The following is a 57,671-nucleotide window of genomic DNA, read 5'->3' as shown; positions in this document are numbered from 1 at the left end:
CGCCGGGCGCGGCCGGGGCCGGAGCTGGACGCCGGGCGGGTGGCGCCGTCCGGGCGGCCGGCGGGGCGGGCCGGACCACGGGGGTGGCCGCCAGTCGGTGCCTCGCGATCAGCGGCCGCGGGCACGCGGGTACGCGGGTCGGTGGCGCGGGGCTCGGCGGGACGGGGCCCGGTGGGATGGGGTTCGGCCGCCAGCGCCGCGTCGATCCGGGCGGCCACGTCGGCGGGCATGGGGGGCGGTTCGTCGTCGCCGAGCAGCCGGGAGACCTCGGCCAGGGCCGCCCAGGTGTCGGCGCACTCCGGGCAGTCGGCGAGATGCCGGTGCAGCTCCTCGGCGGTGGCCGGGTCGGTCAGGTCCTCGGCGAGGTCGGCGAGCAGTTCGATGTCGGGGTGGCCGCCCGGGTCCGGGGAGCCGGACGACGGGGAAGGGGTGAGCGGCGTCATCGCTTGGTCACGTCTCCTTCCAGGGCGGAGGCCGGTCGCACCGGACCCGGTGATGGGACGGCCGCGGGGCCGGATGGGTTCCCGGACCGTGAATCCCGGGACGACGGTGCCTCGTGGGACGGCGGTGTTTCACGTGAAACGGGCCGCGCCGGTGCGGAAGCAGCGGTCGACGGTGGCCCGGGTGGCTCGGGTGGCTCGGTTTCACGTGAAACACCGCCCGCCCGCAGATGGCGGACCAGCGGGAGCAGCTTGGCCCGGCCGCGGGCGCAGCGGCTCTTCACGGTGCCCACCGGGACCTCCAGGACCTCGGCCGCCTCGGCCACCGAGTAGCCCTCCATGTCGACCAGGACCAGCGCGGCCCGCTGGTCGGCCGGGAGGGTGGCGAGTGCGTCCGTCAGCTCGCGGCGCAGCTCCGAACGGACGGCGGCCGTGTCCGCGCCCTCGGAGCTGCCGAGCGCGGTGTCCAGGCGCTCCGGGTCCCCGTCCAGCGGGGTGGTGCGGCGGGTGGCGGTGCGGCGGGCCCGGTCGAGGCAGGCGTTCACCACGATCCGGTGCAGCCAGGTGGTGACGGCCGAGCGGCCCTGGAAGGTGTGAGCGGCTCGGAACGCCGACACCAGCGCGTCCTGGAGGGCGTCGGCGGCCTCCTCGCGGTCGCCGAGGGTGCGCAGGGCGACCGCCCAGAGCCGGTCCCGGTGGCGGTGCACCAGGACGCCGAAGGCCGCCGGGTCGCCGGCGGCGTGACGGGCGAGCAGTTCGGCGTCGTCGGGCTCCTGCGCCGCCATTCCCGCCCCCTCTCCGGTACCGCTCAGCCGTTCACCTTGATCTCGGCCACCTTGCCGCGGAACCTGTCCCCATCGTTGGGGATGCCGGTCAGCCAGATCAAGAGGTAGCGGGTGGTGATCGCCTTCTCGGGCTTCAGCTGCACCTGGCTGCCGGAGCCGGAGGCGACGGCCGCACCGAAGGAGCGGTAGCCGGCCTCGTCCGGGGAGGGAGCGGAGGAGACACCGGCCGGTGCCGCCTTCAGTTCGACCTTGTGGTCGCCGAGGAAGGTGAGGTCGACCGAGCTGACCTGCTTGGCGCTGCCCAGGTCGACCAGGATGCCGGTCCCCTTCTTGTAGGCGGCCTCGGCGAACTGGTCGATGTACCCCTGGGTGGTCCAGGCGGTGGCGGGGTTGTCGTCGTGGGCGTTCGGCAGTTCGGAGCTGTGCTCGTCCTTCTCCTGGCCGAAGGCGTTGAACGTGGAGAGCGCGGCGATCGGGAGCCGGGCGCTGGTCGGGGCGGTGGAGGCGCCCGGCCCGCTCGGCGTGGGAGTCGGCTGGCCGGTGCTGTGCGACGGGTGGTGGTTCATCCGGTCCACCAGCTGCCAGGAACCGAGTCCGATGGCGGCCAGCGCCACCAGGGAGGCGGTCCACTTGGCCGCGGTCAGCAGACGTCGGCGCGGGCGTACGGGCGGCGGCGCGACCGGACGCGGGGCCTCCGGCCGGCGGTTCGGCTCACCGCCGGGCAGCGGCCGGGACGGTGCCCCGGTGGCGGCGGCGCCCCGGGAGGACGGGTAGCGCGGCGGGGTGAACGCGGGCGGTGCGGCCGGTTCCGGCTGGCGGATCTTCGGCAGCAGGGCGATCGCCTTGGCCAGCTGCTCGGGGCTGGTGATGGGGTCCTGGTGGTGCGGCGGGTGCTCGCCGAGCGCCCGCGCGGCCAGTTCCGACAGCCCCTTGTGGACGCCCGCCTTCACCTGGTCCGGCGGGACGCACCCGAGCCCCTTGGGCATGCCCTGGAGGTCGTACCGGTCCTCCGGGTAGGGCCAGCGGTGGGTCAGCGCGGCGTAGAGCAGCGCGCCGATCGCCTTGGTGTCGGTCCGCTCGGCGTCTTCGGTGGACAGGCCGCGGATGGCGGCGTCCACGGCGATGCCGTTGATCCGGTACTGGCCGGTCTCGGTGCGCAGCACACAGGTCGGGGTGAGCCTCAGGTGGGCCTGCCCGCGGCGGTGGGCGGCGGCGACCGCATCGGTGACCTGGCGGACCATCTGGTAGGCCTCGTACGGCTCCATCGGGCCGCCGGCCAGCAGCCGGGCCAGGTCGGAGGCGTCCGGGAGCCACTCCCGGATGACGTAGACCAGGTCGCCCTCCTGCACGGCGTCGAGGACCTGGACGAACCGGGGGTCGCCGAGCAGCGCCGCGGACCGGGCGGCGGTCAGCACCGCCTTGGCGCGCCGGTGGCCGGCCGCGAGCAGGTGGACGCCGACGGCGCGGCGGAGCTTCTCGTCGACCGCTCGCCAGCTGCTGAAGACCTCGGTGTGGGTGATGCACTCCTCCAGCCGGTACCGGTCGGCGATCCGGTCGCCGCTGTGTCGCAGCGGGGCCGCGAGCGTGGCGGGGAGGGTGGCGGTGTCGGCGTCCAGGGTCTCCGTGCTGGTGGCGGGCTTGGCGGCGGGCCGGGACGCGGGAGCGGCGGCGGCCCGGGACGACTTGGCGGCCTTGGCGCGGCGGGCGGCCCCCTCGGCGAGCTCGGCGGCGATCTCGGCGGCCGAGAGGGGGGCGGTGGTCTCCGAGGGCTCTTCGGACCCGGCCGGCTCCTCGCCGGGCTCGGCGGCCGCAGCGGTCGCGGTGTCCGCACTGTCCGCGCCAGCCGCACCAGCCGCACCAGCCGCACCAGCCGCACCGGCGGCGATGGCCGCGGTGTCCGCGGTGGTGCCTGAGGCGGGCTTGGCCGGCGCGGGCTTCGGGGACCCGGCGGGCTTCGGCGCGCGCGTGCTCTTCGCGGGTGTGGCGTCCGCGCCGTCCGTGGGGTCCGCGGCATCGGCGGAGTCTGCCGGCTTCGCGGCGCCCTCGGGCTTCGCGGTACGGACGGTACGGGCGGCCCGGGTCGCCTTCGCCGGAGCGTCGGCCGGTGCCAGGTCGGCCGGTGCCGGGGTGCTCGGCGCAGCCGGGGTGGCGTCGGTGGGGGTGGTGCCTTCGGCGGAGCCGTCGGCGGGCGCCGGGGTGGCCGCGGCGGGCCCGGTGTGGACGGCGGCCCGGGACCCGGTCCCGGCCGTCGTCGCAGCGCCTGCAGTGGCGCCCGTGGTGGCGGCTGTCGCGGTGGCGGACTTCGGGGCGGTCGCGCCCGCCTTGCCGGAGGCGGCCTTGGTGCGCTTCCCGCCCTTCGGGCCCTTGGCGGCCGCGAGGGTCGCGGGTGTCGGGCCCGAGGGCTTGACGGCGGTGTTCCGCCCGCCCTTCGGGGACGGATCGGCGGCGCCCGAGGCGGGCTCGGAGGCCGGCCCGTCGGTCGACTGCGCCGCGGGCTCCTCGGGAAGCTCCCCGAGTGCCATGGCCAGCGCCGCCGCGTCCGTCACGGACGTGTCGACAACCGCCTTGGTGCCATCAGCCACCGTGGTCCTGCCTCCCCTTGTATCGCCCCGGTACCGAGAAGTCTGGCTCCGGCCCGCCCGTGGCGGGGGCGGCGGGTGCCAGGACAATTGTGCCCACTCCCAGCCCCCTGCTACGACCGCTGAGGGGCCCGACTGGTTGCGTATTCGTGGACAGCCAGGGGGGATTCCGCCGGGACCGGGCCGGATTCGGTGAAGATCGCCGAAACCGGCCCGGAGTAGGCCACCTGAGGGAGCAGGAGATCGGGGGTGGTCCGGTTGACGCCGGGTCAACGTCCGAGCCGGCCGCGGACCATTCCGAGCATCGCGTTGAGCTCCTCGATCCGCATCCGGCGGGCCAGCAGCAGGAACACGCCGAGCTGCAGCGCGGCCGCCACCAGCAGCGTCAGCACGCTGCCCGGCCAGCCGTCGAGCGCGCCGTCGAGCAGCAGCTCGACGGCCAGGCCGACGGCCGCGGCCGGCAGCGAGGCGATGCCGAGCCGGACGTAGGTCTTGCCGATCCGGGCGGTGTCCAGCCCGCCGATCCGCGCCTTGAGCTTGGGCACCGCGACCGCCACGCCGACCGCGTACGAGATGCCGTAGCCGAACGCCATCCCGGTCACCGCCCAGCGGTCGGGCAGCGCCAGGTAGCAGAGCACGGCGGTACCGGCCTGGGTCAGCGCGACCCAGACCGTGTTGGAGAACGGCGTGCGGGTGTCCTCGTAGGCGTAGAAGCCGCGCAGCAGCACGTACTGCACCGAGTACGGGATCAGGCCCAGGGCGAAGGCCGAGAGCATGAAGCCGACCGCGGTGGTGCCGTGCGCCACCGCGCCGCCGTTGCCGAGCCCGTAGATGGCGTTGCCGATCACCGGGCCGAGCGACAGGAACAGGAAGGCGGCGGGCACGATCGCCACCGCCGAGGTGCGCAGCCCGTACGAGAGGTCGTCACGGACGGCGCCCTGGTCGGCGTCGGCGGCCGAGCGGGAGAGCCTGGGGAGCACCGCGCTCATCACGGAGACGGTGATCACGGCCATCGGCAGCTGCCAGATCAGCAGGGCGTTGGAGTACGCGGCGAGGCCGACGCCCAGGTACCCCTGGCTCTCGGCAGCGGCGCCGGCGGAGGTGGCGAGCTGGGTGACGACCAGGTAGCCCGCCTGGTTGGCGAGCACGAACAGGAAGGTCCACTTCGCCAGCCGGGCGGCCTTGCCGAGGCCGTGGCCGCGCCAGTCGAACCGGGGCCGGAAGCGGAAGCCGGAGGCCCGCAGGTACGGGATCATCGCCAGCGCCTGGACGGCCAGTCCGAGCAGGGTGCCGATGCCCAGCAGCCTGACCCCCTCGGGGGAGATGGTGCCCGGGGTGACCTCGGTGCTCTCGAAGGTGCCGAAGACGTAGATGTACATCGCGAACGTGAAGATCACCACGATGTTGTTCAGCACCGGGGTCCACATCATCGCGCCGAACCGGCCGCGGGCGTTGAGCACCTGGCCCACCACGACGTGCACACCCATGAAGAAGATCGTCGGCAGGCAGTACCGGGCCAGCGCCACGGTGGTGTCGGCGCTGGCCGGGTCACGCATCAGCGAGTGCGAGATCAGCTGCACCAGCACCGGCGCCGCCAGCACGGCGACGAAGACCACGCCGGCCAGCCCGGCCATCACCAGGGTGAGCAGCCGGTTGGCGTAGGCGGTGCCGCCGTCCTCGTCGTGCTTCATGCTGCGGACCAGCTGCGGCACGAAGACGGCGTTCAGCGCGCCGCCGCCGATCAGGATGTACAGCAGGGTCGGCAGGGTGTTGGCGGCGTTGTACGAGTCGCCCATGGTGCCGACGCCGATCGCGGCGGCGATCACCATGGTGCGCAGGAAGCCGGTGCCGCGGGAGACCAGGGTGCCGGCCGCCATCACGGCGCTGGACCCCAGCAGGCCGCTCACCCGCTCGGCGGCGGAGCGCCCCTCGGCGGGTGCGCCCGCCGCAGCGGCCGTCCCCACCCCGTCGCCGGCCGGGCCGTCCCCGCCGGGCGCCCCGTCGCCGGGGGAGGTGCCGGACTCCGGGCCGGCGGGTGGCGCGGTGTCGGCCGCGGCCTCGGCGGCCAGGGCTGCGGCCGCGGCTGCCCGGACCGCCGCGTCGGCCTGCAGGAGGGCCTCCTCCTCGGACAGCGGCGGGTCGAACTCGATCGGGGGGACGAACTGGTGCGGCTCGTCGGGGTGGTCGGGGTCGTCGCCGGAGCCGCCCTCGGGGCCACCGCTCAGCAGGGCGTCCACACCGATGTAGCGGCCGTCGTCCAGCTCCCAGGGGGCGGGCTGGCGGACCGGTCCGGGGTCGGGCGGCGGCACCGCGGCCAGGCCGGCCCAGCGGCTGGCGGGAGCGGTCAGCTGCGGCTCGGGCTCGGGCTCCGGTTCCGGCTCGGGCTCGGGCTCGGATGCGAGGTCGGACGCGGGATCGGGGTCCGGCGCGGCGGCCGTTAGCTCGGCGGGGCCGGCGGTCTCGGCGGCCGCCCGGACCGCGCCGCCCTCGGTATCCGCGCCGTCCGCGCCGTCCTCGACATCCGCGACGGCGAGGTCCAGGACCGCGGTGTCCGGCGCCCCGGTGCCCCGGCCCTTCTGCTGCGGCGGGAGTGCGGCCGAGGCCTCGGCGACCCAGACACCGTACGGGTCCGGCCCGGCCGTGCCGTCGTACCCCTCGGTCGCGAACGGGTCACGCGCGAAGGTGTCCGCGACGTACCAGTCGGCCGCGGACCCGGTGGAATCGGCGCCGCGCTCGCGCGGCCTGCCACTGCCCTGGCTCTCTGCTCGCTCCTCGCGCGGCCCGGTCATGCCACCTCAATTCGCTGCTGGGGGCGGGCGCCCGGTGCGGTGCGCCGTCAGTGACCAACCTTCTCATCACCGGTGGCCCGAACAGCGGTTTCCGCGGCCGACTCCGGCTCCGCGTCGGTCCCGCCGACTCCCGTGCCGTCGGGCAGGTCGGCGGCGGCGTCGTCGGCGGTGGCAGCCGGGTCCGGACCGGCGTCCGGACCGGCCTCCGGACCGGCCTCGGGGGCGCCGCCCCCGGGAGCGTCGTCCGCGTCCGCCGGCCCGTCCGCCCCGCCGTCCTCGCCGGCGGCGCGCTTCTTGCGCTGCAGCGAGAACCGGATCCCGGCCAGCACCATCAGCACCACACCGCCGCCGATGACGTACAGCACGCCGTTGGTCACCGAGGTGACCTCGACCATGAAGGTCACCGGTGCGCCGTAGCGCTGCGGGTTGGGGCCGGTGGTCCAGAGCTGCGCGGTCATCTGCACGGAACCGTTGACCTGCGCCTCGGCCGGGAAGCGGAAGGTCCTGCTGGTGGTGCCGTCCAGCACCACCGACTCTGCCGGGCCGACGTTGAGCCGGTTCAGCTGGCTGGAGGTGAGCCGCAGCTCCAGGTTGCCGACCGCCTGGTTGAGGTCGTTCTTGACGCTGACCTGCAGCGTCGCGTTGTCACCCGGCAGGGTGACGTCGCTCTTCGGGGGCAGCCTGACCGCGGAGGTGAGGTTGTCCAGGTAGTGCTGCACCCCGTCGCGGTAGGACACCCCGGCCGTGCCCTGGTCGCGCCACTGCGTCGACATCGACCGGATCATGGCCGCGCTGAACGGGCCGCGCACCCGCTGGGGCTGCGTGAGGATCAGCATCAGCTGGTCCAGGCTGTTCTGCAGCGACATGGTCTTCCCGAGCGCGGACGAGGACAGCTCGGTGGCGGCCAGCTCCTGCGGGTACCCGTTCTGCACGGCCGTGGTGGCGTCCGGATCGGCCTTGGCGGCCGCCAGGGTGTGCAGCGTGACCGGCGCGGTCCAGCCGCCCTGCCGGGACTTGAGCACCGCGTCGGCCAGCACGCCGGCGGTGGCGGCGTCCAGGTTGCGCGGTGGGAGCACCAGCAGGCCGCGCGGCTGTTCCGGCATCTGGCGGTTGACCAGCAGGGTCTCGGCCAGGAACCGCTGCACCGCCTCGGTGCGGGCCTCGGGGGTCTTCAGCTCCTGCTGGAACAGTCCCGAGATGGTCGAATCGGCCACCACCGCGGTCTGGCCGTTGCCGATCGGGCGGGCCGCACCGGGGGTGTAGGCCAGCGAGTCCGCCTCCGGCAGCGAGGCGCCGTCCACCAGCACCAGCTGGCCGCCCGCGGTCAGGGCGGTGGCCGCGGTCCGGCGGTCCAGCCGGCCCTGGTAGGGCCAGGCCACGTCGGACTTCACGTCCACCGCCAGCCGCCCCTCGGCGGTCAGCCGGCCGGCCGTGGAAGCCTTGCGCAGCGCGGTCTCCATCCCCGGCAGCGAAGCACCGTTGTGCGCGATCGACGCCAGGTCCGGATCGGCGTACGGCAGCGAGACCACCTCGTCCCCGGCGGTGGCCACCGAGGTACGCAGCAGGGCCAGCCACGCCACCGCGGCGTCCCTGCCGGTCCCGGGGACGGTGTTGTCCTCGCGCGCGGACTCGCCGCCCGTGTTGGGCTTCTGCACCCGGTACGGCTTGGTCATCGCGAACACGGTGTCCAGCAGGTCCGGATCGATCATCCAGGTCAGGTTCGGCAGCGTGGCGCCGGTGGTCACCAGCTGGTGGAGCCGCCCGCCGGGGGAGAGCTCGCCGACCAGGCTGTCGTCCCGGAGCACCGGCGTCTGGTCGTTGTCCGGCATGGTCTGCGCGACCAGCTCCGGGGCGTGCGTGATCGGCCACACCACGGAGAGCTGGGTCTGCTTGTCGGTGGGCTCCACGTTGTACGGCAGGAAGGTCCGCGCGATGCCCAGCACCCGCTCGTGGCCGCCGCCCGAGGTACCCCAGACATCCACCGCCAGCTCGTACACCCCGGACTTCGACAGTTCCAGGTCCGCGGTGGTGACCGGGATGCTGAAGTCGTGGGACTGGCCGGGGGTGAGGTCGCCGAGCGGGACCTCGGCGTTCGCGACGTCGACCCCGTCGGTGCCGGTCGGCGTGGACCGCTGGGCGACCAGCATGACCTCGTTCCTGGTACCCAGCTTCTTGCCGGACACCGGGGCGCGGACCCCGATGTGGGCCGACTTGATGTCGCCGTGGCCGGAGTTCACCACCTTGCCGGTGACCGTCACGGTGCCGTTCTCGCCGGCCACCGCCGGGGTGACCGTGCTGATCGTCATGGTTGCCGGGTAGTCGGCGGCGGGGGCCGCCGGTGCTGCGGGCGAGGCCGCGGCCGGCAGCGCGGTGGCGGTCAGCAGGACCGTACCGGCCGCCAGCAGGCCGCCCAGTCGCCGCACCGTCCGGCGGGCGAGAGCCGTCCGCCGGATGCCGGCCGGGGCCGACCCCACGCTTCGCTGGTCCACGCGCTTCGCCCTCGCCGTCGTCCGTCGTCAAAGAATTCGGTCACGCGCCACCGGTCCGCACACCGGTCCCGACGGCGCCGCGGCGGCACCCGACGGTGCCCGGGCAGCCTCGACCGACCGGTTCGCGGCGGTCCGTCCCGCCTGTCCCCTCCGGCATGGTAACGACGCTGCCCGCGCCGCAGTGTTGCGGGCCGGACCCTGAGTGGGCGGGCCACCGTGGCGGTGGCCCGGCCGGATATGGCGGGCGGCCCCGAGGCCCGGGCACGTACCCTTGTGAGCCGTGTCCACTGCCAACGCGTCCAGCGCCAATCATTCCAGCTCCCACGCCGTCGCCGCCCTGCCGGGGCTGAGCGAGGCGCAGACCCGCGGGCTGCAGGAACTGCTCCGGGTCTCCCCGGTCGCCGACGAGATCGCCGGCCGCTTCCAGGATGCCGGATTCCGGCTCGCGCTGGTCGGCGGCTCGGTCCGGGACGCCCTGCTGGGCCGGCTCGGCAACGACCTCGACTTCACCACCGACGCCCGCCCCGAGCAGGTGCTGAAGCTGGTCAAGGGCTGGGCCGACGCGGTCTGGGACGTCGGTATCGCCTTCGGCACGGTCGGCGCGCGCAAGGACACCGCGGACGGCAGCTTCCTGATCGAGATCACCACCTACCGCAGCGAGGCGTACGACCGGACCTCCCGCAAGCCCGAGGTGACGTACGGCGACACCATCGGGCAGGACCTGGTCCGCCGAGACTTCACCGTCAACGCGATGGCCGTCGACCTGCCCGGCCGCGGCTTCGTCGACCCCCACCACGGCCTGGACGACCTGGAGGCCCGGGTGCTGCGCACCCCCGCCACCCCGGAGGAGTCCTTCTCCGACGACCCGCTGCGGATGATGCGGGCCGCCCGCTTCGCCGCCCAGCTCGACTTCGACCCCGCACCCGAGGTGGTCGCGGCGATGACGGCGATGGCCGAGCGGATCACCATCGTCTCCGCCGAGCGGGTCCAGGCCGAGCTCAACAAGCTGCTGCTGGCCGCCCACCCGGTCAAGGGGCTGCGCCTGCTGGTGGACACCGGCCTCGCCGACCACGTGCTGCCCGAACTGCCGGCGCTGCGCCTGGAGCGGGACGAGCACCACCGGCACAAGGACGTCTACGAGCACTCGCTGACCGTGCTGGAGCAGGCCATCGCGCTGGAACAGGACGGCCCGGACCTGGTGCTCCGGCTGGCCGCGCTGCTGCACGACATCGGCAAGCCGCGGACCCGGCGCTTCGAGTCCGACGGCCGGGTGTCCTTCCACCACCACGAGGTGGTCGGCGCCAAGATGACCCGCAAGCGGATGCGCGAGCTCAAGTACTCCAAGGAGCTCGTCGACGAGGTGTCCCGGCTGGTCGAGCTGCACCTGCGCTTCCACGGCTACGGCGGCGGCGAGTGGACCGACTCCGCGGTCCGCCGCTACGTCACCGACGCCGGACCGCTGCTGGAGCGCCTGCACAAGCTCACCCGTTCCGACTGCACCACCCGCAACCGCAAGAAGGCGGCGGCGCTGGCGCGGACGTACGACTCGCTGGAGGAGCGGATCTCCGCGCTCAAGGAGCAGGAGGAGCTGGACTCCATCCGCCCGGCGCTGGACGGCAACCAGATCATGGAGCTGCTCGGCCTGCGGCCCGGCCCGCAGGTCGGCCGGGCGTACAAGCACATGCTGGAGCTCCGGCTCGAGCACGGCCCGATGGACCACGAGGCGGCGGTGGCCGCCCTCCGGGAGTGGTGGGCGGCCAACGAGACGGGCTGACGGGAGGGTCAGCGGCTGAGGCGCCGCAGGCAGAGCAGGTACGTGGGGGAGTAGTCGACCGTCCGCACGAAGGTGGTCGTGGTCTCCGGGTACATCTCGCACTTGGAGCCGTCCCCGGTGTGGTCGAACCGGCCGAGCACCTTGAACTCGGCGTCGGACCCGGAGCAGGACACCACGGCCACATCGGGGTTGGACGCCGTCCCGGTCCGCTGCAGGCAGTCCCCGGCCGAGGCGTAGTCGGCGTCGCGCTGGGCGGCGAAGACGATCGCAGCGACGATCAGCGCCGGGACCAGCAGACCGAGAACGGCGACCCGCTGGTACAGCGGCTTGCCGGGGTTCATCGGCGTGCCCGGGGCGCCGGGGACCGGCGGCGCCAGCTTGTTGATCTTCGCGCGCTGCGGCAGGTTGATCAGCATGGTGATGGGGTTGACCAGCATGGAGCCGATGCCCCACCAGCCCTGCCACAGGCTCTTCGCGGTCATGTCGCGGTGCGCGGCGATGCCGCAGGTGCGGCAGAACGGCCCCTGGAGCTTCAGGAACCTCATGATCACGATGAGGCCCTGGTGGCCCCGGATGGTGGCCTCCGTGGCCGGCATCGAGCCGCAGAAGCGGCAGTACGGGCCGTACCCGGCGGGGGCGGCGGGCTGGGCCCACGGCTGCTGGCCCCACAGCTGCTGACCGGGGACCGGTGCCGGGGCCTGGCCCGGGATCTGGCCCTGGGGCGGTGCCCAGGGCTGTGCGGGCTGCTGCGCGAGCGGCGGAGCGGGCGGTGCGGCCGCCGGGGCGCCGTACGGGAGCTGGGGCGGTGGCGGTGCGGACATGGCGGTTCCCCCGAGATGAGCTGTGAGCCTGTGAAGTGCTGGACTCTATCGCCGACGGACGACAGGAACATCACGTGGAGTGCGTGGTCATCAGACTGTGATGCTGGGGCCGGTGGTGATGGTGCGGCACATGTGACCGGTGTTGCGGGCAAGGCTTGAGCTGATCCGCTCGATCGTGTGTTCCTCGCCGGTAGTTCGGACACGGTCGGTTCCGCTCGCGTTCGCTACTCCCGGGAGACGGAGGTGCCGTCCCCAGGAGAGCGGAGGTGCTGTCATGGCTGTCGATGCCGTGCTGCTGGAGTCCCCGACCATGCGGTCGACGGTCGCCGACCGGGTCGAGGTGCTGGACCGGGTCAAGGCGCTGGAACTGCTGCCCGACGACGTGCACGTGACCACGGAGGGGATCGCGGCGTATTTCGAGGTGCCGGAGACGGTGATCAAGGCGGTGGTGTTCGACCACCGCGAGGAGTTGGCGGCCAATGGCTACCGGGTGCTGGCCGGGCCCGAACTGGGTTGCTTCAAGCAACTCTGTCGGATCCAGTCCCGCGCGAGGTCGCTCGCGCTCTTCACCCGGCGGACCGTGCTGAACGTCGCGATGCTCCTGCGGGACAGCGAAACCGCACGTCAGGTGCGGTGCTACCTGCTCGACGCCGAGCAGGAGTCGCGGCGGACCGGGTCCCAGGAGCGCGGGCCGGTGCCTGTGGACAACCTGCCCCGGCCGCCCGAGGGGAGCGTGGACGCCGCCGTCGCCAGGGTGGCCGAGCAGGTGGTGCGCTCGGTGGTGGCGACGGCGGTCGTCCCGGTGCTCAACACCTTGGTGGCCGAGGTCGGCGGGAACAGTCGCAAGCTCGACGCGCTGGCCGACCGGGTCGACCGGCTGGAGCGGATCGTGCTGGACGATGACGAGCGCACCGCCGCCCGGCGCCGCCGGCGGCTGCTCGACGCCCTCGACGAGGGAGTGCCCGACAGCCTGGAAGGCTTCTCCTTCTGACGGTCCGCCGGGCTCAGGCCTTCTTCGGTGCGGTGGTGGTCGACTGGCGTGACCTGGGGCCGAGGCACAGGACGTACTTCTTCTTGTGCCAGCGGCGACCGGACGAGCCCCAGTACTGGGCGGTGGTGCCCGGGGTCTTGGTGCAGCGGGTGGTGTCGGTGGTGTTGTTGAACCGGCTGAGCACCACGTAGTCGGCCTTCGGGTCGGTGCAGGCGACCTTGTCGAGATCGTTGCGGCCGGTGGAGTGGACGCAGTCGCCGACCGCCGCCTTGGCCGGACTGCTGTCGCTCACGAAGAAGCCGACCACCAGCATGACCGCGCCGAGGCACACCACGGCCAGCCGGTACCAGAACCGCACCGGCCGCCTGGGCCGGGTCGGCTGCGCCGGGCCGCCGCCCGGCTGTCCCCAGGCCGGCTGGGCCGGCTCGCCCCAGACCGGCTGCGCCGGCTGCGGCGCCGACGGATACCCGCCCGCCGGCGCGGGCTGCCCGTACCCGGTCGGCGGCTGGACGGGCTGCCCGTACGAGGCCTGCCCGTAGGCCGGCGGCTGCCCGTACGCGGGCGGCCCGCCCCACCCGGCCTGCGGCGCTCCGGCCTGCGGCGCTCCGCCTTGTGGGGCACCGGCCTGCGGCGGCCCCGACGGCGGGTAGCCCGGCTGCGGGTAGCTTGCCGGTGGCGGGCCGCCGTACGGCTGTGGCGCGGGCGGCGGGTAACCGTACTGGGGTGAGCCGTACGGCAGCGGCGGTGGTGTGCTCATCGGATGTTCCCCCGGAGTAACTCTCTTGACGGCCTGGCGCGTTGAGGCCCTGGCGCGTTGACGGCCTGGTGCGTCGACGTACCTTAGCGAGTCGCGGCGGGGGTGGCCGGTTCTCCGTGCTGCGGTGGGGTGCGCCGGGCGGCGCGGGCGTAGAGCGCGGCGCCGAGGGCGTAGACGGCGGCGACGCCCGCCACCACCGCCGTCGAGCGGCCGTCCAGCGGCAGCACCAGCGCGGTGACCCCGGCCGCGGCGACGAAGGAGATGTTGAACAGGACGTCGTAGATGGCGAAGACCCGCCCCCGGTACTCGTCCTCCACCGACTCCTGGACCACGGTGTCCGCACAGATCTTGGTGCCCTGGGTGACCACCCCGAGCAGCAGCGCCGCCGCCATCGCCGGGAGCTCGGCGAACGACAGTCCGAGCGCCGGGACGAACACGGCGGCCGAGGCCAGACAGACCGTCATCCAGCCGGACAGCCCGAGCCGCCGGGTGCACCACGGACTGACCACCGCCGCCAGGAAGAACCCGACCGCCGAGACGCCGACCGCCTGGCCCAGGGTGGCCAGTCCGCCGGCGCTGTCGTCGGGGCTGTTGAAGGTGTACCGGGAGAGCATCAGCACCACCACGATGAGCACCCCGTAGCAGAACCGGGCGAGCGTGACGGCGGCCAGCGCGTGCACCGCGGGGCGGCAGTCGTGCACCAGGTGCCGGACACCGGCCAGCAGGCCGCGTCCGGCGCTGGACAGGGCCTCGCGCAGCGAGGGGCGGTCCGGGTGCTGGGCCGGGCCGAGCAGGTCCGGCGGGATCCGCTGGGCCGAGAGCGCCGCGCACAGGTAGAGGACCGCGGCCAGGGTCACCAGGACCGCGTCGGCGTGCCGGCCGGGCGGGAGCAGCTGGTGCACCAGGAAGCCGAGGCCGCCGCCGGCCGCCGCGGCGATGGTGCCGAGGGTGGGGGAGACGGCGTTGGCGGTGACCAGCTCGCCGGACCCGACCACCCGGGGGAGGGATGCCGACAGCCCGGCCAGGATGAACCGGTTGAGTGCGGTGACCAGCAGGGCGGCGGCGAAGAACAGCCACTCCGGGGCGCCGGCCAGCAGCAGCCCGGCGGTCGCCAGGCCGAGCCCGAACCGGGCCAGGTTGCCCAGCTGCAGCACCCGCCGGCGCCGCCAGCGGTCCAGCATCACCCCGGCGAACGGGCCGACCACCGAGAACGGCAGCAGCATCACGGCGAGCACGGCCGCGATGTCGGCGGGCGAGGACTGCCGCTCGGGGGAGAAGATCACATAGGCGGCCAGCGAGACCTGGAAGACGCCGTCGGACAGCTGGGAGAGCATCCGCACGGTGAGCAGGCGCCGGAAGTCGCGGCCGCGCAGCAGCCTGCCGAGCGAGGTGCGGTGCGTGGTCCGCGGGTGGTCGTGCTCCGTGATCGACACCCGCCCAGGGTGCCATGCCGACGGCCCATGTTTCACGTGAAACATGGGCCGTGGATGCCCGAAGGGGCCCCGGTGGTGGACCGGGACCCCCTCGGGTCACAGAGCGTCGAAGTGCGCTGGCGCTGAGACAGCGCCGGGCCTTCCGCGGAGCCGTCGGCTCAGCGCTCGACCTCGCCCTTGATGAACTTCTCGACGTTCTCGCGGGCCTCGTCGTCGAAGTACTGGACCGGCGGGGACTTCATGAAGTACGAGGACGCGGAGAGGATCGGGCCGCCGATGCCGCGGTCCTTGGCGATCTTCGCGGCGCGCACGGCGTCGATGATGACACCGGCCGAGTTCGGGGAGTCCCAGACCTCGAGCTTGTACTCCAGGTTCAGCGGGACGTCGCCGAACGCGCGGCCCTCGAGGCGGACGTACGCCCACTTGCGGTCGTCGAGCCACGCGACGTAGTCGGACGGGCCGATGTGGACGTTCTTGGCGCCCAGCTCACGGTCGCGGATCTGCGAGGTGACGGCCTGGGTCTTGGAGATCTTCTTGGACTCCAGGCGCTCGCGCTCGAGCATGTTCTTGAAGTCCATGTTGCCGCCGACGTTCAGCTGCATGGTGCGCTCGAGGATGACACCGCGGTCCTCGAAGAGCTTCGCCATCACGCGGTGCGTGATGGTGGCGCCGACCTGCGACTTGATGTCGTCACCGACGATCGGCACACCGGCCTCGGTGAACTTGTCCGCCCACTCCTTGGTGCCGGCGATGAACACCGGGAGGGCGTTCACGAAGGCGACCTTGGCGTCGATGGCGCACTGGGCGTAGAACTTGGCGGCGTCCTCGGAGCCGACCGGCAGGTAGCAGACGAGGACGTCGACCTGGCGGTCCTTGAGGATCTGGACGACGTCGACCGGGGTCTCGTCGGACTCCTCGATGGTCTCCCGGTAGTACTTGCCCAGGCCGTCGAGGGTGTGGCCGCGCTGGACGGTGACGCCGGTCGGCGGCACGTCGCAGATCTTGATGGTGTTGTTCTCGCTGTTGCCGATGGCGTCGGCCAGGTCGAAGCCGACCTTCTTGGCGTCGACGTCGAACGCGGCGACGAAGTTCACGTCCTTGACGTGGTAGTCGCCGAACTGCACGTGCATCAGCCCGGGGACCTTGCCGGCCGGGTCGGCGTCCTTGTAGTACTCGACACCCTGCACCAGCGAGGCGGCGCAGTTGCCCACGCCGACGATGGCTACGCGAACCGAACCCATTCCGGTTGCTCCCTGAGATCTCATGAGATCCGCCGTGGATCAGCGGTTCTCGCGTTCAACATCTGTATGACTGTCTTACTTGTCAGACGGGCGCACGAGGCGCCCTCACCTACCGCCTGCGCCGGGCGCGGGCGGTGCAGCGTTCCGGTCAGGAACGCCCCGGGCGGTCGTGCGGTGGCCTCGGCGGGTCCGAGGACCCGGCCTCCTGGCCACGGCCGTCCGAAGTCTGTGGGGTGCCGAGCGGTCCGCTGCGCACACCGCGGTTGGCCCGCTCGGTCTCGATCAGCTCGTTCAGCCAGCGGACCTCGCGCTCGACCGATTCGAGACCGTGCCGCTGGAGTTCCAGCGTGTAGTCGTCGAAGCGCTCGCGGGTCCGGGCGATGGAGCTGCGCATCCGCTCCAGCCGCTCCTCCAGCCGGCTGCGGCGGCCCTCCAGCACGCGCATCCGCACGGCCTTGTCGGTCCGGCCGAAGAAGGCGAAGTGCACACCGAAGTGCTCGTCCTCCCAAGCGTCCGGTCCGGACTCGGCGAGCAGCTGCTCGAAGCGCTCCTTGCCCTCCGGGGAGAGCCGGTAGACGATCTTCGACCGCTTGCCGTTGAGCGCGGTGGCCGGGACGTACTCGGAGTCCGGGTTGTCCTCGACCAGGAAGCCCTGGGCGACCAGGCTCTTCAGGCAGGGGTAGAGCGTGCCGTAGGAGAAGGCGCGGAACGAGCCGAGCAGGACGTTGAGCCGCTTGCGCAGCTCGTACCCGTGCATCGGGGCGTCGTGCAGCAGGCCGAGAACGGCGAATTCCAGCACTCCGGAGCGCCTGCTCACCCTGCCCGCCTCCTTCCCCGCAGTCGTGGCGGCCGCACGCCGGGGTGGCTTATGCCGTCCCGATGTATCGGCTCGATATATCGAGAACAGTAAACCTGGGTCACGGAACGAGCAAGGGGGCCACGCGTGAAGGTGATCACAAGGTGACCGGAGGGTGGACCGGACCCCCTGCGTCGAGCACGCGCGAGGGGTCCTGGGCAACGGGCATGTAATGATCTGACGACTTTTTGAGGCTATTGACGGCTGATGCCCGATTAGTACGGTTTCAGAGGTGCGTACGCTGTCGCGTGTGCACGAGGACCGCCCCCGAGGAACCACCAGCTCCAGGGGGCACGGTGGTCTCGGCACCGGAGAACCCTGCCTTCAGGTCCGCAGGGCCTGACCGAGGAGTTGCTGAACGATGAGCGAACACCGGCGGAGGTCGTCCAACCCGGGCGACGGGGAGCAGCCTCCGGGCCGTCGGCCGGACGGCCAACGCCCGTACGGGCAGGGCGGCCCGGCCCAGGGCGCGCCCCGGTACCGTCCCGGCGGCGGGCCGGACCAGGGCTCCGACGAGCTGCGTTCCGAGGGCATCCGGCGCGGTGCCCGGGAGACCGCTCAGCAGCCCCGGCTGACCCGCGCCGAGATGCGCAGGCAGGGGGCGAAGGGCGGCGGACCGGCCGGCCGCGGTGACAAGGGCGGTCCCGGCAAGCCCGGGAAGAAGCGGTTCATCGACTACCCCCGGTTCGGCAAGAGCGGGTTCCGCCGCTGGGTGCCGTCCTGGAAGCTGGTGCTGAGCCTCTTCCTGATCTTCTTCGGCGGCGGTGTCGCCACCATCGGCGTCGCCTACCAGATGACGCCGATCCCCGACGTCAACAAGCTGGTGCACGATCAGAACAACATCTACTACTGGGCCGACGGCTCGGAGATGACCCGCAAGGGCACCACCAACCGCCAGATCGTCGAGCTCGCCAACATAAGCCGCCCGGCGCAGGACGCGGTGATCGCGGCCGAGAACGAGTCCTTCCGCGACGACAGCGGCGTGGACCCCAAGGGCATCGCCCGCGCCGTCTACAAGATGGCCACCGGCGGTGAGACCCAGGGCGGCTCGACCATCACTCAGCAGTACGTGAAGAACGCCTACCTGAGCCAGGACCAGACCCTGACCCGCAAGGTCAAGGAGTTCTTCATCACCCTGAAGATCAACGGCAAGCTCTCCAAGGACGACATCCTCACCGGCTACCTGAACACCAGCTGGTACGGCCGCAGTGCGACCGGTATCCAGGCCGCCTCGCAGGCCTACTACGGGATCGACGCCAAGGACGTGAACGTCTGCCAGGGCGCGATGCTGGCCGCCCTGCTCAAGGGCGCCGCGGTCTACGACCCGACGCTGAGCGACGGCAACCGCAAGAACATGCAGGAGCGCTGGACCTGGATCCTGTCCCGGATGGTGGCCACCAAGAAGCTCAGCCAGGCCGACAGCGACGCCTGCGGCAAGACCTTCCCGGAGCCGATCGCCCGCAAGGCGCCGGCCAACATGAACGGTGAGGTCTACTACCTGGTCGACACCGTCAACAAGTACCTGACCAGCAAGGACCCGTCGATCACCCAGCAGAAGATCGACCAGGGCGGCTACCAGATCTACACCACCTTCGAGAAGGACAAGGTGGAGCAGCTGAAGAAGGCCGTCGACGACGTCCAGGCCGAGACGCTGAAGCCGGACAAGCGGGAGGCGGACAAGTTCGTCCAGGTCGGCGCCGCCTCGGTGCGGCCGGGCGACGGCGCGATCGTGGCGCTGTACGGCGGTCCCGGCATCGAGAACGGGCACTACTCCAACAACGCGGACTCCACCGGTATCCCGGTCGGCTCGACCTTCAAGCCGTTCGTGCTGGCCACCGCGATGCAGACCGGCGTGCTGACCGAGACCGACGACCAGGGCAAGCCCAAGCGGATCAACGCGGCCTCCAAGTACCTGGCGGACGACAACTCGGAGATCCACAAGGCCGACGGATCGCCCGCCATCGGCGACGACGGCAAGCCGTACCACCAGCGCAACGACAGCCGCGGCACGCCGGGCTACGTCTCGCTCAAGACGGCGATGCAGTACTCGTACAACGTGCCGTTCGTCCAGCTCGGCCAGGACGTCGGCGGCAAGGCCGTCGAGGAGACGGCGCTCAAGCTGGGCCTGCGCAAGGAGAGCCTGGCGGCCAACTCCACCCTGACCTACCCGCTGGGCACCTCGACGCCGAGCTCGATCCGGATGGCGACCGCCTACTCGGTGTTCGCCGCCCGCGGCCAGCAGGCCGAGCCGTACTCGGTGAGCAAGCTGACCTACAACGGTGCGGCGGTGCCGACCTTCACCAAGTCGACGCCCAAGGCGGTGCTCGACCAGGCGGTCGCGGACAACGTCACCGACGTGCTGGAGAACGTGGCCAAGGCCGGTACCGGTAGCAAGACCAACGCGCTCGGCCGCCCGGTGGCCGGCAAGACCGGTACCACCGACGCCGGCACCTCGGCCTGGTGGGTCGGCTACACCCCGCAGCTGACCACCGCGGTCGGCATGTGGCGTGAGGAGCCCGGTACCGCGAAGCTGCTGTCGCTCAACGGCACCGCCGGGCACGAGTCCGTGCACGGTGGTGACTTCCCGACCGACATCTTCACCCGGTACATGAAGGCGGCCCTCAACGGCCAGCCCAAGATGGACTTCCCGAACCCCGAGCCGATCGGCGAGGAGGTCGACTCCTCCGGCGCGCCGGCCTCGCCCTCCGCCTCGGCCTCGGCGAGCGACTCGCCGTCCGCGCCGGCCCCGACCGAGGTCCAGCCCGGCCCGACCGCGGCGCCGTCGACCAGCCCGTCGGCGAGCGCGACCGCGCCGGACCCGGGTCCGTCCTGCCTGCTCGGGCCGCTCTGCCCGTCGACCGGCCCGACCCGGACCGGGAAGCCGACCGGTACCAAGTCGCCGTCGTCCTCGCCCTCGACGAGCGGTTCGCCGAGCGGGGCGCCGATTCCCTGATCCGCCCCACCGGCACAGCTGAACGCCGGCGGTCCCGTTCCCGGGGCCGCCGGCGTTCTGCCGTCCGGCCGCGGCGTGTTGGGAGGGCAGTCTCCTCGTGGGGCCGTTGGTGCGGCAGTATGTCCGCCATGACGTCGAGCACGCCTGACGAGACCGCCGGGCCCGCCCCCGCCCCGGCCGCGGCCGAGGGCCCGCAGCCCAACACCGTGGTCGTCCCCGCGGACGAGGATCCGGTGTCGGCCGCCGGCAGCGAACTGCTCGGCGGCCCGCCCGGGCGCCGGGCGCTGCTCGGCACCTCCTGGTGGATCCCGGCCCGCTTCCTGGCCCTGGTCGTGATCGCCGTCTACCTGCTCGGGATGGTCCAGAAGCTGCCGTGCTACGACGGCGGCTGGTTCCACGGCGCGACCGCCCAGTACACCCACGCCTGCTACAGCGACATCCCGCACCTGTACTCGGGCCGCGGCTTCGACCAGGGGCTGCACCCCTACCTGGACAAGCTGCCCTCGCCGTCACCGGACATGCAGTACCTGGAGTACCCGGTGCTCACCGGCCTGTTCATGCAGGTCGCGGCCTGGCTGACCACGCCGGACGGCACGCTGGAGCACCGCGAGCAGTGGTTCTGGACGGTCAACGCGGCGATGCTGCTGATCTGCGTGGTGATCGCGGTGGTCGCGGTCTCGCGGACCCACCGCCGCCGGCCCTGGGACGCGCTGCTGTTCGCGCTGGCCCCGTGCCTGGCGCTGGACGCCACCATCAACTGGGACCTGCTGGCGGTCGCGCTCACCGCGGTCGCGATGGCCTACTGGGCCAACTCCCGCCCCGGCTGGGCCGGTGTCTTCATCGGCCTGGCCACCGCGGCCAAGCTCTACCCGGTCCTGCTGCTCGGCCCGCTGCTGGTGCTCTGCTGGCGGGCCGGCCGCTGGCGGGCGTTCGGGCAGGCCCTGGCCGGGGCGGCCGGCGCCTGGCTGCTGGTCAACCTGCCGATCATCATCGCCAACCGGGACGGCTGGGCGACCTTCTACACCTTCAGCCAGACCCGCAAGGAGGACTTCGGCTCGTTCTGGCTGATCCTCATGCAGGACCGCAACCAGCAGCTGTCCACCCTCAACACCTGGATCGGCGCGCTGCTGGTGGCCTGCTGCCTCGGCGTCGGCTGGCTGGCGCTGTCCGCGCCCAGGCGCCCGCGCTTCGCGCAGCTGGCCTTCCTGGTGGTCGCCGCCTTCGTGCTGACCAACAAGGTCTACTCGCCGCAGTACGTGCTCTGGCTGATCCCGCTGGCCGCGCTGGCCCGCCCGCGCTGGCGCGACTTCCTGATCTGGCAGGCCTGCGAGGCGCTGTACTTCCTCGGCGTCTGGTCGTACCTGGCCTTCATCGGCGACGCCAAGCAGCACGGCATCGGCCAGGACTGGTACCACGTGGCGATCGTGCTGCACCTGGCCGGCACGCTCTACCTGTGCTTCATGGTGGTCCGCGACATCCTCCACCCGGACCGCGACCCGGTCCGCTGGGACGGCAGCGACGACCCGTCCGGCGGCGTGCTGGACTTCACCTCCGACGCCTTCGTCCTCGGTACCGCCCGGCGGCTGCGCGAGGAGGAGACGTACGCGCAGTTCGCCCCCGAGGGCGAGCCGGACTGGCTGACCCCGGCCGGCGGCCCGGCGGGACACCCGGGGAAGCCGGCCGACACCCCCTGAGCGGCGCCGGCACACCCCTTGCCCGACCAGGGCGGCCCGGCCGGCCGTCAGCGGTTCAGCGGTCGGCGACCCGGTCGAAGTGGGTCGTGGTGTGACGGACGTTCAGGGCCAGCTCGTCCCCGATCGCCGGGGGCTTGTGGTCGGACGGCAGGAACAGGATCGACACCTGCATGTGCGGCGGTTCCGCGAACCACAGCTGCCGTCCGTCCCAGGCGTACGGCGACAGCGTCCGGTTGACCGTCGCCAGGCCGGCCCGGGCCAGTCCCTTGGCCCGCGGCACCACGCCGTGGACGTACTTGGGCGCTTCCAGCCCGACCCCGTGCGCGGTGCCGCCGGTGACCACCAGCAGGTGGCCGTCGGAGGGGGCCCGGTGCTGGCGGTAGCCGTACCGCTCGCCGCGGCCGACCGGGGTCACGTCCAGCACGGTCGCCACCGCCTGCAGCGCGTCGACGTCGCCGAGCCACAGCCGGGTGCCGATCCGGGAGCGGAAGGCGGTGTCCGGGAACTGCCGCCGCAGCCGGGTCACGTCCGCCGAGGCCAGGTGGCTGAGGAAGACCGAGGCGGTCGGCAGCCCCGCCGCGGTGATCGCGCCCACCCAGGCGGCGACCTCGGCCACCGGGTCGGAGCCGTCCGGGCGGTCGAGCGGAAGGTGCAGCGCGAAGCCCTCCAGCACCCGCCCGTCCAGCGCGAGGCGGCCCAGGTCGGCCGGGGCGATGCCGTGCCGGCGCATGGAGGTCATGCACTCCACCACCACCCGGGAGCCGTCCGGCAGCGCGGTCAGCACCTCCGGGTGCGAGACGGTGCGGACCGTCCGGCCGTGCGGGCCGGCCTCCGGCTCGCCGGCCCGCAGCGGGGTGAGCACCAGCAGGTCGCCCGGGAAGGCCCCGGCCACCGCGTCCGCCTCCGCCCCGGTGCCGACCGCGAGCAGCGGGACCCCCAGCCGGGCCGCCTCCTCGGCGAGCCGGACGTTCCCGAGGCCGTACCCGTTGCCCTTGGCGACCGGCACCAGGCCGGGGAACTCGGCCAGGACGGACTGCTGGTGCGCCCGCCAGCGGGCGGTCTCCACGGACAACGTGAGGCTCATTCGTGCTCCCCGGGTGGTTCGGTGGTCGGTCAGCCGAGCGGCACGTCAGCGCCGGGACATGTAGAGGTCCAGCGCCTTGTGCAGCAGCTTGTTCAGCGGGAAGTCCCACTCACCCAGGTACTCGGCGGCCTGGCCGCCGGTGCCCAGCTTGAACTGGATCAGCCCGAACAGGTAGTCGTCCTCGTCCAGCGTGTCGCTGATCCCGCGCAGGTCGTAGAGGCTGCCGCCGAGCGCGTAGGCGTCGCGGATCATCCGCCACTGGATCGCGTTGGACGGCTTGACCTCGCGCTTGTGGTTGGCGGAGGCGCCGTAGGAGTACCAGACGTGCTCGCCGACGGTCAGCATGGTGGTCGCGGCCAGCGGCTCGCCCTCGTGGTACGCGATGTACAGCCGCATCCGGTCCGGGTCCTCGGCGCTCAGCGCCTTCCACATCCGCTGGAAGTAGGCCAGCGGACGCGGGGTGAAGTGGTCCCGCTCGGCGGTGACCAGGTACAGCCGGTGGAACACCGCCAGGTCGTCGTAGCCGCCCTGGACCACCTCGACGCCGCTCTTCTCGGCCTTCTTGATGTTGCGCCGCCAGAGCTGGTTGAAGCCGCGCTGGACGTCGTCCAGCGAGCGGTTGGCCAGCGGCACCTGGAACACGTAGCGGGGCTGGACGTCGCCGAAGCCCGCGCCGCCGTCCTCGCCCTGCAGCCAGCCGGCCTTGCGCAGCCGGTCGGCCACCTCGAAGGCGCGCGGCTCGTACCAGTCCGGGTCGACGTCGCGCAGCCGCTTGGCCTCCCGGCCGGCGATCGCCTCCTTGATGGTCGGGGCGTCCCAGCGGCGGATCACCACCGGCGGGCCCATCTTCACCGAGAACGCGCCCTGCGACTTGAGGTGGGCCAGCATCGGCTGCAGCCACCGGTCCAGGTCCTCGTCGAACCAGTCGATCACCGGCCCCTCGGGCAGGTAGGCCAGGTAGCGCTTGAGCTTGGGCAGCTGCCGGTAGAGCACCAGCCCCGCGCCGACCAGCTCGCCGCCCTCGTCGAACCAGCCGAGGCTCTCGGAGCGCCACTCCGCCTTCACGTCGGCCCAGGACGGTACCTGCATGTGGCTGGCGGAGGGCCGGTTCCGGACGAAGGCGAGGTGCTCCTCGCGGGTGATGGTCCTCAGGCGCAGGCTCATACTCGGGTGCTCCTCCTCGGTGGGCCGTTCCAGGGTTTGACCCTATCGCCCGAATGGTCCGTTTCTGGTGGGGTGCGTCGGACACGACGCGGCCCTCCTTGCGGACCTCTGCAAGGTATCTACGCAAGGAGGGCAACGAAGGTTACGGCGCCGGCGCCGAGTCAGCCGGTGGATCGGAGCTCGGCGGCCGGCGCGCGCCTCACCACATGCCGCCGTGGGCGATGCCCAGGTAGAAGCCGATCGCCGACATGCCGAGCGAGATGACCAGGACGAACCGCTCGGCCGTGGTCACCGAGACGAACTGGCCCCACAGGGCGACGGCGATGCCGAACAGGCCGGCCCAGGAGCTGAGCAGGTGCACGCTGTAGAACCAGCAGCTGATGAACGCCACCAGGCCGAGCACGGCGGCGATGCCGACCAGGGTGTTCTCCCGCGGGTGCGGCTGGCCGTCGGTGTTGAGGGTGAACGCGGGCATCCGGTGACCGGTCTGTGCCATGAGGACCCACCTCCGTCGGAGGAGGCACGCCCTCGGTGGGGGCATGCCGTTCTGTCCAGATTGCTGCCGTATGGCGCGGATCACAACCCCTGTGTGCCCGGTCCCCCGGAGGTGGGCGTTTGGTTGGGCCGTCCGGGGCCAGGTAGGCTGTGCGGTCTGCACTGGTGTAGTTGTGCCCTTTCATGCCCGTTCGCGGGGATGAGGGGCCGGATTGTCGGACCCCCTCGCTACGGTGGGGCGGTCGGTCACTACTCCGGTGCCGACGCTGCACAACCCTCCTGCCACGGAGAGACCGTGGCCGTTGAGTCCAAAGGAGGTGGGTTTCACATGCGTCACTACGAGCTGATGGTCATCCTCGACCCCTCGGTCGAGGAGCGTGCCGTCTCCCCCCTGATCGAGAACTTCCTCAACGTCGTCCGCACCGCGGGCGGCAAGGTGGAGAAGGTCGACACCTGGGGCCGGCGCCGTCTGGCTTACGAGATCAACAAGCAGTCCGAGGGCATCTACTCGGTCATCGACCTGAAGGCCACGCCTGAGGTCGTCAAGGAGCTCGACCGTCAGCTGAGCCTGAGCGAGTCGGTTCTGCGGACCAAGGTCCTGCGCCCGGACACCCACTGAGCCACCTCTGACGCCTCCGGGCGCCAGATGGTTCACGTCCGATGTTTCACGTGAAACATCGTGACGAGCACCGCAGAACTCCGTTCCGAGAGGTCACCACACCATGGCAGGCGAGACCGTCATCACCCTCGTCGGCAATCTCGTCGACGACCCCGAGCTGCGCTTCACCCCGTCGGGTGCGGCGGTCGCGAAGTTCCGTATCGCGTCCACCCCGCGCACCTTCGACCGTCAGACGAACGAGTGGAAGGACGGCGAGAGCCTCTTCCTCACGTGCAACGTCTGGCGTCAGCCGGCGGAGAACGTGGCCGAGTCGCTGCAGCGCGGCATGCGCGTGATCGTGCAGGGCCGACTGCGCCAGCGGTCTTACGAGACCAAGGAAGGCGAGAAGCGGACGGTCTTCGAGGTCGAGGTCGACGAGGTCGGCCCGAGCCTGCGCTCGGCCACCGCCAAGGTCACCCGCGCCAACCGCTCCGGCGGCCCCGGCGGTCAGGGTGGTTCCGGCGGCGGCTACGGCGGCCAGCAGGGCGGCGGCGGGTACGGCGGCGGCAACCAGGGTGGCGGTGGCTGGGGTGGAAACTCCGGCGGCGGCCAGTCCGGCCCGTCCGACGACCCCTGGGCGTCCAGCGCTCCCTCTGGTGGTAACCAGGGCGGCGGCGGTGGCGGCTGGGGAGCCCCGTCCGGTGGCGGCTTCTCGGAAGAGCCTCCGTTCTAAGCGGTACTGAAGCGGTGCGCGCCGGGTCCCTCGGGGCCCAGGCATGCTGAGAGATTTCGTGCGGTCCGCCGGTGTTTTTGCAGGCACCCGGACCGTCAACCAAATGGAGCACATGATGGCGAAGCCGCCTGCTCGCAAGCCGAAGAAGAAGGTTTGCGTCTTCTGCAAGGACAAGGTCACGTACGTCGACTACAAGGACACCAACCTGCTGCGGAAGTTCATTTCCGACCGCGGGAAGATCCGTGCCCGTCGAGTGACCGGCAACTGCACCCAGCACCAGCGTGACGTCGCCACGGCCGTGAAGAACAGCCGTGAGATGGCGCTGCTGCCCTACACCTCCACCACGCGCTAAGAGAGGGTGACCGAAGAATGAAGATCATCCTCACTCACGAGGTCCCCGGTCTCGGCAGCGCCGGCGAGGTCGTCGAGGTCAAGGACGGGTACGCCCGTAACTTCCTGGTTCCGCGTGGCTTCGCCATCCGCTGGACCAAGGGTGGCCAGAAGGACGTCGACGCGATCCGTCGCGCCCGCAAGATCCACTCGATCCAGACCCTCGAGGCCGCCAACGAGGTCAAGGCCAAGCTCGAGGGCCTGCAGATCAAGCTGGCCGTCCGCTCGGGCGACGCCGGCCGTCTGTTCGGCTCGGTGACCCAGGCCGACGTCGTCGACGCCATCAAGGCCGCCGACGGCCCGGTCGTGGACAAGCGCGCCGTCGCGATCGCCTCGCCGATCAAGACCGTGGGCACCCACAAGGTCTCGGTCAAGCTGCACAGCGACGTCCAGGCCAACCTCGACGTCAACGTCGTGGCTGCCTGAACGGCAAAGCGCTGACGCGGTGAGCGGCGGCTCCTCGGAGCCGCCGCCACCGCAGCCCGAGGGCCGGACCCCTCCGAGGAGGGGTCCGGCCCTCGGTGCGTCCGCGGCCGGCCGCGCAGCCGCGCGGCGGGCGTCAGGCCCGGACGGCCCCGGTGACCAGCCAGCCGCCACCGCGCACCCGCAGCACCAGGAAGGCGGCGCGGACCAGCATGAACAGGTTCATCGCCCACCACAGCGAGGTCAGCCCGCCGCCCAGGACCGGTACCGCCAGGGCCACCGGGGCGAACACCGCGAGGGTCGCCGCCGCCGCGCCGGCCAGGTAGCGGCCGTCCCCGGCGCCCATCAGCACCCCGTCCAGGACGAAGACCACGCCCCCGACCGGCTGGGTGAGCGCCGCCAGCACCAGCACCAGGGTCAGCTGGTGGCGGACCGCCGGGTCGGCGGTGAACAGCGGCACGTACAGCGGTGCGGCCACGGCCATCAGCAGTCCGAGCAGCGCTCCCGAGCCGATGCCCCACTCGACCATCCTGCGGGTGGCCGCCCTGGTCCCGGGGACGTCCCCGGCGCCCAGGTGGCGGCCGATGATCGCCTGGCCGGCGATGGCGATGGCGTCCAGGGCGAAGGCCAGGAAGGTCCACACCGTCATGGCGATCTGGTGCGCGGCGACCTCGGTGTCGCCCAGCGTCGCGGCCACCGCGGTGGCGATCAGCAGCACGCCGCGCAGGCTCACGGTCCTGACCAGCAGCGGGCCGCCCGCCCTGGCGCAGGCCCGGATGCCGGCCCGGTCGGGCCGCAGTCCGGCGCCCTCGCGGCGGGCACCGCGGACCACCACCAGCAGGTAGGCGGCGGCCATCGCGTTCTGCGCGAGCACGGTGCCCCAGGCCGAGCCCGCCACCCCGAGCCCGGCGCCGTACACCAGCCCGAGGTTGAGCAGGATGTTGGCGCCGAACCCGCCGACCGCCACCACCAGCGGGGTCCTGGTGTCCTGCAGTCCCCGCAGCACCCCGGTGGCCGCCAGCACCATCAGCATCGCCGGGATGCCCAGGGCGCTGATCCGTAGGTAGCTCACCGCGTACGGGGCGGCGGTCGGCGAGGCCCCCAGCGCCTCGGCGGCCTGCGGGGCCAGTGCCAGGGTGAGCGCCACCATGCCCACCGAGAGCAGCAGGGCCAGCCAGATGCCGTCGATGCCCTGCTGGACGGCGGCCCGGCGGTCGCCGGCGCCGATCCGCCGGGCGACCGCCGCGGTGGTGGCGTACGCGAGGAACACGAAGACCCCGGTCGCGGTGGTCAGCGCGGCCGAGGCCACGCCGAGACCGGCCAGCTGGGCGGTGCCGAGGTGGCCGACGATCGCGGAGTCGGCCAGCAGGAAGAGCGGCTCGGCGACCAGCGCGCCGAACGCGGGGACCGCCAGCGCGAGGATCTCGCGGTCGTGCCCGCGACGGTGGGCGGTGGGGGTGGTCATGGGGGTCAGCCTACTCATCCACAGGTAAGTGATGAATATGGCCTTGGCCACTTACTTGAAATCCGGGCGGACGAGCTGCGGACGGTGTGGACGGTCACCTCCGCGGCGACTTCGCGGTGTGTGTGAAGTTTTTCTCATGCACAGCCCCCGTAAGGGGTTATCGCAGGTCAGCGAGTTGACACCGGGGCGATGGTGTGGTTATCCACAGAGGTGTCCACAGGGTTGCCCACAGGTTTGGGCGGGTTCTCCACAGGAGCCGTCCGGTTATCCACATGGCCTGTGGATAACCATGTTGGCCGATCGCCCCCGGGCCCCGTAGCGTGGACGCCGCCCCGACTCCACCTGCCCGGCGACACCGCCCGGCCCGGAGCGGAAGTGTCGGCCCGCTGGCGTAAGAAGGACAGGACGCGCCACCGGCACGGCTGCACCAACTCGCTCCACACTCGCTGATCGGGGAAGACGCGTGACCGGCCCCCAGTACGACGACCACGACGTGCCGCCGCCGCCGGAGGACGACTGGCAGCCCTCCGACGACGCCTTCCCCGGCGACCCCTTCCCCGACGTCCCCGGCGACCGCCTGCCGGTCTCCCGGCAGCGCCGGGACGGCGGCGGCGCGCCCGGCACCCAGGGCGGCTCCCGGGGGGGCTTCCAGGGCGGTAAGGGCGGCAAGGGCGGCGACCCGGCCCGCCGGGGCCGCGACGAGGCCGACCGCACCGAGGAGCGCCCCGCCGGCGGCGACGGCTTCGAGCGGGTGCCCCCGCAGGACCTGGCTGCCGAGCAGTCCGTCCTCGGCGGCATGCTGCTGTCCAAGGACGCCATCGCCGACGTGGTCGAGGTGCTCAAGCCGGCCGACTACTACCGGCCGGCCCACGAACTGATCCACGGCGCCATCCTCGACCTCTACGCCCGGGGCGAGCCCGCCGACCCGATCACCGTGGCCGGTGAGCTCACCAAGCGCGGTGAGCTCACCCGGGTCGGCGGCCCCGGCTACCTGCACACGCTGGTCAACTCCGTCCCCACCGCGGCCAACGCCGAGTACTACGCGGAGATCGTCCACGAGCGTGCCGTACTGCGGCGCCTGGTGGAGGCGGGCACCCGGATCGCGGGCATGGGCTACGCCGCCGAGGGCGACGTCGACGAGATCGTGAACGCGGCCCAGGCCGAGATCTACGCCGTCACCGAGCAGCGCACCAACGAGGACTACGCCCCGCTCGCCGACATCATGGAGGGCGCCCTCGACGAGATCGAGGCGATCGGCTCCCGGGCCGGCCAGATGTCCGGCGTACCGACCGGCTTCGCCGACCTCGACTCGCTGACCAACGGGCTGCACCCGGGCCAGATGATCGTCATCGCGGCCCGGCCCGCGATGGGTAAGTCCACCCTGGCGCTGGACTTCGCGCGGGCCTGCTCGATCCACAACAACCTGCCGAGCGTGATCTTCTCGCTCGAAATGGGGCGCAACGAGATCGCCATGCGCCTGCTGTCGGCCGAGGCCCGGGTCGCGCTGCACCACATGCGCTCCGGCAACATGACCGACGAGGACTGGACCAGGGTCGCCCGCCGGATGCCGGACGTCACCAACGCGCCGCTGTACATCGACGATTCGCCGAACCTGTCGATGATGGAGATCCGCGCCAAGTGCCGCCGGCTCAAGCAGCGCCAGGACCTGAAGCTGGTGGTCATCGACTACCTCCAGCTGATGCAGTCCGGCGGCTCGCGGCGGGCCGAGAGCCGGCAGCAGGAGGTCTCCGACATGTCCCGGAACCTGAAGCTGCTGGCCAAGGAGCTCGAGCTCCCGGTGATCGCGCTCTCCCAGCTGAACCGTGGTCCCGAGCAGCGCACCGACAAGAAGCCGATGGTCTCCGACCTGCGTGAATCCGGCTCGATCGAGCAGGACGCCGACATGGTCATCCTGCTGCACCGCGAGGACGCCTACGAGAAGGAGTCCCCCCGCGCGGGCGAGGCCGACCTGATCGTCGCCAAGCACCGTAACGGCCCCACCGCCACCATCACGGTCGCCTTCCAGGGCCACTACTCCCGCTTCGTCGACATGACCCGGGACGTCACCTGACCCGTGGCCGACCGGCGGCCCAGGACCGGCCCCGCGACGGGGTCAGACCGTGAGGACGACGGCGCCCCGGACGCCGGCCCGGGCCGCGTGGGCGTGGGCGGCCGCGACCTGGTCGAGCGGGTAGGCGGCGGCGATCCTGGTGGTGAGGGCCCCGCCCTCGGCGAGCCCGGCGAGTTCGGCGAGCCCGCCGCCGTCCGGGCGGACGTCCACCACGTGCACCCGGATGCCGCGCTCGGGCGCGGGCGCGGCCGGCGGGCGGACGGCGAGGAACAGGCCGTCGGCACGGACGGCGGCGAGCAGCGGTGCGCCGGTGAGCGCGGTGTCGAGGACCGCGTCGACGCCTGCGGGGACCAGCGCCCGGACGGCCGCCACGGTGTCGGCGTCGTCCTGCGCGGCCTCGACGAACTCGGCCCCGAGTGCGAGCAGGTGGTCGCGGTCGCCGGCCCGGGCGACGGCGATCACCCGCAGGCCGCGGTGCAGGGCGAGCTGGGTGGCGAAGTTCCCGACGCCGCCGGCCGCGCCGGTGACCAGCAGGGTGCCGCCCTCGTGCAGGCCGATGGTGTCGGCGGCGGTGTCGAGCGCCTGGAGCGCGGTGAGCCCGTTGAGCGGCAGGGTCACGGCCTCGGCGGCGGTCAGCCCGGCCGGGGCGGGGGCGACCGCGTCGGCGGGCAGGACCGCCTGGTCGCCGTGGGTGCCGTTGCGGGTGGCGAACCAGTGGACCAGCCCGATCACCCGGTCGCCCGGCCGGACGCTCTCGACGCCCGCACCGACCGCGTCGACCACCCCGGCGGTGTCCCAGCCGAGCCGGTAGGCGCTCTGCTCGGGCAGTAGTGCGGCGAGGTGGCCGGCCCGGACGGCCAGGTCGGCGGGGTGGACGGCGAGCGCTTCGTTGCGGATCCGGATCTGGCCGGGACCGGGGACCGGCAGGTCGGTCCGCGCGATCCGGGCCTGCTCCGGCCCGCCGAACGTGGTGACGAGGACTGCGCGCATCGGTGCGCTCCTTCTCCCTGGGTGCTTCCTGGTGACGTCGTCGAGACTGTCACCGGCGTGCGGGAGGCAGGAGAGACGTCCTCAGCCTGGGATCGCCGGTCCCGGGCAGGCGCACCCGCAGGGTCGGGGCGGGGCGGTGGCCCGGAGGGTGACGGCGGATCAGAGGGTGGCGGCGGCTCAGAGGGTGACGGTGGCGCGGAAGACCTCCGCGCCGGGGCCGGTCAGCTCGGTGTCCGTGCCGGTGGCGGGGAGGAAGGCGGACTCGCCCCGGGCGAGGGTGAGGACCGTGCCGTCGGCCGCGGTCAGGCGGGCGGCGCCGGAGGTGCACAGCAGGATCTGCGGGGCGCGTCCGTCCAGCCGCCGGGGTTCGGCGTCGAGGGTGTAGCGGGAGAAGCGGAACTCGTCGATCGGCACGGGGTAGTGGCGCTCGCCGTCGGGGCCGGGCCCGGGGCTCAGGATCTGCGGCCGTTCGGCCCGGAACTCGACCACCCGCAGCAGCTCCGGCACGTCCACGTGCTTGGGGGTGAGGCCGCAGCGGAGCACGTTGTCGGAGTTGGCCATCAGCTCGACGCCGGTGCCGCGCAGGTAGGCGTGCGGGACGCCGGCCCCCAGGTACAGCGCCTCGCCGGGCCGCAGCACGACGTGGTTGAGCAGCAGCGCGGCCAGCAGACCGGTGTCGCCGGGGTGGTTGCGGGCGGCGAAGGCGTACCCGGCCATGGCGCCGCCGGGGTCCTGCGCGGCGGCGGCCGTGACGGCGTCGGCGACGTCCGCGACCAAGGCGTCGGCGGTGGCGCCGGTCATGGTCAGGATGGTGGCGAGGGTGCTGCTCAGGGCCTCGGCCTCGGGCTTGCCACGCAGGGTCTCGATCAGCGGGTCCAGCCCGGGGACGCCCAGCGAGGCCAGCAGGTCGGCCGCCTCGGTGGGCCGGCGGAAGCCGCAGAGCCCTTCGAACTCGTCCAGGGCGCAGATGAGTTCGGGCTTGTGGTTGGCGTCCCGGTAGTTCCGCTCGGGGGCGTCCAGCGGGATCCCGCGGCGCTCCTCGTCGGCGAAACCGGCCCGGGCCTGGGCGAGCGTGGGGTGCGCCTGCATGGACAGCGGGATGCCGGCGGCCAGCACCTTGAAGAGGAACGGCAGGGTGGGGCCGAACTTGGCGACCGCCGCGGCGCCGAGTTCGCCGGCCGGGTCGGCGGCGATCACCTCGGTCAGCGGACGGGGGCCGTCACCGCGGTCGACCAGCGACGGCGCGCCGGGGTGGGCACCCATCCAGAGCTCGGCCTGCGGCTCACCGGTGGGCTCCTGGCCGAGCAGGTCGGGAATGGCGGTGGCCGATCCCCAGGCGTAGGGGCGGACCGAGTTGCGGAGCCTGTCCATGGTGCTGTCCCTGATCCGTCCTCTGCCGGAGCCTGTTCCAGCCGCTCGGCCGGTCACCGCGCCTGCTGGGCCGGTGAGCGTCAGACTCTAGCCCAGCCAGGCGTACGCGTGGTGGCGGGTGGCCCGGTGCCGGGACCCACCCGCCCGGGCGCGCCTAACCGGCATTCCCGGCGGCTTCCTCCCAAGCTGGTAGCGCACGGGGCCGCGCGGGCCCGCCGCGCCGACCAGGGAGCCGAAGTGACGCCGTCACCGCCCGAGGGGACCGCCGGACCGGGCCGAGCGGACCAGGGACAGCCACCGGTCCGGCTGCTCGAGGTCGAGGTCTTCACCGGTCCGGAGACCGCCTTCTTCGCCACCTCCAGCCTGATCATGGGCGAGCGCTCCGCCATCCTGGTCGACGCGCAGCTCACCCGGACCGCGGGCCGCGAGCTGGCCGAGTGGGTGGCCGGCAAGAACCGCCAGCTGCTGGCGATCGTGGTGACCCACCAGCACCCGGACCACTACTTCGGGGCGGAGGAGGTGCTGCGGCTGTTCCCGTCCGCGCAGCTGCTGGCCGCCCCGCCGGTGGTGGCGGGCATCGCGCACACCGCGGCCGCCAAGGTCGCCCAGTGGAAGCCGGTGTACGGCGCCGACATCCCGGACCAGCCGCTGGTCCCGGCCCCTTTGCTGCCGCAGCCGCTGATGATCGACCGCCAGCTGATCAGGGTGCTGCCGCTCGGCCAGGGCGACTGCGACGGCTCCACCGCGGTGCACGTCCCCAGCATCGGCACGGTGATCGCCGGTGACTTCGCCTACAACGGCACCCACGTCTGGACCGCCGACACCGACCCCGGCCAGCGGGCCCGGTGGGTGGCGAACCTGGACCGGATCGCCGAACTGGGCGCGGTCCGGGTGGTGGCCGGGCACCGGGCGCCCGGCCAGGACGACGACGCGCAGCGGGTGCTCGGCTTCACCGCCGGTTACCTGCGCGACTTCGACCTGGCGCTCGCCGCGCACCCGCACGACGCAGAGGCACTGGCCGCCGCCGTCAACGAGCGGTACGGCGGGCTGACGCTGCCCGTGATGCTGGAGCTCGGCGCGGCGGCGGCCACCGCGCCCCGGACGGCCGAGCTGCGGCGGCTGGAACCGCACGAGCACGAGCCGGACCAGGACGGGATCGTCGACGCGGAGATCGTCGAGGACCCGTGAGACCGGCCCTGTGAGCCCGGCGCCGTGAGCCCGGCCCGGGGCCCCGCCGGGCAGGCCGCGGGCGGACGATACTGGGCCCATGACGACTGGGGACGGGGCTCCCGGGCCCGGGGCCGGGTACGACGCGGTGGTGCTGGCCGGCGGCGCGGCGGCCCGGCTGGGCGGGGCCGACAAGCCGGGGCTGACGGTCGGCGGCCGCAGTCTGCTGGACCGGGTGGTGGCGGCGTGCGAGGGGGCGGACCGGATCGTGGTGGTCGGCCCGCAGCGGGCCACCGCGGGGGTGCGGTGGGCCCGGGAGGAGCCGCCGGGCGGCGGGCCGGTGGCGGCCGTGGCCGCCGGGCTGGCGCAGGTCACCGCCGGCCGGGTGCTGCTGCTCGCCGCCGACCTGCCGTTCCTGGACCGCCGCACGCTGGAGCGCCTGCTCACCGCCCTGGACGACCCCGCGCCGGACGGCCCGGCCGGGGAGCGCCCCCGCGCCGAGGCCGCGCTTCTGGTCGACGCGGCCGGCCGGGAGCAGCCGCTGACCGCCGCGTACCGGACGGCGGCGCTGCGCCGCGCCCTGGCCGGGCTGGGCGACCCCGCCGGCCGCCCGCTGCGCCGGCTGCTGGCGCCGCTGCGCACCGTCCGGCTGGCCGACCCGGACCGGGTCGCGTACGACTGCGACACCTGGGAGGAGCTGGCGGTGGCCCGGCAGCGGGAGGCCCTCACGGCGGGCGGCCCGGGCGGGTGAGCCGGCCGACCCGCAAACGTCACCGCCCCGGCGCGGCAGGGCCGCCCGGATCGGGCAGCATGGGGCTATGGAGCGCACGCTGGATGACTGGATCGCCGGGGCCGGTACCGGGCCGGGCGACGGCCCGCAGGCCGCCCGGCCGGGGCTGCCCGGCCCGGCCGGACGGGCCGCACACGGGCTGACCGGGCCGGCCGCGCGCCGGGGCGCCGGCCATCGGGGCGCCGGGGGCCGGGTCGGCAGCACCGACCTGTCCGCGGTGCGCCGGGTCGCCGGGGGCCGGCCGTGACCGCGCTCACCGAGCAGGGCCGGGCGGGCGCCGCCGACGCGGAGATCCTGCGGGACTGCCCGTGGCCGAGGGCGCGGCGGACGGCCCGGCTGGCGGCCGGGCGGGCGCTGCCGGCGCGCGCCGTCGACCTGGCGGCGGGACTCGGGCACACCCTCGCCGAGCCGCTGGCCGCACTCACCGACCTGCCGGCCTTCGACACCTCCGCGATGGACGGCTGGGCCGTGGCCGGGCCGGGCCCGTGGCAGGCGGCCGGCCGGGTGCTGGCCGGGCCCGCCGCCGCGGTGGCGCTGGCGGACGGCACCGCGGTGGCGATCGCCACCGGCGCGCAGCTGCCCGCGGGCGCCACCGGGGTGGTGCGGCGCGAGCACGGCCGGCTGGAGCGCGGGCGGCTGTACGCCACCACCCCGGCCCCCGGCCAGGACGTGCGGCCGCGCGGCCAGGAGTGCCGCCGGGGCGAGGAGCTGCTGCCGGCCGGCCGGGTGGTGACCCCGGCGGTGCTGGGACTCGCGGCCGCGGCCGGCCACGACCGGCTCACCGTGCACCGGCGCCCCACCGTCGAACTGCTGGTGCTCGGCGACGAGCTGCTGGACTCCGGGCTGCCGGGGCCGGGACTGGTCCGGGACGCGCTGGGCCCGCTGCTGACGCCCTGGCTGGCCTCGGCGGGCGCCGAGCTCATCGCGCGCCGGCAGATCCGGGACGACTTCGCGCTGCTGCGCGACGCGGTGCGGCGTTCGCCCGCCGACGTGGTGGTGACGACCGGCGGCACCGCCGCCGGCCCGGTCGACTTCCTGCACCCCGCGCTCGCGGAGGCCGGGGCCCGGCTGCTGGTGGACGGCGTGGCGGTCCGGCCCGGGCACCCGATGCTGCTGGCGGCGCTGCCGGACGGCCGCCACCTGGTCGGGCTGCCGGGCAACCCGCTGGCCGCGGTGGCCGGCGCCGTGACGCTGGCCCTCCCGCTGCTGGACACCCTGAGCGGGCGGCCGGTCCCCGCCCACCGGGTCGAACGGGCCGCGGTCGATCTGCCGGGCCACCCGCGGGACACCCGGCTGCTGCCCGTGGTGCGGACCGACGAGGGCGTGGCCGCGCTGGCCTTCGACGGGCCCGCGATGCTGCGCGGGCTGGCGCTGGCCGAGGCGCTGGCGGTGGTGGTGCCCGGCGGGGTGGCCGCGGGCGGCCGGGTGGAGCTGCTGCCGGTGCCGTGAACGGGCCGACCGGCGGGGGCGGCTCAGGGCCGGGCGGGGGCGATCACGATGACCCGGTCGGTCGACTTCAGGGTGGCGGCCTCCGGCTCGGTGTAGTTGAGCACCCGGCGCCCGCGCACCACGGCGACCACCAGGTCGGCGCACTCGCGCGGGCTGCGGCCCGCCTCGGCCTTGGTGACCGGGCGTTCGAACACGTCCAGGCCGTTGCCGTAGGTGAGCAGGTCCTCCATGACCGATCCGGCGTGCGGGCTGAGGGTTGACATGCCGAGCAGCCGGCCGGCCGAACTGGAGCTGGTGACCACCACGTCGGCGCCGCTGTGCCGCAGCAGCGGGGCGTTCTCGTCCTCGCGGACGGCGGCGACCACGGTGGCGCTCTTGGTGAGCTGGCGGATGGTCAGGGTGATCAGTGCCGCGGTGTCGTCGCGTTCCGGGGTGACCACCACCTGGGCGGCCAGCGGGAGTTGTGCCCGGAGCAGGGTCTCGGTGCGGGTGGCGTCGCCGACCACCCCGGTCAGCCCGTGCAGCGAGGCCTGCTCGACCACCTTGCGCTGCGGGTCGACCACCACGATCGACTCCTTCGGCACGCCCTGGCCGAGCAGGGTGTCCACGGCGCTGCGGCCCTTGGTGCCGTACCCGATCACGACGGTGTGCTCGCGCACGCTCGACCTCCAGCGTTCGATCCGCCACTGGTGGCGGCTGCGTTCGGTGAGCACCTCCAGGGTGGTGCCGACCAGGATGATCAGGAAGACCACCCGCAGCGGAGTGATCACCAGGATGTTGGTCAGCCGGGCGGCGTCGCTGACCGGGGTGATGTCGCCGTAGCCGGTGGTGGAGAGGGTGACGGTGGCGTAGTAGGCGCAGTCGAGCAGGTCCAGCGGGCCGTCCGAGTTGTCGCTGTAGCCGCTGCGGTCGAGCCAGACCACCAGGGTGGTGACGGCCAGCACGGCGATCGCCATCAGCAGCCGCAGGGCGACCTGGCGGATCGGCGGGGTGGGGGTGCGGGTCGGCAGCAGGACGCGCTGCGCGGTGTCGACGTCCGGTCCGCCGTCCGGCTGCCGGGTCGGCCGCCGGGGGTACCCGGGCCGCGGCAGCCGGCCGCGGGCCCCGGTGCTGGGTTCGGTGTTCGGCACAGGGACAAGCATGGGGTCCGGCGGGCCGCGAACCGGTGCTCGGGTGCGGAGTGTCGCAGCCGTCCCCCCGTCACCCGCCAGCGGGCCGACCGGACATGGGCCGTGCCGCGCGCGTAGCGTGGCGCCATGCGAGCCATCACGATTCCCCAGTCCGGCGGACCCGAGGTGCTGACCTGGACGGAGGTGCCCGATCCGGTGCCCGCCGCCGGAGAGGTGCTGGTCGAGGTCGCGGCCGGCGCCGTCAACCGGGCCGATCTGCTGCAGCGTCAGGGCTTCTACGACCCGCCGGCGGGCAGTTCGCCCTACCCGGGACTGGAGTGCTCGGGCCGGATCGTCGAGCTGGGCCCCGGCGTCGCCGGCTGGGCCGTCGGTGACGAGGTCTGCGCCCTGCTGACCGGCGGCGGCTACGCGCAGCGGGTGGCGGTGCCCGCCGGGCAGCTGCTCCCGGTACCGAAGGGCCTGACCCTGGTGGAGGCGGCGTCGCTGCCCGAGGCGGCCGCCACGGTCTGGTCGAACGTGTTCATGGTGGCCCACCTGCGGCCCACCGAGACGGTGCTGCTGCACGGCGGTGGCAGCGGCATCGGCACGATGGCGATCCAGCTGTCCAAGGCGGTCGGCGCCCGGGTCCTGGTGACGGCCGGCAGCGCCGGGAAACTGGAGCGCTGCGCCGAACTGGGCGCGGACGTCGGCATCAACTACCGGGAGCAGGACTTCGTGGCGGCGGTCCGGGAGGCCACCGGCGGGGCCGGCGCCGACGTGATCCTGGACATCATGGGCGCCAAGTACCTGCAGCGGAACGTGGACGCGCTGGCGGTCAGCGGCCGCCTGGTGATCATCGGTCTGCAGGGCGGGGTGCAGGGGGAGCTGAACCTGGCCACCCTGCTGGCCAAGCGGGCCGCGGTCGCGGCCACCTCGCTGCGTCCGCGGCCGCTGGCGGAGAAGGCGGCGATCGTGGCGGCGGTGCGCGAGCACGTCTGGCCGCTGGTCGAGGCGGGCGTGGTGCGTCCGGTGGTGGACCGGGTGCTGCCGATGGCGGAGGCGGCCGCCGCGCACCGGGTGCTGGAGGCCGGCGAGCAGGTGGGCAAGGTGGTGCTGCAGGTCTGAGCGGCGCGGGCGGTGGCCCGGCGGCGGGCGGGCTGGGTGGTCCCGAGCGCCCAGCCTGCCGAAATGCCCGGATTGTCGGTTTGTGTGAGGCTGGTGCGGAGCTGTCCGCCGCCGATCGCGCCCCGCTGCGGTCGGCCGTCGGAAGGACCTGCTTCCCATGGCCGCGCTTGCGTACGTGCTCTCGACCTTCCGCTCCGGCCTTCCCGCCGCCGTGCGCCGCGGTGCCGTGCTGACCGGGACCGGCCTGGTGCTGCCGGTGCTGCTGGCGGGCCCGGCCCTGGCGGCCGGGCCGGTCGCCGTGCCCGCGGCCGCGCTGCCCGCCGCGTTCGCCGCCGAGCCGCCGGGCCGGGCCACGCCGGTGCAGGCCAGCTGCCCGCCGGTCCGGCCGCAGCGCTCCGCCCCGCAGCCGTCCGCCGCGCCCTCGGCCGCACCGCAGGCTCCCGACCGGAGCCCGGCGGCGGCGACCGGCCCCGCGCCGTCGCCGCCCGCGGAGCACCCCGGCCCGGCCTCGCCGGTCCCCGCGGCCTCGGTGACCCCGACCGCCGCCGAGGGCCCGCCGCCGGACCACCCGGCCGACCACCGCCCCGGCCTGCCGCCGGAGGGCGAGCCGCAGCCCCCGGCCCCGGCCGATCCGGCCGACCGGCACCACCCTGCCCCGGCCCCGGCGTACGTGCCCGCGGACGGCCCGGTGGCCGGGCAGCTCCCGGGAGCCGGTCACGGCGCCGAGGACCAGGTCCGGGCCCCGCAGCGGAGCTGGGCGGCGCCCGAGCCGGCCGCGCCCGCGCCGACGCCCGCCGAGGACCCCGTCCCCGCGCCGGACCAGCCGTCGGTGCAGGCGGCCGCGCCGGTGGCGGCCCCGGCGGTGCAGTTCCAGCCGCAGGCGGCGGCGCCCCGCCACGGCGACCCGGCCGGGATGCAGTTCCCGCTCGGGGCCGGGCTGGCCCTGATCGGCTGCGGGCTCGGACTGGTCGGCCTGCGGATGCGCCGGGGCTGACCGTGGCACCCGGGCCCGGAGCGGCGTCCGTCGCCGCGTCAACAGGGCGGCGGGCGACCTTGATTGGGGCACCGATGATCGGCGCGAGGCCCGGTGTGGGACGATCGGAACGCTGCCGGCGGGTGCCCGGAGCAGTGCCCGGGCCAGGGACGGGGGACGTCCGGCGGCGGGGCGGGCACCGCTGCGGGCCGGCCCCGGTTCGTTGACCAGCTCGATCGACGAAGCATATGAAGGAGCTATGACCAAGCCGATGAACGAACGGCCGCAGGAGCCCTACCAGGCGTCGGACGACGACTCCCCGAGCAGCCCCAAGGTACTGATCGTGGGCCCGGACGGCATGCCGATCGGCGCGGTGCCCGGATCCGGCTTCGGTGCCGGGGAGCACGCGGGGGAGCCGCGCGAGCTGCCGGTGACCGAGATGGTCGAGCAGCCGGCCAAGGTCATGCGGATCGGCAGCATGATCAAGCAGCTGCTGGAGGAGGTCCGGGTCGCGCCGCTGGACGAGGCCAGCCGGGTCCGGCTGAAGGAGATCCACGCCAGCTCGATCAAGGAGCTGGAGCTGGGGCTGGCCCCGGAGCTGGTCGAGGAACTGGAGCGGCTGTCGCTGCCGTTCACCGACGACGCGATCCCCACCGAGGCCGAGCTGCGGATCGCCCAGGCACAGCTGGTCGGCTGGCTGGAGGGCCTGTTCCACGGCATCCAGACCGCGCTGTTCGCCCAGCAGATGGCGGCCCGCGCACAGTTGGAGCAGATGCGGCGGGCGCTGCCGCCCGGGGTGAACGGCGGAGACCTGGAGCCGGAGGAGCCGGCCCCCGGCCGCGGGATCCGCTCCGGTCCGTACCTCTGATCGACGGCCCTGTACCGGCTCTGTAGCAGCTGGGACACGTTCCCGCCCCTGAACCCGATCACGTCGGCGCGAGCCGATACCCTGGCCCCTGCCGTCGGACTCGACCGGCGGCGGGGGTCGGCGGGCCACGGCCTGCCCGACCGGTGCATCCGGACCAGACCATGAGGCTGCGGCGCCGCCGCGCCGAGGGGGAAGCAGGGACCATGAGCGAGGACGCCAACCCGGTCGCGGGCCACTCCCTGGGCAACGGCCGCTATGTGATCCAGCGCCTGCTCGGCCAGGGCGGCATGGCCTCCGTCCACCTGGCCCACGACACGGTGCTGGACCGGCTGGTCGCCGTGAAGACCCTGAACATCGAACTCGGCGGCCAGGCGGCCTTCAAGGAGCGCTTCCGCCGCGAGGCGCAGGCGGTGGCGCGGCTCCAGCACACCAACATCGTCTCGGTCTTCGACAGCGGCGAGGACGTCACCCCGGAGGGCCTGGCCACCCCGTACATCGTGATGGAGTACGTCGAGGGCCAGGCGCTCGGCGACGTCCTGAAGGACACCGTCGCCCGGCAGGGCGCGATGTCCACCGACCAGGCCCTGAAGATCACCGCGTCGGTGCTGTCCGCGCTGGAGGCCTCGCACGACCAGGGCCTGGTGCACCGCGACATCAAGCCCGGCAACGTGATGGTCAGTTCCAAGGGCGTCATCAAGGTGATGGACTTCGGCATCGCCCGCGCCCTGCAGTCCGGCGTCACCTCGATGACCCAGACCGGCATGGTGGTCGGCACCCCGCAGTACCTCTCGCCGGAGCAGGCGCTCGGCAAGAGCGTGGACGCCCGTGCCGACCTCTACTCGGTCGGCTGCATGCTGTTCGAGCTGCTCACCGGGCAGCTGCCGTTCGACGGCGACACCGCGTTCACCATCGCGTACAAGCACGTGCAGGAGGCGCCGCCGGCCCCGTCCAGCGTCAACGCCGCGGTGCCGCCGGCGGTCGACGCGCTGGTGGCCCGGGCCCTGCGCAAGGACCCGGCGCACCGCTTCCCGACCGCGGAGGCGATGCGCGAGGAGGTCGAGCGGATCTCCGGCGGCGACAAGGGCGGCATCCCGCTGCAGGCGAGCACCCCGCTGGTGATCAGCGAGGGCCCGCGGTCGGTCCACGCCGCACCGTCGATGACCAACTTCCCGCAGGTCACCGGGGACATCCGGACGCCCGCGCCGCAGGTCCAGCCGCACTACCAGCCGGCCCCGCAGACGCCGTCGCCGTACCAGGCGCCGCAGACCCCGCACCCGTTCCCGCAGGCCCCGCAGACGCCCGCGTCGTTCCCGCAGCAGGCGCAGACCCCGCCGCCGTTCCCGCAGCCGGGGTACCAGACCCCGCACCCGTTCCCGCAGCAGGCGCACCCGGCGGGGCCGATGCCGACGGGTCCGATGCCCATGCAGCCGGGACCGATGCAGCCCGGACCGATGCAGCCCGGACCGTACGGGCCGCGGCCGGCCAACTCGAACAACGGCTGCTCGACCGCGCTGATCGTGGTCGGCGTGATCGTGGGCGTGATCGTGCTGGCCGTGGTCATCGTGGCGATCGTCGCGGCCAAGGACAAGACCAACACCACCGACACCGACCCGTACGGCGCCGGGCGCCCGGCGGTGACGCTGGACCTCGGCGCCGGCGGCGGCGACCGAATCTGACCGGCGGCCGAGGAGCTGGACACCGGCCGCCCGCGTGAAGCGGTAGCGTGCACAGGGACGGAACCGACAGGGCGACTGCGCGCCGAGCGAGGGCCCGGGGCGAGGAGCGATGGCACAGACAGAGCAGCCGGGTGAGGGCGAGCCGGAGCCGGGCGCAGGGGCGGACGCCGGGAACGGCCGGGACACCCGGGCCGCCGGCGCCCAGGCCTCGAACGCCGGGGCCCCGGACGCCGAGACCGCGATGCTGTCCGCACCCGGCGGCACCCCGTCCCGCGGCACCAACCTGCCGCTCGGCACCCTCGGCGACGGCCGCTACCGCCTGACCGGCCGGCTCGGCCGGGGCGGCATGGCCGAGGTCTTCTCCGCCCAGGACGTCCGGCTCGGCCGGACCGTCGCGGTCAAGCTGCTGCGCGGGGAGCTGGCCCAGGACGAGGTGGCGCGGCTGCGCTTCACCCGTGAGGCTCACGCGGTCGCCGCGCTCAACCACCACTCGATCGTCGCGGTCTACGACACCGGCGAGGAGCACCACGGCGAGGAGTCCACGCCGTACATCGTGATGGAGCTGGTCGAGGGCCGGACCGTCCGCGACCTGCTGGTGGACGAGGAGGCGCCGCCGGTCGACCAGGCGCTGATCATCATCGCCGGGGTGCTGGAGGCGCTCGCCTACAGCCACCGCCACGGCATCGTGCACCGCGACATCAAGCCCGCCAACGTCATCATCACGACCGGCGGCGCGGTCAAGGTGATGGACTTCGGCATCGCCCGGGCGCTCACCGGCGCGGCCAGCACCATGACCCAGACCGGCATGGTGATGGGCACCCCGCAGTACCTCTCGCCGGAGCAGGCGCTCGGCAAGGCCGTCGACCACCGCTCCGACCTGTACGCGGCCGGCTGCATGCTGTACGAACTGCTGGCGCTGCGGCCGCCGTTCGTCGGCGAGACCCCCCTCGCGGTGGTCTACCAGCACGTCCAGGACATCGCGGTGCCGCCGTCCCGGATCAGCAGGCGGGTGCCGCCGGAGCTGGACGACCTGGTGCTGCGCTCGCTGGCGAAGAACCCGGACGACCGCTTCCAGAGCGCGGACGAGTTCCGGGCCCATGTGCAGCACGCGCTGCGGCAGATGCACGGCGCGGCGGGCAGCGGCTACGCGGCCGGTGCCGCGGGTGCCGCCGCGGCCGCCGGGCTGGCCGCCGCGGCCTCCGGCAGCAGCGGCGGCCAGCCGCGCTACGACGGTCCGCCGAGCGGCGGGACGGCGATGACCGAGCCGTTCGGCGCGGTCACCGGCACCGGCCAGACCGAGGCGATGCCGTACCAGGTCACCTCGCCGTACCAGACCCCATCGCAGCCGTACCGCGGTGCGGGCGGCCCGGGGGAGGGCGGCGGGAACGGCTACGACGGCGGTGGCGGCGGTGAGGGTCCGCAGCGCCGGCGCAACCCGTGGGGCTGGGTGCTCGCCGTGGTGGCGGTGCTGCTCGCGGCGGCCGTCGGCACCGCGCTGGCGCTGAGCGGCGGCGGGCACAAGGGCAACGACAACCCGGTGGTGACGCCGCAGCCGACGGTCGCCACCCAGCCGAGCACGGCGGAGCCGAGCTCCGGCCAGCCGTCGCCGTCGCCGGTCCGCACCCAGACCAACCCCACCACCCGTCAGCCGGAGTCCCCGGTGAACAGCCCGTCGGCGTCGCCGAGTGCGAGCCGCTCGACCTCGCCGTCGCCGTCGGCCTCGCCGTCGGCCAGCGCGTCCAAGTCGCCGACCGGCGCGCCCTCGCCGTCGACGAGCCCGTCCGGCAAGCCGTCCAGCTCGCCCTCGGCGCCGACGACCCCGCCCCCGGCGACGACGCCGTAGCCCCGGACGACGACGGCCCCCGCCCTTCCCGGGCGGGGGCCGTCGGTTTCTCCGGCGCTCAGTTGGTGAAGGCGTCGAGCACCTGCTCGTACTCCTGGCACCACCAGGCGAGTTGGCCGGCCGAGCCGGGGAACAGCGGATCGGCGCGGTGGTCGCCGCGCTGGTAGTGCCACTGCAGCATCCAGAGGTCGTTCAGCCGCTCCCACCAGACCCGGTGCACGGCGGCGGCCATCTCGCGGGCGCCCGCCGCCCCGCTGTCGCGGTAGCCGCGGGCGTAGTGGCGGACCCGGCAGAGGTCCAGGACGCCGGTGGCCGGGTCGTTGAAGATCAGGGTGGCCGAGCGGACCGCCTCCTCGGCGGTCGGGTGCAGGCCGAGCTTGTCCCAGTCCAGGACGGCGACCACCCGCCCGCCCCGGTGCAGCAGGTTGAGCCCGTGGAAGTCGCCGTGGGTCCAGCCGGTGGGCGGGGCCGCGGCGGGGGAGGGCCGCAGATGGCGGCGGGCGGCCAGCAACTCGGCCCGCTCCAGCAGCCGTTGCTCGGCCAGCACGTCGAACGGGCCGTGCGGCGCGGCCCGGCGGGCGAGCCGGAGCAGCTGGGCGACCAGCAGCGCGGTCTCGGCCGGGTCGGCGGACAGCCGCCCGGGCGGCTGCCGGACGGGGGCGCAGACCTTCGCCAGCGCGCCGTGCAGCCGGCCGAGCAGCGCACCGAGGTCGCCGCACTGCTGCTGGTCGAGCTCGGTGCCGTGCCGGTGGACCCCGGCGACCCACGGGAAGAGCGCGAAGTACCGGCCGCCGCAGGCGACCACCGTGCGGCCGTCCTGGGCGGCCAGCGGCGGGGCCACCGGCAGCCCGGCGCGGTGCAGCGCGAGCGAGGCGTGGTGCTGGGCGGTGATCGCCGGGCGGGTCGCGGTGGCCTGGTCGACGTAGCACTTGAGGAAGTAGGTGCCGGCTTCGGTGGTCACCCGGTAACCGCGGTTGAGCAGGCCTTCGGCGACCGGGCGCACCCGCAGCGCGGGCGCGGTGCGGAACTCCCGCAGCACCCGGGCCAGGGCGGTGTGGGCGACCGGCGGGCTGAGGGTGCCGACCGGCGGGGCCGCCGGATCGGGCCGGGCCGGCGCCTGCGCTATCGGCCGGCCCGGTACCGGGGCCCGGTGGCCCGGCAGCGGGACGGCGTTGTCGGCCGGGGCGGACGGGCGGGGCAGGAACACCGGTGCGAGCAGCACCGATGCCGGATCGGACGGGGCCGAGGAGTGCGGTTGCGCGGTCACGGCCCGAGCGTAATGCCTGGCGCAATAGGTACTTGACACACTGTCAGGAATATGATTAGGGGCGCCCGGGTCGACTCAGTTGTGCTGATCGGCCTGGTGGCGGGCCACGTAGGCGGCGGCCTGGGTGCGCCGTTCCATGCCCATCTTGGCCAGCAGGCTGGAGACGTAGTTCTTCACCGTCTTCTCCGCCAGGTGAAGTTCATTGCCGATCTGCCGGTTGGTCATCCCCTCGCCGATCAGGTCCAGGATCCGCCGCTCCTGCCGGGTCAGCTGGGCGAGCCGCCGGTCCTCCTTCTCGCCCCCGTCGCGCAGCCGCTCCAGCACCCGGCTGGTGGCGACCGGGTCGAGCAGTGACTTTCCGGCCGCCACGTCGCGGACCGCGGAGAGCAGGTCGGTGCCGCGGATCGCCTTGAGGACGTAGCCGGAGGCGCCGGCCATGATCGAGTCGAAGAGCGCCTCGTCGTCCGAGAAGGACGTCAACATCAGGCACCTGATCTGCGGGTGGTGCGAGCGGACCTCGCGGCAGACCTCGACCCCGTTGCCGTCCGGCAGCCGGACGTCGAGCACGGCCACGTCGGGCTGGACCGCCGCGATCCTGGCCAGCGCCTCGGCGGCGGTACCGGCCTCGCCGACCACCTCGATGTCCTCCTCGGTGGAGAGCAGATCGTGGACGCCACGGCGGACGATCTCATGATCATCAAGGAGAAAAACTCTGATTTGTCCGTTTTCGCTCACCCTCAAAGCCTCCCATACCGCCCAGCCGCCGTCCGTCCGACCCGATCGGTGACCGTGCGGACGCACCGGGTGCGGAGACCGAATCGATTCCCGTTACCCCCTTACGCCGAGCGGCCTGCCCGGATAGCGTGCGCTGGTGTCCTGACGGCACCGCCGAAGAGAGCTGCGCCACACCCGCTGTTCTCCGGGAGCGAAGAACTAGGACGTCCAAGCGCAAGGGCGCCAAGGGGCGACGCTGGGTAACGTTCTCGCCAGAGGGACGCCGTCGGAAAAGGATCACCACCTGCCGAGCACCCGGCGCGCACACCCAAGCGCGCCGCGCGAGGCGGTGACCGGACCGGTCACCGGCGACCCCGGGCGGCCGGACAGACCGAGGAGTGAACGTGACCGTCAAAAGCACGACGAGGGCGCGCAAGAAAGCCGCCCCCGCCGTCCCTGACAACCTCCGCACGGGCGCGGGAGCCCCCGCGGAGCTCGTACAGCTGCTCACGCCCGAGGGCGAGCGGGTCGAGCACCCGGAGTTCCCCCTGGTGACCACCCCCGAGGAGCTCCGCGCCCTCTACCGCGACCTGGTGCTGGTCCGGCGCTTCGACGCCGAGGCCACCTCGCTGCAGCGCCAGGGCGAGCTGGGTCTGTGGGCCTCGCTGCTCGGCCAGGAGGCCGCCCAGGTCGGCTCCGGTCGCGCGATGCGCCCGGGCGACTACGCCTTCCCGACCTACCGGGAGCACGGCGTCGCCTGGTGCCGGGACGTGGACCCGCTGAACCTGCTCGGCATGTTCCGCGGTGTGAACCACGGCGGCTGGGACCCGAACGAGAAGAACTTCCACCTCTACACCATCGTGATCGGCTCGCAGACGCTGCACGCGACCGGCTACGCGATGGGCATCACCAAGGACGGCGCGGACGACGCGGTGATCGCCTACTTCGGCGACGGCGCCTCCAGCCAGGGCGACGTCAACGAGGCCTTCACCTTCGCCTCGGTCTACAACGCGCCGGTGGTGTTCTTCTGCCAGAACAACCAGTGGGCGATCTCCGAGCCGACCACCACCCAGACCAGGATCCCGCTGTACCGCCGCGCCTCCGGCTTCGGCTTCCCGGGCGTCCGGGTCGACGGCAACGACGTGCTGGCCTGTCTCGCGGTGACCCGCTGGGCGCTGGACCACGCCCGCAGCGGCAACGGCCCGGTGCTCATCGAGGCCTTCACCTACCGGATGGGTGCCCACACCACCTCCGACGACCCGACCCGCTACCGCCTCACCGAGGAGACCGAGGCCTGGAAGGCCAAGGACCCGATCCTGCGGCTGAAGGCCCACCTCGACAAGGAGGGCCTGGCCGACGAGGCGTTCTTCGCCGAGGTCGAGGCCCAGAGCGAGCAGCTCGGCCTGCGGGTGCGCGAGGGTGTCCGAACCATGCCCGACCCGGACCCGACCCTGATCTTCGACCATGTGTATGCCGAGCCGCACACACTGGTGGACGAGGAACGGGCCGAGTACGAGGCGTACGCGGCCTCCTTCGAGGGTGGGGAGAACCTCTGATGGCAGGTCAGCTCAACATCGCCAAGGCGCTCAACGAGGCGCTGCGCAAGTCGCTCGAGAACGACCCGAAGACCGTCCTGATGGGCGAGGACATCGGCAAGCTCGGCGGTGTCTTCCGGATCACCGACGGCCTGCAGAAGGACTTCGGCGAGGACCGGGTGATCGACACCCCGCTCGCCGAGTCCGGCATCGTCGGCACCGCGATCGGCCTCGCGCTGCGCGGCTACCGCCCGGTGGTGGAGATCCAGTTCGACGGTTTCGTCTACCCGGCCTTCGACCAGATCGTCACCCAGCTCGCCAAGATGCACGCCCGTGCGCTCGGGCACGTGAAGATGCCCGTCACCGTCCGGATCCCGTACGGCGGCGGCATCGGCGCCGTCGAGCACCACAGCGAGTCGCACGAGGCGTACTTCGCGCACACCGCGGGCCTGCGGGTGGTCAGCCCGTCCAACGCCGACGACGCGCACTGGATGCTGCGCCAGGCCATCGAGTCGGACGACCCGGTGATCTTCCTGGAGCCCAAGCGGCGCTACTGGGACAAGGGCGAGGTCCAGGACGCCCCCTCGCTGCCGCTGCACGCGGCGCGGATCGTCCGGCCGGGCACCGACGCGACGCTGATCGCGTACGGCCCGATGGTCAAGGTCTGCCAGGAGGCGGCCGCGGCCGCCGAGGAGGACGGCCGCCGGCTGGAGATCGTCGACCTGCGCTCGATCTCGCCGATCGACTTCGCCACCGTCGAGGAGTCGGTCAAGCGCACCGGCCGCGCCATCGTGGTGCACGAGGCGCCGGTCTTCATGGGCCTGGGCGCCGAGCTGGCCGCCCGGCTCACCGAGAGCTGCTTCTACCACCTGGAGGCCCCGGTCCTGCGGGTCGGCGGCTACCACGCCCCGTACCCGCCGTCGCGGGTCGAGGAGACCTACCTGCCGGACCTGGACCGGGTGCTGGACGCCGTCGACCGCGCCCTGGCGTTCTGAGAGGAGCGAGAGCCGTGACCACCGAAGTTCGCTCGCTCCGCGAGTTCAAGATGCCGGACGTCGGCGAGGGCCTGACCGAGGCCGAGATCCTCACCTGGTTCGTCAAGCCCGGTGACACCGTCACGGACGGCCAGGTCGTCTGCGAGGTGGAGACCGCCAAGGCGGCGGTCGAGCTGCCGATCCCGTTCACCGGCACCGTCGACCAGCTGTTCTTCCCCGAGGGCAGCACGGTCGACGTCGGCACCGCGATCATCTCGGTGGCGGTCGCGGGTGCGGCCCCGGCCGAGCCGGCCGCCGCCGCCCCGGTCGTCGCCGTCGCGGTCGCCGCCCCGGCCGAGGCCGAGGCGGTCCCGGAGCGCCGCGAGGTGCTGGTCGGGTACGGGCCGCGGACCGGCGGCACCCAGCGCCGGGCCCGCCGTACGACGGCCGCGCCCGCCGCCGCCCCGGTGGCTGCTGCCCCGGTGGCCGCCGCTCCGGTGGCCCCGATCGCGGTTCCGGTGCCCGTGCCGGTGGTCCCGGCTCAGGCGCCGGCCGTCGAAGGGGACCGCCCGCTGGCCAAGCCCCCGGTGCGCAAGCTCGCCAAGGACCTCGGCATCGACCTGCGGACCGTGGTGGCGACCGGCCCCGGCGGGGTGATCACCCGCGAGGACGTGCACTCCGCCGTCGTCCCGGCGGCCCCGCAGGTCGGGATCCCGGTGGCCGAGGCGCCGGCTCCGGCCGCCGCGCCCCGGCCGGCGGCGGCCGCCGACGCGGGTGCCGGTCCGGTCGCGGGTTCGGCTCCGGGCCCGTTCGCGGGCGACGTGCGGATCCCGGTCAAGGGCGTCCGCAAGGCGACTGCCGCGGCGATGGTCTCCTCGGCGTTCACCGCGCCGCACGTGACCGAGTTCGTCCAGGTCGACGTGACCCGCACGATGAAGCTGGTGCGCAGGCTCAAGGAGAGCGGCGAGCTGGGCCAGGGGGTGCGGGTCAGCCCGCTGCTGCTGGTCGCCAAGGCGCTGCTGACGGCGATCCGCCGCCACCCGGAGGTCAACGCCAGCTGGGACGAGGCGGCCCAGGAGATCGTCCTCAAGGGCCAGGTCAACCTCGGTATCGCCGCGGCCACCCCGCGCGGTCTGATCGTGCCGAACATCAAGGACGCCGGCTCCCAGACGCTGCCGCAGCTCGCCGTCTCGCTCGGTGACCTGATCGACACGGCGCGGCAGGGCAAGACCTCCCCGGCGGACATGCAGGGCGGCTCGGTCACCATCACCAACGTCGGCGTCTTCGGCGTCGACACCGGCACCCCGATCCTCAACCCCGGCGAGGCGGCCATCCTGGCCTTCGGCGCGGTGCGGGACCTGCCGTGGGTGCACAAGGGCAAGGTGGTGCCGCGCCAGGTCACCACGCTGGCGCTCTCCTTCGACCACCGGCTGGTCGACGGCGAGCTCGGTTCCAAGGTGCTCGCGGACGTCGCGGCCATCCTGGAGCAGCCGAAGCGCCTGATCACCTGGGGCTGACCGCCCTGGAGCACGGCGAAGGGCCCCGTTACCCCGGGCAGGGGAGCGGGGCCCTTCGCCGTCCGGCTACCGCCGCGCGGCCCGGCGGACGGTGTAGAGCACGCCGAGGCCGAGTGCGAGGCAGCCGGCGGCGGAGGCGAACAGGAAGCCGAGCGGGGCGCTCGGCCCGGTCTCGGCCAGCGTCCCGGTCGGGCCGGGCGCGGCCGGGGCGGACGGCCGGGGCGCGGTGACCGCGGCAGCCGGGGCCGGGGCGCCTCCGGTGGCAGCGGGCGCCGGGGCCGGGGCGGACGGCCGGGGCGCCGGGGTGGACGGGCCGGGAGCCGGCTTCGGGTGGACGACGGCCAGGTGCCCGGCGGCGGTGCCGGTCTTGAGGTCCTCGGCCGTCGCGACCAGGGTGACCGTGACCCCGGTCAGGTTCCGCGGAGCCGCCGCCGGGACGGCCACCCGGAAGGTGAGGTCCGTCGACTCGCCCGGTGCGAGCTTCAGCAGCGGCAGCTCGCCGTCCTCGTTGACCACTCCCAGGGTGCAGCCGTTCTGCAGGGCGAGGCGGTGCCAGCCGGCCCCGGTCCGCCAGCCCGCGGTGAAGTCCCGGACGCCGAAGGCCGGGCCGGTGGCCGGGTTGAAGAAGCTGATCGAGGGCTCGACCCGCTCGTACGGCGCGTCGGTGCCGTTGGTGATCCGGATCGGGAACTCGACGGCGCTGCCGCCGGCCGTGACGGCGGCCGGGGCCGCGAGCGCGGTGACGGTCAGCTCGCCGCGGTGCTCGGCGGGGCGCGGTACGCCGGACCCCGGCTTCGCGTCGGCCCCGCAGACGGCCCAGGCACTGCCGGCTCCGGCGGTCAGCGGGAGACCGGCCCCGAGGACGAGCACGGCGGCGGTGGCGACGATACGGGCAGAACGGGAGATAACGGGCGCACGCATGGCGGCGGAATCCTTGCTCGGGTGTGCGGAACGGGTGAGGTGAAGGCCTTCGACGCGTCGGTCCCCCAGCCAGTTGCCGCCGGTTCCGTTCTCTGCGTGCCCTTCCCCCTCATAGACGTCCGTGCCCGGCGGCGGTTGCAGGTGGTCGCGAACTATTTTCCGGCAACCCCGGGCGGCCGCCGGGGATACTGCTCGGGTGGCCGACCCGTCGATAGTCCAGCGCCCCGCCGTCGAACCCGCCGAGCCCGCGGCACCCCCCTGCCCCCGGCCCTCGCTGCGCCGGGACGTCTCGCTCCCGGCGCTGCTCGCGGGCCTGGTGTGCATCGCGGTGTCCTTCTCCGGACCGCTGGTGGTGGTGCTCGCGGCCGCCGCCGCGGGCCACCTGGACCAGGCCCGCACCGCGTCCTGGATCTGGGCGGTGTCGATCGGCAGCGGGCTGACCTGCCTGCTGCTCTCCTGGTGGACCAGGACGCCGGTGATCACCGCCTGGTCCACCCCGGGCGCGGCCCTGCTGGTCGGCAGCCTCGGCGCGTACCCGTACCGCGAGGCGGTCGGCGCCTTCCTGCTGAGCAGCGCCGTGGTGGCGCTGTTCGGGGTGACCGGGCTGTTCGGCCGGCTGATCCGGGCGATCCCGGCCGGGATCGTCAACGCGATGCTGGCGGGCATCCTGTTCACCTTCGGGGCGGGGATCTTCACCGAACTCCGGGGCGCCCCGGTCCTGGTGCTGGGCTGCTTCGCCGCCTTCCTGCTGGCCAAGCGGCTGGTGCCGCGGTACGCGGTACCGATCGCCCTGCTGGCCGGGGCGGCCCTGGCCGCGGCCACCGTGGGACTCCCGCTGAACCTCGGCGCGGGCGGACCCACGGTGCCGGTCCTCACCGTCCCGGGCTTCTCCTGGTCGGCCGCGGTCGGCCTGGCCCTGCCGCTCACCATCGTGGCGCTCGCCTCCCAGAACGCCCCCGGCCTCGGCATCATGCGGGCCTCGGGGTACCGGCCGGACGACCGGCTGCTGATCGGCGCGACCGGCGGACTGTCCGTGCTGCTGGCGCCGTTCGGCTCCCCCGGGGTCAACCTGGCGGCGATCACCGCGGCCATCTGCACCAGCCCGGAGAGCCACCCCGACCCGCGCCGCCGCTACATCGCGGGGATGTCGGCCGGCGTCCTCTACCTGGTGGTGGGCAGCTTCGGCGGGGTCCTGGTCAGCCTGTTCACCGGCCTGCCGCACGCGCTGATCGCGGTGATCGCGGGGGTCGCCCTGCTCGCCTCCTTCCAGGGCAGCCTGGCGGCGGCCGTCGGGGACGAGAAGGGCCGCGACGCGGCTGTGGTGACCTTCCTCGCCACCGCCTCGGGAATGAGCCTGTTCGGTATCGGCGCGGCCTTCTGGGGCCTGCTGCTCGGACTGGGCACCCATCTGCTGCTCCACGCCCGCTGCCGGGCCTGACCCCCGCTGCCGGGCCTGACCCCCGGCGCCCGGCCGGGCCGCCCGGCGGCTTCGCCGAACGACCCGAATTCCGCCCAACCGGCGGGTAGGCTTTGCCCGTTCGAAATGCGGGGGCCGCGAACGACGCGTAACTGCCGGACCCGCATACCGAATTGGCAGCACGAACGGTATCCGGAAGACACTTCCGTGACCGGCACTGTCGGGGCGCGTCCGAGCAACCGGGGATCTGGAATTGAGCGAGCCGAGCGAGCCGGACGAGGTCCGGGACAGCGTCGACGCCCCGCCCGCAGGCGCCTCCCGGATGGCCCGGCGCCGACGGACCCTGCTGGCGGTGACCGTGGTCTCGGCGGTGCTGGCCGGTGGCGGCCTGGCCGCGTCCTCGCTGGTCAAATCGCCCGCGGAACGCGCCGCCGACACCGCACCGCCGCCCCTCACCCTGCTCACCGCCCCGGTCACCCGGCAGGTCCTCGCCCAGTCCACGGTCACCCGCGGCCAGGTCTACCCGCCGACCCAGTACAACGTGACACCGGTGGCGGCCTCCGCCGACGTCACCCAGCTCTACGTCTCCCGGCTCGCCGTCAGGTCCGGTGACCAGGTCGCCAACGGGCAGCTGCTCGCGGAGGTGTCCGGGCAGCCGCTGTTCGTCCTGCGCGGCCCGGTGCCGGCCTACCGGGACATCAAGCCCGGCAGCACCGGCCCCGACGTGGCCGAGCTGCAGGCCGCGCTGGCACAGCTCGGGTACGACCGCGGCGGCGACCCGAGCGGCACGTACGGCCCCGGGACCGCCGAGGCCGTCACCGGCCACTACCGGCACCTCGGATACCGCGCGCCGATCACCGGCGCCGCCACCCAGCAGGCCGTCGACGCCGCCCGCAAGGCGGTCGAGGCCGACCAGCAGGCGATCGACGCGCTGAAGGCGCAGCAGGCCGCCGGCGCCGCCGCCCCCGCGGGCACCGGCAGCACCGGGGCGTCCGGCGCGGCGGCCCCGCCCGCCGCCGGCCCGGAGCAGCAACTCGCCGCCGCCCGGCGGAAACTGGCCGAGGACCGCGAGACGCTGGCGCAGGCCCAGGCGGTGAACGGCCCGATGGTGCCGGCCGGCGAGGTGGTCTTCCTGCCCGAACTCCCCGCCGTGGTCACCGCGGTGAACGCCCCGGTCGGATCGCCGGTGTCCGGCCCGCTGCTCTCGCTCACCAGCGGGCAGCTGGCGGTGACCGGCCAGCTCGGTCCGGCGCAGGCGGCCGGGATCACCCCGGGGATGGAGGTCGAGATCCTCTCGGAGGCGACCGGCCGGACCGTCCGGGGGACCGTCGCGGAGCTGGGCTCCCCGACCACCGCACCACCGGCCGGCCGGGTGATCGCGATCGGCGGACCGGCCGCCGGGCCCGCCGCCGGACCGGCCGGCGCCAACCCGGGGGCCCCGGCCCAGGGCGGCCCGCAGGCCCTCGCGTTCGTGCCGCTGCAGATCGCCCCGGCCGAACCGCTACCCCCGGCGTTCAGCGGCCAGAACGTCCGGATCACCGTGCTGCGGGGCGCCCGGCCCGAGCCGGTGCTGAGCGTGCCGGTGGCGGCGGTGTTCACCGACGCGTCCGGGCGGACCGCCGTCACCAGGGTGGCCGCCGCCGGCCACCGGATCACCGTCCCGGTGGCCACCGGGGTCAGCGCCAACGGGTACGTCGGCGTGAACGCCGTCGGCGACGCGGAGTTGGCCGAGGGCGACCAGGTGGCGGTCGGCCGGTGAGCACACCGCGTACGGCTCCGGAAGCGGTCCTCGCGGCGGCCCCTGACCTGGACCCCGGGGTGGCCGGGCAGGCGGATCCGCAGGCTGCTCCGCCGGTCATCCGGCTGGCCGGGGTGGGCCGCAGCCACCCCGGTCCGCCACCGGTCACCGCCCTGCACCCCTGCGATCTGACGATCCGTCAGGGCGAGTACGTGGCGGTCACCGGACCGTCCGGCTCCGGCAAGTCGACGCTGCTGCACCTGCTCGGGCTGCTGGACACCCCGACCACCGGCCGCTACGAGCTGGACGGCATCGACACCGCCGGCCTGCGCGACCGGGACCGCTCGGCCCTGCGCGGCCGCCGGATCGGCTTCGTCTTCCAGTCCTTCCACCTGCTCCCGCACCGCACCGCCGAGGAGAACGTGCTGCTGGCCCAGGTCTACAACCGCACCCCGCGGGCGCTGCGCCGGCGGGCCGCCCGGGCGGCGCTGGAGCAGGTCGGACTCGGCCACCGGACGGATGCGCTGCCGACTACGCTCTCCGGCGGCGAACGCCAGCGGGTCGCCATCGCCCGGGCGCTGGTCAACCGGCCCAGCCTGCTGCTCTGCGACGAGCCGACCGGCAACCTGGACTCGGCCAACGCCGCGGCCGTGCTGGAGCGTTTCGACCGGCTGCACCAGGAGGGCTACACCCTGGTGGTGATCACCCATGACCCGGCGGTGGCCGCCCGGGCGCCCCGGGCGGTGCGGATCGCGGACGGTCGGCTGAGCGAGCCGGTGGCGGCCTGAGATGGCCCGGTCCGCCGATCCCCGGTCCGCCATTCCCCGGTCCGCCGGTGCCCGGTCGGCGCTGCCCGTGGCACCGGCCCGGCTGGGCCCCGTCGACCTGGTCGCCGAGGCCCTGGCCGGGGTGCTCCAGCGGCCCGGGCGGTCGGTGCTGACCATGCTCGGCACCGTCCTCGGCATCGGCGCGTTCGTGGCCGTGCTCGGGCTGACCGCCACCGCCGCCGGACAGATCGGCCGCCAGTTCGACCTCACCAAGGCGACCACCGTCACGGTCACCGACCACCCGGCGCAGGACGGCCTCGCCCCCGGCGCCAGGCCGCCGACCAGCTTCCCCGCCGACGCCGACGCCCGGGCCGGCGCGATCGACGGGGTCAGCGCGGCGGGCGTCTGGTGGCGGGTGCCCGCGGACGGCCTGCGGATCTCGTCCTCGCCGACCGCCGACGGCACGGCCGGACAGGGCCTGTCGGTGTTCGCCGCCACCCCCGGCGCGGTCGCCGCGATCGGGCCGGCGCTGGCCGCCGGGGTGACCCTGGACCGCTACGTCGAGCAGGCCAGGCTGCCGGTGGTGCTGCTCAGCGAGGCGGCCGCCGGCCGGCTCGGGGTGACCCGGCTGGACGCCCAGCCGGCGGTCTTCATCGACGGCCTGCCCTACACCGTGGTCGGCGTCTACCGGGACGTCCAACGGCTGCCGGACACCCTGCTCGGCCTGATCATCCCCAGCACCACCGCGCTGGACCGCTTCGGCAATCCCGGCCTCGGCGACGAGCAGGCCGCCCACCTGCTGGCCGCCACCCGGACCGGCGCCGCCCCGGTGGTCGCCGCCCAACTGGCGGTGGCGCTGCGCCCGGACGCGGCCGAACGGCTCACCGTCACCCCGCCGCCGGACCCGCACAGCCTCCGGGACCACGTCACCTCCGACCTGACCGGCCTGTTCCTGGCCCTGGCGGCGATCTGCCTGGTGGTGGGGGCGGTCGGGATCGCCAACACCACCCTGGTCGCGGTGCTTGAACGGACCGAGGAGATCGGCCTGCGCCGCTCGCTGGGCGCCCGCACCCACCACATCGCCGCGCAGTTCCTCACCGAGTCCACCGCCCTGGGCACGCTCGGCGGACTGATCGGCACCGGCCTCGGCGTGCTGGTGGTCGTCGGCGTCGCCGCCGTACGGCAGTGGACCGCCGTCCTGCAGCCGCTGACCACCCTGCCGGCCCCGCTGATCGGCAGCCTGGTCGGGCTGCTGGCCGGGCTGTACCCGGCGGTCCGGGCCGCCCGTACCGACCCGCTGCAGGCGCTGCGCAGCCGCTGAGCCCCGGGCCGGAGGGCGCCGCGGACGCCGTCCGGCCGGCCGTTGTCGCGCCGGGGTGCGCCGAACCGGTGAGGCCTTGCTCCCATGGGGCGAACTTCCGTCCGCCGCCGACCGGGCGCGACACGCGCGGGGTACGTCTTCCCGACCACCCCACCCGAGCGCCCCGCCGGGTGACCGGAGCACCGAGGACGACCCGTATGCCGTCTGGCACTCATGGCCGCTTCGTCCGGAGTACCGCAGCGCTGGTGCTGATCTCGGCCGCCGCGCTGCCCGCCGCGCTGGAGCTGGCCGCACCCTCGCCGTCCACGGTGATAGGACCCCCGGCCGGTCCGCTCACCGACCACGCGGCGCCGCCGCGCAGCCCCCAGCAGGCGGACCTGCGGGCGCCCGGGACCGCACCGACCGTCGACATAAGGCGCTCCGGGGACCCGGCCAACCGGATCACCCTGGTCCTGCTCGGCGACGGGTACACCGAGGACCAGCAGGTGATGTTCCGGGACCAGGCGGACCGGGCCTGGCGCGCGCTGATGGAGATCGAGCCGTTCCGCAGCTACCAGGACTTCTTCAACATAAGGCGGGTCGACGTGGTGTCCCCGTCCTCCGGCATCGCCGAGGGCGAGAGCGGCAGCCGGAGCGTGAGCACCCCGCTCGGGATGCACTTCTGGTGCGAGGGCACCGCCCGGCTGCTGTGCGCCGACGAGTCCGCCACCGCCCGGTACGCGGGCGAGGGGGACGGGCCGCAGTACCTGATCGCCCTCGCCAACTCCAGCGAGTACGGCGGCGCGGGCGGCACCGGGGTGACCACCCTGGCCGGCGGCAGCCCGGACGCGGGCCGGATCATCCAGCACGAGATAGGGCACACCGTGGGCGAGCTCGGCGACGAGTACGACAGCGCCCCCGACGACGGCGGCTACCCCAACCTCTCCACCGTCGACGCCGAGGAGATGCGGCGCACCAAGGTGAAGTGGTGGCGCTGGCTGGACGCGCAGTCGCCGGACGGCGGCGGCACGGTCGGCGCGTACCGCAGCGCCAACGGGCTCTACCGGCCCACCGAGGACTCGGTGATGCGCACCCTCGGCGGCACCTACAACCTGCCCTCCCGGGAGGCGATCCTGGAGCAGATCTACCGGCGGGTCCGCCCGGTGGACGCGCCCAGCCCGGCGCCCGGCGCGGTGAGCGGTCCGACCAGGCTGACCGTGCACCCGCTGCAGCTGGTCGGGGCGCGGCAGCTGAAGGTGGACTGGACGGTGGACGGGGCGGCGGTGGAGCCGCAGGCCCCCGACCGGACCTGGCTGGACACCGCGATGCTGCCGCTGGCCCCCGGCCAGAAGGCCACGGTGAAGGCCACCGTCACCGACACCACCGACTGGGTGCGCGACGAGGCCTTCCGGGACGAGTTCATGACGCGTTCGGTGAGCTGGACCGTGACCGGCTGAGCGGCGGCCCGCCGCCCCCCGGGGCCCGGCCCGACCCTGCGGAATAGATCATTTGATGGGATGACTAGCCTGGGGTCACTATGACCGTGGACCCCGTGGGCACCGTCCGCTCCGTATCCGTACCCGGCCCCGGGCCCGCCGAGGCGTCCACGACCGCGCCGCCGCCGGCCCTGCCGGGGCCGCCCGGCGGCCGGGCCGCCTGGCTGGCCTGGTCGATCGGCTGCACGGTGTACGTGCTGGCCGTGGTGCACCGCACCAGCCTCGGGGTCGCCGGACTGGACGCCACCGAGCGGTTCGGGATCGGCGCCTCGGCACTGTCCACCTTCTCCATCCTCCAGGTGCTGGTCTACGCGGCCATGCAGATCCCGGTCGGCCTGCTGGTCGACCGCTTCGGGCCGCGGAGGGTGCTGCTGCTGGGCGTCCTGCTGATGAGCGCCGGCCAGCTGGCGTTCGCGCTCAGCACCTCGTTCGGGCCGGCGCTCGGCTCCCGGGCGGTGCTCGGCTGCGGCGACGCGATGACCTTCATCAGCGTGCTGCGGATCGCCGCCCGCTGGTTCCCGGCCGCCCGCAACCCGCTGGTCGCCCAGCTGACCGGACTCGCCGGGATGGGCGGCAACCTGGTCACCACCGTGGTGCTCGCCGAGGCACTGCACCGGGAGGGCTGGACCTTCTCGTTCG

General features: G+C 73.9%; 47 protein-coding genes (2 of these 47 cut by a window edge). 27 read left to right on the top strand and 20 right to left on the bottom strand.

What is annotated here, in order from left to right:
- From AC2TEW_RS01540 to AC2TEW_RS01520, 5 genes are all read right to left on the bottom strand, one after another.
- On the bottom strand, positions 1-443 hold the start of the coding sequence (locus AC2TEW_RS01540; RefSeq protein WP_484621420.1) for a zf-HC2 domain-containing protein. The gene continues 586 nt to the left of window position 1, outside the view; 443 of the gene's 1,029 nt are visible here — the first part of the coding sequence; its start codon is at positions 441-443; the stop codon falls past the left edge of the window.
- Positions 440-1,225 carry an RNA polymerase sigma factor SigM gene (gene sigM, locus AC2TEW_RS01535; protein WP_484621419.1) on the bottom strand — a complete coding sequence of 262 codons (786 nt, stop codon included), beginning with the start codon at positions 1,223-1,225 and terminating at the stop codon, positions 440-442. The genes AC2TEW_RS01540 and sigM overlap by 4 nt, the downstream gene beginning before the upstream one ends.
- Positions 1,226-1,248: 23 nt before the next feature.
- On the bottom strand, positions 1,249-3,807 hold the full coding sequence (locus tag AC2TEW_RS01530; protein ID WP_484621418.1) for a protein kinase family protein: 2,559 nt from the start codon (positions 3,805-3,807) through the stop codon (positions 1,249-1,251).
- Positions 3,808-4,073: 266 nt separating this feature from the next.
- Positions 4,074-6,593 carry a murein biosynthesis integral membrane protein MurJ gene (murJ, locus tag AC2TEW_RS01525; protein WP_484621417.1) on the bottom strand — a complete coding sequence of 840 codons (2,520 nt, stop codon included), beginning with the start codon at positions 6,591-6,593 and terminating at the stop codon, positions 4,074-4,076.
- Between the two features lie 47 nt (positions 6,594-6,640).
- A complete protein-coding gene (locus tag AC2TEW_RS01520) occupies positions 6,641-9,082 on the bottom strand; it encodes a DUF6049 family protein (RefSeq protein ID WP_484621416.1) in 2,442 nt (813 codons plus the stop codon).
- Between the two features lie 337 nt (positions 9,083-9,419).
- Between AC2TEW_RS01520 and AC2TEW_RS01515 the strand changes: the two genes are divergently transcribed.
- Positions 9,420-10,856 carry a CCA tRNA nucleotidyltransferase gene (locus AC2TEW_RS01515; RefSeq protein ID WP_484621630.1) on the top strand — a complete coding sequence of 479 codons (1,437 nt, stop codon included), beginning with the start codon at positions 9,420-9,422 and terminating at the stop codon, positions 10,854-10,856.
- 8 nt (positions 10,857-10,864) lie between these two features.
- Here the strand turns inward: AC2TEW_RS01515 and AC2TEW_RS01510 are convergent, their stop codons facing one another.
- The gene (locus AC2TEW_RS01510) at positions 10,865-11,677 is read right to left on the bottom strand and encodes an LppU/SCO3897 family protein (protein ID WP_484621415.1); all 813 of its coding nucleotides are present in this window, start codon (positions 11,675-11,677) and stop codon (positions 10,865-10,867) included.
- Between the two features lie 274 nt (positions 11,678-11,951).
- On the opposite strand from AC2TEW_RS01510, the gene AC2TEW_RS01505 reads away from it, so the two are divergent.
- Positions 11,952-12,668 carry a restriction endonuclease gene (locus tag AC2TEW_RS01505; protein ID WP_484621414.1) on the top strand — a complete coding sequence of 239 codons (717 nt, stop codon included), beginning with the start codon at positions 11,952-11,954 and terminating at the stop codon, positions 12,666-12,668.
- A gap of 13 nt (positions 12,669-12,681) precedes the next feature.
- Here AC2TEW_RS01505 and AC2TEW_RS01500 read toward each other — a convergent pair whose 3' ends face one another.
- From AC2TEW_RS01500 to AC2TEW_RS01485, 4 genes are all read right to left on the bottom strand, one after another.
- On the bottom strand, positions 12,682-13,425 hold the full coding sequence (locus AC2TEW_RS01500) for an LppU/SCO3897 family protein (RefSeq protein WP_484621413.1): 744 nt from the start codon (positions 13,423-13,425) through the stop codon (positions 12,682-12,684).
- Positions 13,426-13,508: 83 nt separating this feature from the next.
- Positions 13,509-14,858 (bottom strand): MFS transporter, encoded by a 1,350-nt coding sequence (locus AC2TEW_RS01495; protein ID WP_484621412.1) that lies wholly within the window; start codon positions 14,856-14,858, stop codon positions 13,509-13,511.
- Between the two features lie 158 nt (positions 14,859-15,016).
- Positions 15,017-16,099, bottom strand: coding sequence for an inositol-3-phosphate synthase (locus AC2TEW_RS01490; RefSeq protein WP_484621411.1), 1,083 nt, complete (start codon positions 16,097-16,099; stop codon positions 15,017-15,019).
- Positions 16,100-16,247: 148 nt separating this feature from the next.
- On the bottom strand, positions 16,248-16,916 hold the full coding sequence (locus AC2TEW_RS01485; RefSeq protein WP_484621410.1) for a PadR family transcriptional regulator: 669 nt from the start codon (positions 16,914-16,916) through the stop codon (positions 16,248-16,250).
- A gap of 400 nt (positions 16,917-17,316) precedes the next feature.
- Between AC2TEW_RS01485 and AC2TEW_RS01480 the strand changes: the two genes are divergently transcribed.
- Complete coding sequence (locus tag AC2TEW_RS01480; RefSeq protein ID WP_484621409.1) at positions 17,317-19,908, top strand: transglycosylase domain-containing protein; 2,592 nt, start codon at positions 17,317-17,319, stop codon at positions 19,906-19,908.
- Between the two features lie 128 nt (positions 19,909-20,036).
- Positions 20,037-21,602 carry a glycosyltransferase family 87 protein gene (locus tag AC2TEW_RS01475; RefSeq protein WP_484621408.1) on the top strand — a complete coding sequence of 522 codons (1,566 nt, stop codon included), beginning with the start codon at positions 20,037-20,039 and terminating at the stop codon, positions 21,600-21,602.
- 55 nt (positions 21,603-21,657) lie between these two features.
- Here the strand turns inward: AC2TEW_RS01475 and AC2TEW_RS01470 are convergent, their stop codons facing one another.
- The 3 genes from AC2TEW_RS01470 to AC2TEW_RS01460 all read right to left on the bottom strand — a co-directional run bounded on the left by AC2TEW_RS01470 (position 21,658) and on the right by AC2TEW_RS01460 (position 24,346).
- A complete protein-coding gene (locus AC2TEW_RS01470; protein ID WP_484621407.1) occupies positions 21,658-22,686 on the bottom strand; it encodes an alanine racemase in 1,029 nt (342 codons plus the stop codon).
- A gap of 45 nt (positions 22,687-22,731) precedes the next feature.
- Positions 22,732-23,850, bottom strand: a complete 1,119-nt coding sequence (locus AC2TEW_RS01465) for a lipid II:glycine glycyltransferase FemX (protein WP_484621406.1) — start codon at positions 23,848-23,850, stop codon at positions 22,732-22,734.
- Between the two features lie 199 nt (positions 23,851-24,049).
- Positions 24,050-24,346, bottom strand: a complete 297-nt coding sequence (locus AC2TEW_RS01460; RefSeq protein WP_033821229.1) for a hypothetical protein — start codon at positions 24,344-24,346, stop codon at positions 24,050-24,052.
- A gap of 327 nt (positions 24,347-24,673) precedes the next feature.
- On the opposite strand from AC2TEW_RS01460, the gene rpsF reads away from it, so the two are divergent.
- From rpsF to rplI, 4 genes are all read left to right on the top strand, one after another.
- Entirely contained in the window at positions 24,674-24,964 is a 291-nt protein-coding gene (gene rpsF, locus AC2TEW_RS01455; RefSeq protein WP_371498281.1) for a 30S ribosomal protein S6, read from the top strand.
- A 103-nt stretch (positions 24,965-25,067) separates the two neighbouring features.
- A complete protein-coding gene (locus tag AC2TEW_RS01450; RefSeq protein ID WP_484621405.1) occupies positions 25,068-25,676 on the top strand; it encodes a single-stranded DNA-binding protein in 609 nt (202 codons plus the stop codon).
- A gap of 115 nt (positions 25,677-25,791) precedes the next feature.
- Positions 25,792-26,028, top strand: coding sequence for a 30S ribosomal protein S18 (gene rpsR / locus AC2TEW_RS01445; protein ID WP_033821237.1), 237 nt, complete (start codon positions 25,792-25,794; stop codon positions 26,026-26,028).
- Between the two features lie 17 nt (positions 26,029-26,045).
- Positions 26,046-26,492 carry a 50S ribosomal protein L9 gene (gene rplI / locus AC2TEW_RS01440; protein WP_033821232.1) on the top strand — a complete coding sequence of 149 codons (447 nt, stop codon included), beginning with the start codon at positions 26,046-26,048 and terminating at the stop codon, positions 26,490-26,492.
- Positions 26,493-26,625: 133 nt separating this feature from the next.
- Here the strand turns inward: rplI and AC2TEW_RS01435 are convergent, their stop codons facing one another.
- Positions 26,626-27,954, bottom strand: coding sequence for an MATE family efflux transporter (locus tag AC2TEW_RS01435; protein WP_484621404.1), 1,329 nt, complete (start codon positions 27,952-27,954; stop codon positions 26,626-26,628).
- Positions 27,955-28,531: 577 nt separating this feature from the next.
- Here AC2TEW_RS01435 and dnaB point away from each other — a divergent pair.
- Positions 28,532-30,025 (top strand): replicative DNA helicase, encoded by a 1,494-nt coding sequence (dnaB, locus tag AC2TEW_RS01430; RefSeq protein ID WP_484621629.1) that lies wholly within the window; start codon positions 28,532-28,534, stop codon positions 30,023-30,025.
- Between the two features lie 42 nt (positions 30,026-30,067).
- Here dnaB and AC2TEW_RS01425 read toward each other — a convergent pair whose 3' ends face one another.
- Together AC2TEW_RS01425 and manA are read right to left on the bottom strand one after the other, a co-directional pair.
- Positions 30,068-31,015: an NADP-dependent oxidoreductase gene (locus AC2TEW_RS01425; RefSeq protein WP_484621403.1), complete on the bottom strand. Its 948-nt coding sequence runs from the start codon at positions 31,013-31,015 to the stop codon at positions 30,068-30,070.
- A gap of 177 nt (positions 31,016-31,192) precedes the next feature.
- Positions 31,193-32,386 (bottom strand): mannose-6-phosphate isomerase, class I, encoded by a 1,194-nt coding sequence (manA, locus tag AC2TEW_RS01420; RefSeq protein ID WP_484621402.1) that lies wholly within the window; start codon positions 32,384-32,386, stop codon positions 31,193-31,195.
- A gap of 237 nt (positions 32,387-32,623) precedes the next feature.
- Here manA and AC2TEW_RS01415 point away from each other — a divergent pair, with 237 nt between their 5' ends.
- The 4 genes from AC2TEW_RS01415 (at position 32,624) to AC2TEW_RS01400 (ending at position 35,792) form a co-directional block, all read left to right on the top strand.
- Complete coding sequence (locus AC2TEW_RS01415) at positions 32,624-33,574, top strand: MBL fold metallo-hydrolase (protein WP_484621401.1); 951 nt, start codon at positions 32,624-32,626, stop codon at positions 33,572-33,574.
- Positions 33,575-33,653: 79 nt separating this feature from the next.
- Positions 33,654-34,304: a molybdenum cofactor guanylyltransferase gene (gene mobA, locus AC2TEW_RS01410; RefSeq protein WP_484621400.1), complete on the top strand. Its 651-nt coding sequence runs from the start codon at positions 33,654-33,656 to the stop codon at positions 34,302-34,304.
- 67 nt (positions 34,305-34,371) lie between these two features.
- On the top strand, positions 34,372-34,590 hold the full coding sequence (locus AC2TEW_RS01405; protein WP_484621399.1) for a hypothetical protein: 219 nt from the start codon (positions 34,372-34,374) through the stop codon (positions 34,588-34,590).
- A complete protein-coding gene (locus tag AC2TEW_RS01400; RefSeq protein ID WP_484621398.1) occupies positions 34,587-35,792 on the top strand; it encodes a molybdopterin molybdotransferase MoeA in 1,206 nt (401 codons plus the stop codon). The genes AC2TEW_RS01405 and AC2TEW_RS01400 overlap by 4 nt, the downstream gene beginning before the upstream one ends.
- A gap of 23 nt (positions 35,793-35,815) precedes the next feature.
- Here the strand turns inward: AC2TEW_RS01400 and AC2TEW_RS01395 are convergent, their stop codons facing one another.
- Entirely contained in the window at positions 35,816-36,883 is a 1,068-nt protein-coding gene (locus tag AC2TEW_RS01395) for a potassium channel family protein (protein ID WP_484621628.1), read from the bottom strand.
- Between the two features lie 165 nt (positions 36,884-37,048).
- Between AC2TEW_RS01395 and AC2TEW_RS01390 the strand changes: the two genes are divergently transcribed.
- The 5 genes from AC2TEW_RS01390 to AC2TEW_RS01370 all read left to right on the top strand — a co-directional run bounded on the left by AC2TEW_RS01390 (position 37,049) and on the right by AC2TEW_RS01370 (position 43,386).
- A complete protein-coding gene (locus AC2TEW_RS01390) occupies positions 37,049-38,026 on the top strand; it encodes an NAD(P)H-quinone oxidoreductase (protein ID WP_484621397.1) in 978 nt (325 codons plus the stop codon).
- A 157-nt stretch (positions 38,027-38,183) separates the two neighbouring features.
- A complete protein-coding gene (locus tag AC2TEW_RS01385; protein ID WP_484621396.1) occupies positions 38,184-39,020 on the top strand; it encodes a hypothetical protein in 837 nt (278 codons plus the stop codon).
- Between the two features lie 238 nt (positions 39,021-39,258).
- The gene (locus tag AC2TEW_RS01380; RefSeq protein WP_484621395.1) at positions 39,259-39,867 is read left to right on the top strand and encodes a bacterial proteasome activator family protein; all 609 of its coding nucleotides are present in this window, start codon (positions 39,259-39,261) and stop codon (positions 39,865-39,867) included.
- A 203-nt stretch (positions 39,868-40,070) separates the two neighbouring features.
- Entirely contained in the window at positions 40,071-41,543 is a 1,473-nt protein-coding gene (locus AC2TEW_RS01375) for a protein kinase domain-containing protein (RefSeq protein ID WP_484621394.1), read from the top strand.
- Between the two features lie 241 nt (positions 41,544-41,784).
- The gene (locus AC2TEW_RS01370) at positions 41,785-43,386 is read left to right on the top strand and encodes a protein kinase domain-containing protein (protein ID WP_484621627.1); all 1,602 of its coding nucleotides are present in this window, start codon (positions 41,785-41,787) and stop codon (positions 43,384-43,386) included.
- A gap of 58 nt (positions 43,387-43,444) precedes the next feature.
- Here the strand turns inward: AC2TEW_RS01370 and AC2TEW_RS01365 are convergent, their stop codons facing one another.
- Positions 43,445-44,653 (bottom strand): phosphotransferase, encoded by a 1,209-nt coding sequence (locus AC2TEW_RS01365; protein WP_484621393.1) that lies wholly within the window; start codon positions 44,651-44,653, stop codon positions 43,445-43,447.
- A 75-nt stretch (positions 44,654-44,728) separates the two neighbouring features.
- Positions 44,729-45,388: a response regulator gene (locus AC2TEW_RS01360; RefSeq protein WP_484621392.1), complete on the bottom strand. Its 660-nt coding sequence runs from the start codon at positions 45,386-45,388 to the stop codon at positions 44,729-44,731.
- 383 nt (positions 45,389-45,771) lie between these two features.
- Here AC2TEW_RS01360 and pdhA point away from each other — a divergent pair, with 383 nt between their 5' ends.
- From pdhA to AC2TEW_RS01345, 3 genes are read left to right on the top strand one after another with little or no spacing between them, the layout of a single operon-like run.
- On the top strand, positions 45,772-46,923 hold the full coding sequence (gene pdhA / locus AC2TEW_RS01355) for a pyruvate dehydrogenase (acetyl-transferring) E1 component subunit alpha (RefSeq protein WP_484621391.1): 1,152 nt from the start codon (positions 45,772-45,774) through the stop codon (positions 46,921-46,923).
- Positions 46,923-47,897 carry an alpha-ketoacid dehydrogenase subunit beta gene (locus AC2TEW_RS01350; RefSeq protein ID WP_484621390.1) on the top strand — a complete coding sequence of 325 codons (975 nt, stop codon included), beginning with the start codon at positions 46,923-46,925 and terminating at the stop codon, positions 47,895-47,897. The genes pdhA and AC2TEW_RS01350 overlap by 1 nt, the downstream gene beginning before the upstream one ends.
- Before the next feature lie 14 nt (positions 47,898-47,911).
- Positions 47,912-49,393, top strand: a complete 1,482-nt coding sequence (locus tag AC2TEW_RS01345) for a dihydrolipoamide acetyltransferase family protein (RefSeq protein ID WP_484621389.1) — start codon at positions 47,912-47,914, stop codon at positions 49,391-49,393.
- Between the two features lie 66 nt (positions 49,394-49,459).
- On the opposite strand, the gene AC2TEW_RS01340 is transcribed toward AC2TEW_RS01345, so the two are convergent.
- Positions 49,460-50,314, bottom strand: coding sequence for a hypothetical protein (locus tag AC2TEW_RS01340; protein ID WP_484621388.1), 855 nt, complete (start codon positions 50,312-50,314; stop codon positions 49,460-49,462).
- A 196-nt stretch (positions 50,315-50,510) separates the two neighbouring features.
- Between AC2TEW_RS01340 and AC2TEW_RS01335 the strand changes: the two genes are divergently transcribed.
- The 6 genes from AC2TEW_RS01335 to AC2TEW_RS01310 form a co-directional block, all read left to right on the top strand.
- Positions 50,511-51,752, top strand: a complete 1,242-nt coding sequence (locus tag AC2TEW_RS01335; protein ID WP_484621387.1) for a benzoate/H(+) symporter BenE family transporter — start codon at positions 50,511-50,513, stop codon at positions 51,750-51,752.
- A gap of 232 nt (positions 51,753-51,984) precedes the next feature.
- Complete coding sequence (locus AC2TEW_RS01330) at positions 51,985-53,490, top strand: peptidoglycan-binding protein (protein ID WP_484621386.1); 1,506 nt, start codon at positions 51,985-51,987, stop codon at positions 53,488-53,490.
- Between the two features lie 47 nt (positions 53,491-53,537).
- Positions 53,538-54,257 (top strand): ABC transporter ATP-binding protein, encoded by a 720-nt coding sequence (locus tag AC2TEW_RS01325; RefSeq protein WP_484621626.1) that lies wholly within the window; start codon positions 53,538-53,540, stop codon positions 54,255-54,257.
- Positions 54,258-54,324: 67 nt separating this feature from the next.
- Positions 54,325-55,557, top strand: a complete 1,233-nt coding sequence (locus AC2TEW_RS01320; RefSeq protein WP_484621385.1) for an ABC transporter permease — start codon at positions 54,325-54,327, stop codon at positions 55,555-55,557.
- A 197-nt stretch (positions 55,558-55,754) separates the two neighbouring features.
- Positions 55,755-56,993: a M64 family metallopeptidase gene (locus AC2TEW_RS01315; protein WP_484621384.1), complete on the top strand. Its 1,239-nt coding sequence runs from the start codon at positions 55,755-55,757 to the stop codon at positions 56,991-56,993.
- 80 nt (positions 56,994-57,073) lie between these two features.
- Positions 57,074-57,671, top strand: partial view of an MFS transporter gene (locus AC2TEW_RS01310; protein WP_484621383.1) — the 5' portion only. The gene runs 761 nt beyond the window's last position; the window shows 598 of its 1,359 coding nt (coding positions 1-598); its start codon is at positions 57,074-57,076; its stop codon lies beyond the right edge, outside the window.

The organism is Kitasatospora sp. NEAU-CNBT7 (assembly GCF_057220535.1).
The sequence above is the reverse complement of the archived record's forward strand: the minus strand, read 5'-3'. Positions and strand labels throughout refer to the sequence as shown.

Bases quoted from the DNA above. Each gene is read 5' to 3' on its own strand.
- sigM (WP_484621419.1), bottom strand. From the start codon at position 1,225: ATGGCGGCGCAGGAGCCCGACGACGCCGAACTGCTCGCCCGTCACGCC.
- murJ (WP_484621417.1), bottom strand. From the start codon at position 6,593: ATGACCGGGCCGCGCGAGGAGCGAGCAGAGAGCCAGGGCAGTGGCAGG.
- AC2TEW_RS01510 (WP_484621415.1), bottom strand. From the start codon at position 11,677: ATGTCCGCACCGCCACCGCCCCAGCTCCCGTACGGCGCCCCGGCGGCC.
- AC2TEW_RS01505 (WP_484621414.1), top strand. From the start codon at position 11,952: ATGGCTGTCGATGCCGTGCTGCTGGAGTCCCCGACCATGCGGTCGACG.
- AC2TEW_RS01500 (WP_484621413.1), bottom strand. From the start codon at position 13,425: ATGAGCACACCACCGCCGCTGCCGTACGGCTCACCCCAGTACGGTTAC.
- AC2TEW_RS01490 (WP_484621411.1), bottom strand. From the start codon at position 16,099: ATGGGTTCGGTTCGCGTAGCCATCGTCGGCGTGGGCAACTGCGCCGCC.
- AC2TEW_RS01480 (WP_484621409.1), top strand. From the start codon at position 17,317: ATGAGCGAACACCGGCGGAGGTCGTCCAACCCGGGCGACGGGGAGCAG.
- AC2TEW_RS01475 (WP_484621408.1), top strand. From the start codon at position 20,037: ATGACGTCGAGCACGCCTGACGAGACCGCCGGGCCCGCCCCCGCCCCG.
- AC2TEW_RS01470 (WP_484621407.1), bottom strand. From the start codon at position 22,686: ATGAGCCTCACGTTGTCCGTGGAGACCGCCCGCTGGCGGGCGCACCAG.
- AC2TEW_RS01465 (WP_484621406.1), bottom strand. From the start codon at position 23,850: ATGAGCCTGCGCCTGAGGACCATCACCCGCGAGGAGCACCTCGCCTTC.
- AC2TEW_RS01460 (WP_033821229.1), bottom strand. From the start codon at position 24,346: ATGGCACAGACCGGTCACCGGATGCCCGCGTTCACCCTCAACACCGAC.
- rpsF (WP_371498281.1), top strand. From the start codon at position 24,674: ATGCGTCACTACGAGCTGATGGTCATCCTCGACCCCTCGGTCGAGGAG.
- AC2TEW_RS01450 (WP_484621405.1), top strand. From the start codon at position 25,068: ATGGCAGGCGAGACCGTCATCACCCTCGTCGGCAATCTCGTCGACGAC.
- rpsR (WP_033821237.1), top strand. From the start codon at position 25,792: ATGGCGAAGCCGCCTGCTCGCAAGCCGAAGAAGAAGGTTTGCGTCTTC.
- rplI (WP_033821232.1), top strand. From the start codon at position 26,046: ATGAAGATCATCCTCACTCACGAGGTCCCCGGTCTCGGCAGCGCCGGC.
- AC2TEW_RS01435 (WP_484621404.1), bottom strand. From the start codon at position 27,954: ATGACCACCCCCACCGCCCACCGTCGCGGGCACGACCGCGAGATCCTC.
- AC2TEW_RS01425 (WP_484621403.1), bottom strand. From the start codon at position 31,015: ATGCGCGCAGTCCTCGTCACCACGTTCGGCGGGCCGGAGCAGGCCCGG.
- manA (WP_484621402.1), bottom strand. From the start codon at position 32,386: ATGGACAGGCTCCGCAACTCGGTCCGCCCCTACGCCTGGGGATCGGCC.
- mobA (WP_484621400.1), top strand. From the start codon at position 33,654: ATGACGACTGGGGACGGGGCTCCCGGGCCCGGGGCCGGGTACGACGCG.
- AC2TEW_RS01405 (WP_484621399.1), top strand. From the start codon at position 34,372: ATGGAGCGCACGCTGGATGACTGGATCGCCGGGGCCGGTACCGGGCCG.
- AC2TEW_RS01390 (WP_484621397.1), top strand. From the start codon at position 37,049: ATGCGAGCCATCACGATTCCCCAGTCCGGCGGACCCGAGGTGCTGACC.
- AC2TEW_RS01385 (WP_484621396.1), top strand. From the start codon at position 38,184: ATGGCCGCGCTTGCGTACGTGCTCTCGACCTTCCGCTCCGGCCTTCCC.
- AC2TEW_RS01380 (WP_484621395.1), top strand. From the start codon at position 39,259: ATGACCAAGCCGATGAACGAACGGCCGCAGGAGCCCTACCAGGCGTCG.
- AC2TEW_RS01375 (WP_484621394.1), top strand. From the start codon at position 40,071: ATGAGCGAGGACGCCAACCCGGTCGCGGGCCACTCCCTGGGCAACGGC.
- AC2TEW_RS01370 (WP_484621627.1), top strand. From the start codon at position 41,785: ATGCTGTCCGCACCCGGCGGCACCCCGTCCCGCGGCACCAACCTGCCG.
- AC2TEW_RS01350 (WP_484621390.1), top strand. From the start codon at position 46,923: ATGGCAGGTCAGCTCAACATCGCCAAGGCGCTCAACGAGGCGCTGCGC.
- AC2TEW_RS01340 (WP_484621388.1), bottom strand. From the start codon at position 50,314: ATGCGTGCGCCCGTTATCTCCCGTTCTGCCCGTATCGTCGCCACCGCC.
- AC2TEW_RS01315 (WP_484621384.1), top strand. From the start codon at position 55,755: ATGCCGTCTGGCACTCATGGCCGCTTCGTCCGGAGTACCGCAGCGCTG.